The 57,671-nt window shown below is 56.1% G+C and carries 52 protein-coding genes and 1 pseudogene (1 of these 53 running past the window's edge); 36 read left to right on the forward strand and 17 right to left on the reverse strand.

Annotation, left to right across the window (positions count from 1 at the left end):
* The 5 genes and pseudogenes from GHO41_RS30250 to dinG all read right to left on the reverse strand — a co-directional run.
* A pseudogene (locus GHO41_RS30250) lies at positions 1–263 on the reverse strand (OmpA family protein); the annotation flags it as partial.
* A gap of 109 nt (positions 264–372) precedes the next feature.
* Positions 373–1,518, reverse strand: a complete 1,146-nt coding sequence (locus GHO41_RS04215) for a serine hydrolase domain-containing protein (protein WP_371928834.1) — start codon at positions 1,516–1,518, stop codon at positions 373–375.
* A gap of 254 nt (positions 1,519–1,772) precedes the next feature.
* On the reverse strand, positions 1,773–2,918 hold the full coding sequence (locus GHO41_RS04220) for a serine hydrolase domain-containing protein (protein ID WP_048369448.1): 1,146 nt from the start codon (positions 2,916–2,918) through the stop codon (positions 1,773–1,775).
* A 106-nt stretch (positions 2,919–3,024) separates the two neighbouring features.
* The gene (locus GHO41_RS04225; RefSeq protein ID WP_153433019.1) at positions 3,025–5,376 is read right to left on the reverse strand and encodes a beta-galactosidase; all 2,352 of its coding nucleotides are present in this window, start codon (positions 5,374–5,376) and stop codon (positions 3,025–3,027) included.
* A gap of 97 nt (positions 5,377–5,473) precedes the next feature.
* On the reverse strand, positions 5,474–7,618 hold the full coding sequence (gene dinG, locus GHO41_RS04230) for an ATP-dependent DNA helicase DinG (protein WP_048369446.1): 2,145 nt from the start codon (positions 7,616–7,618) through the stop codon (positions 5,474–5,476).
* Between the two features lie 98 nt (positions 7,619–7,716).
* On the opposite strand from dinG, the gene GHO41_RS04235 reads away from it, so the two are divergent.
* Complete coding sequence (locus GHO41_RS04235; RefSeq protein ID WP_048369445.1) at positions 7,717–8,181, forward strand: CopD family protein; 465 nt, start codon at positions 7,717–7,719, stop codon at positions 8,179–8,181.
* A 753-nt stretch (positions 8,182–8,934) separates the two neighbouring features.
* Here GHO41_RS04235 and GHO41_RS04240 read toward each other — a convergent pair.
* The 3 genes from GHO41_RS04240 to GHO41_RS04250 all read right to left on the reverse strand — a co-directional run bounded on the left by GHO41_RS04240 (position 8,935) and on the right by GHO41_RS04250 (position 14,827).
* Positions 8,935–9,693 (reverse strand): collagen-like protein, encoded by a 759-nt coding sequence (locus tag GHO41_RS04240; protein ID WP_153433020.1) that lies wholly within the window; start codon positions 9,691–9,693, stop codon positions 8,935–8,937.
* Entirely contained in the window at positions 9,686–9,964 is a 279-nt protein-coding gene (locus tag GHO41_RS04245; RefSeq protein ID WP_048386507.1) for a DUF1145 domain-containing protein, read from the reverse strand. The genes GHO41_RS04240 and GHO41_RS04245 overlap by 8 nt, the downstream gene beginning before the upstream one ends.
* Positions 9,965–10,096: 132 nt before the next feature.
* Positions 10,097–14,827, reverse strand: a complete 4,731-nt coding sequence (locus tag GHO41_RS04250; protein WP_153433021.1) for a dermonecrotic toxin domain-containing protein — start codon at positions 14,825–14,827, stop codon at positions 10,097–10,099.
* Between the two features lie 169 nt (positions 14,828–14,996).
* Between GHO41_RS04250 and GHO41_RS04255 the strand changes: the two genes are divergently transcribed.
* From GHO41_RS04255 to GHO41_RS04305, 11 genes are all read left to right on the forward strand, one after another.
* Complete coding sequence (locus GHO41_RS04255) at positions 14,997–15,497, forward strand: DUF6231 family protein (RefSeq protein ID WP_153433022.1); 501 nt, start codon at positions 14,997–14,999, stop codon at positions 15,495–15,497.
* A 4-nt stretch (positions 15,498–15,501) separates the two neighbouring features.
* Positions 15,502–15,978 carry a YchJ family protein gene (locus GHO41_RS04260; RefSeq protein WP_153433023.1) on the forward strand — a complete coding sequence of 159 codons (477 nt, stop codon included), beginning with the start codon at positions 15,502–15,504 and terminating at the stop codon, positions 15,976–15,978.
* Between the two features lie 14 nt (positions 15,979–15,992).
* Positions 15,993–16,478, forward strand: coding sequence for an LEA type 2 family protein (locus tag GHO41_RS04265; protein WP_153433024.1), 486 nt, complete (start codon positions 15,993–15,995; stop codon positions 16,476–16,478).
* Between the two features lie 7 nt (positions 16,479–16,485).
* Entirely contained in the window at positions 16,486–16,686 is a 201-nt protein-coding gene (locus GHO41_RS04270) for an SEC-C metal-binding domain-containing protein (protein WP_082148713.1), read from the forward strand.
* Positions 16,687–16,849: 163 nt separating this feature from the next.
* Positions 16,850–17,488, forward strand: a complete 639-nt coding sequence (locus GHO41_RS04275; protein WP_153433025.1) for a glutathione binding-like protein — start codon at positions 16,850–16,852, stop codon at positions 17,486–17,488.
* A gap of 176 nt (positions 17,489–17,664) precedes the next feature.
* Entirely contained in the window at positions 17,665–20,127 is a 2,463-nt protein-coding gene (locus tag GHO41_RS04280) for a penicillin acylase family protein (RefSeq protein ID WP_153433026.1), read from the forward strand.
* A gap of 273 nt (positions 20,128–20,400) precedes the next feature.
* Positions 20,401–21,183 carry a transporter substrate-binding domain-containing protein gene (locus GHO41_RS04285; protein WP_153433027.1) on the forward strand — a complete coding sequence of 261 codons (783 nt, stop codon included), beginning with the start codon at positions 20,401–20,403 and terminating at the stop codon, positions 21,181–21,183.
* 55 nt (positions 21,184–21,238) lie between these two features.
* Complete coding sequence (locus GHO41_RS04290; RefSeq protein ID WP_153327194.1) at positions 21,239–21,967, forward strand: ABC transporter permease; 729 nt, start codon at positions 21,239–21,241, stop codon at positions 21,965–21,967.
* The gene (locus GHO41_RS04295; protein WP_048386493.1) at positions 21,964–22,674 is read left to right on the forward strand and encodes an ABC transporter permease; all 711 of its coding nucleotides are present in this window, start codon (positions 21,964–21,966) and stop codon (positions 22,672–22,674) included. The genes GHO41_RS04290 and GHO41_RS04295 overlap by 4 nt, the downstream gene beginning before the upstream one ends.
* Positions 22,675–22,683: 9 nt before the next feature.
* Positions 22,684–23,805, forward strand: a complete 1,122-nt coding sequence (locus GHO41_RS04300) for a succinylglutamate desuccinylase/aspartoacylase family protein (protein WP_048369434.1) — start codon at positions 22,684–22,686, stop codon at positions 23,803–23,805.
* 7 nt (positions 23,806–23,812) lie between these two features.
* Positions 23,813–24,577, forward strand: a complete 765-nt coding sequence (locus GHO41_RS04305) for an ABC transporter ATP-binding protein (RefSeq protein ID WP_153433028.1) — start codon at positions 23,813–23,815, stop codon at positions 24,575–24,577.
* A gap of 47 nt (positions 24,578–24,624) precedes the next feature.
* On the opposite strand, the gene GHO41_RS04310 is transcribed toward GHO41_RS04305, so the two are convergent.
* Complete coding sequence (locus GHO41_RS04310) at positions 24,625–24,825, reverse strand: hypothetical protein (RefSeq protein WP_048369432.1); 201 nt, start codon at positions 24,823–24,825, stop codon at positions 24,625–24,627.
* Between the two features lie 92 nt (positions 24,826–24,917).
* Positions 24,918–25,484, reverse strand: coding sequence for a dCTP deaminase (gene dcd, locus GHO41_RS04315; RefSeq protein ID WP_153433029.1), 567 nt, complete (start codon positions 25,482–25,484; stop codon positions 24,918–24,920).
* Between the two features lie 354 nt (positions 25,485–25,838).
* Between dcd and GHO41_RS04320 the strand changes: the two genes are divergently transcribed.
* Positions 25,839–26,048 (forward strand): cold-shock protein, encoded by a 210-nt coding sequence (locus GHO41_RS04320; protein WP_002554837.1) that lies wholly within the window; start codon positions 25,839–25,841, stop codon positions 26,046–26,048.
* A gap of 154 nt (positions 26,049–26,202) precedes the next feature.
* Here the strand turns inward: GHO41_RS04320 and apbC are convergent, their stop codons facing one another.
* Positions 26,203–27,297, reverse strand: coding sequence for an iron-sulfur cluster carrier protein ApbC (apbC, locus tag GHO41_RS04325; protein ID WP_153433030.1), 1,095 nt, complete (start codon positions 27,295–27,297; stop codon positions 26,203–26,205).
* A gap of 182 nt (positions 27,298–27,479) precedes the next feature.
* On the opposite strand from apbC, the gene metG reads away from it, so the two are divergent.
* From metG to GHO41_RS04345, 4 genes are all read left to right on the forward strand, one after another.
* Complete coding sequence (metG, locus tag GHO41_RS04330; protein ID WP_153433031.1) at positions 27,480–29,531, forward strand: methionine--tRNA ligase; 2,052 nt, start codon at positions 27,480–27,482, stop codon at positions 29,529–29,531.
* Positions 29,532–29,610: 79 nt separating this feature from the next.
* Positions 29,611–30,699, forward strand: a complete 1,089-nt coding sequence (gene rsxB / locus GHO41_RS04335; RefSeq protein ID WP_178109969.1) for an electron transport complex subunit RsxB — start codon at positions 29,611–29,613, stop codon at positions 30,697–30,699.
* Between the two features lie 67 nt (positions 30,700–30,766).
* A complete protein-coding gene (gene nth / locus GHO41_RS04340) occupies positions 30,767–31,405 on the forward strand; it encodes an endonuclease III (RefSeq protein WP_153327201.1) in 639 nt (212 codons plus the stop codon).
* Positions 31,406–31,511: 106 nt separating this feature from the next.
* Positions 31,512–31,697: a PA3496 family putative envelope integrity protein gene (locus GHO41_RS04345; protein WP_048369427.1), complete on the forward strand. Its 186-nt coding sequence runs from the start codon at positions 31,512–31,514 to the stop codon at positions 31,695–31,697.
* A gap of 88 nt (positions 31,698–31,785) precedes the next feature.
* Here the strand turns inward: GHO41_RS04345 and GHO41_RS04350 are convergent, their stop codons facing one another.
* Positions 31,786–32,412 carry a response regulator transcription factor gene (locus GHO41_RS04350; protein ID WP_123751901.1) on the reverse strand — a complete coding sequence of 209 codons (627 nt, stop codon included), beginning with the start codon at positions 32,410–32,412 and terminating at the stop codon, positions 31,786–31,788.
* A gap of 1,154 nt (positions 32,413–33,566) precedes the next feature.
* Here GHO41_RS04350 and GHO41_RS04355 point away from each other — a divergent pair.
* Positions 33,567–34,337, forward strand: a complete 771-nt coding sequence (locus GHO41_RS04355; RefSeq protein WP_153433032.1) for a hypothetical protein — start codon at positions 33,567–33,569, stop codon at positions 34,335–34,337.
* Between the two features lie 85 nt (positions 34,338–34,422).
* On the opposite strand, the gene GHO41_RS04360 is transcribed toward GHO41_RS04355, so the two are convergent.
* Together GHO41_RS04360 and GHO41_RS04365 are read right to left on the reverse strand one after the other, a co-directional pair.
* Positions 34,423–35,640, reverse strand: a complete 1,218-nt coding sequence (locus GHO41_RS04360; protein WP_048369425.1) for an argininosuccinate synthase — start codon at positions 35,638–35,640, stop codon at positions 34,423–34,425.
* 126 nt (positions 35,641–35,766) lie between these two features.
* Positions 35,767–36,672 carry an OmpA family protein gene (locus GHO41_RS04365; protein ID WP_371928835.1) on the reverse strand — a complete coding sequence of 302 codons (906 nt, stop codon included), beginning with the start codon at positions 36,670–36,672 and terminating at the stop codon, positions 35,767–35,769.
* A gap of 158 nt (positions 36,673–36,830) precedes the next feature.
* On the opposite strand from GHO41_RS04365, the gene pyrC reads away from it, so the two are divergent.
* Both pyrC and rnt read left to right on the forward strand, forming a co-directional pair.
* Positions 36,831–37,877, forward strand: coding sequence for a dihydroorotase (gene pyrC, locus GHO41_RS04370; protein ID WP_153433033.1), 1,047 nt, complete (start codon positions 36,831–36,833; stop codon positions 37,875–37,877).
* Positions 37,874–38,548 carry a ribonuclease T gene (gene rnt, locus GHO41_RS04375; RefSeq protein ID WP_048386017.1) on the forward strand — a complete coding sequence of 225 codons (675 nt, stop codon included), beginning with the start codon at positions 37,874–37,876 and terminating at the stop codon, positions 38,546–38,548. Before pyrC ends, rnt begins: the two co-directional genes overlap by 4 nt.
* A 74-nt stretch (positions 38,549–38,622) precedes the next feature.
* Here the strand turns inward: rnt and GHO41_RS04380 are convergent, their stop codons facing one another.
* Positions 38,623–39,225: a peroxiredoxin gene (locus GHO41_RS04380; protein ID WP_048369421.1), complete on the reverse strand. Its 603-nt coding sequence runs from the start codon at positions 39,223–39,225 to the stop codon at positions 38,623–38,625.
* A 223-nt stretch (positions 39,226–39,448) separates the two neighbouring features.
* Between GHO41_RS04380 and GHO41_RS04385 the strand changes: the two genes are divergently transcribed.
* Positions 39,449–39,667, forward strand: coding sequence for a bacterioferritin-associated ferredoxin (locus GHO41_RS04385; RefSeq protein WP_048369420.1), 219 nt, complete (start codon positions 39,449–39,451; stop codon positions 39,665–39,667).
* Between the two features lie 199 nt (positions 39,668–39,866).
* Complete coding sequence (bfr, locus tag GHO41_RS04390; RefSeq protein ID WP_048369419.1) at positions 39,867–40,337, forward strand: bacterioferritin; 471 nt, start codon at positions 39,867–39,869, stop codon at positions 40,335–40,337.
* A 95-nt stretch (positions 40,338–40,432) separates the two neighbouring features.
* On the opposite strand, the gene grxD is transcribed toward bfr, so the two are convergent.
* Positions 40,433–40,774, reverse strand: coding sequence for a Grx4 family monothiol glutaredoxin (gene grxD / locus GHO41_RS04395; protein WP_153389893.1), 342 nt, complete (start codon positions 40,772–40,774; stop codon positions 40,433–40,435).
* Between the two features lie 427 nt (positions 40,775–41,201).
* Between grxD and argF the strand changes: the two genes are divergently transcribed.
* Together argF and GHO41_RS04405 are read left to right on the forward strand one after the other, a co-directional pair.
* Entirely contained in the window at positions 41,202–42,122 is a 921-nt protein-coding gene (gene argF / locus GHO41_RS04400; protein WP_048386040.1) for an ornithine carbamoyltransferase, read from the forward strand.
* A complete protein-coding gene (locus GHO41_RS04405) occupies positions 42,119–43,228 on the forward strand; it encodes an ABC transporter ATP-binding protein (protein ID WP_153428082.1) in 1,110 nt (369 codons plus the stop codon). The genes argF and GHO41_RS04405 overlap by 4 nt, the downstream gene beginning before the upstream one ends.
* 67 nt (positions 43,229–43,295) lie before the next feature.
* On the opposite strand, the gene ybaK is transcribed toward GHO41_RS04405, so the two are convergent.
* Complete coding sequence (ybaK, locus tag GHO41_RS04410; protein ID WP_048386011.1) at positions 43,296–43,766, reverse strand: Cys-tRNA(Pro) deacylase; 471 nt, start codon at positions 43,764–43,766, stop codon at positions 43,296–43,298.
* A gap of 378 nt (positions 43,767–44,144) precedes the next feature.
* On the opposite strand from ybaK, the gene GHO41_RS04415 reads away from it, so the two are divergent.
* The 12 genes from GHO41_RS04415 to GHO41_RS04470 form a co-directional block, all read left to right on the forward strand.
* Complete coding sequence (locus GHO41_RS04415) at positions 44,145–44,996, forward strand: MIP/aquaporin family protein (RefSeq protein ID WP_153433034.1); 852 nt, start codon at positions 44,145–44,147, stop codon at positions 44,994–44,996.
* Positions 44,997–45,084: 88 nt separating this feature from the next.
* Positions 45,085–46,590 (forward strand): glycerol kinase GlpK, encoded by a 1,506-nt coding sequence (gene glpK / locus GHO41_RS04420; RefSeq protein ID WP_048386009.1) that lies wholly within the window; start codon positions 45,085–45,087, stop codon positions 46,588–46,590.
* Positions 46,591–46,751: 161 nt separating this feature from the next.
* Positions 46,752–47,507 carry a DeoR/GlpR family transcriptional regulator gene (locus GHO41_RS04425; RefSeq protein ID WP_048369413.1) on the forward strand — a complete coding sequence of 252 codons (756 nt, stop codon included), beginning with the start codon at positions 46,752–46,754 and terminating at the stop codon, positions 47,505–47,507.
* A gap of 261 nt (positions 47,508–47,768) precedes the next feature.
* Entirely contained in the window at positions 47,769–49,307 is a 1,539-nt protein-coding gene (glpD, locus tag GHO41_RS04430; protein WP_048369412.1) for a glycerol-3-phosphate dehydrogenase, read from the forward strand.
* Between the two features lie 355 nt (positions 49,308–49,662).
* Positions 49,663–50,577, forward strand: coding sequence for a glutamate/aspartate ABC transporter substrate-binding protein (locus GHO41_RS04435; protein WP_048369411.1), 915 nt, complete (start codon positions 49,663–49,665; stop codon positions 50,575–50,577).
* Positions 50,578–50,764: 187 nt separating this feature from the next.
* The gene (locus tag GHO41_RS04440; protein WP_048386006.1) at positions 50,765–51,511 is read left to right on the forward strand and encodes an amino acid ABC transporter permease; all 747 of its coding nucleotides are present in this window, start codon (positions 50,765–50,767) and stop codon (positions 51,509–51,511) included.
* Positions 51,511–52,185: an amino acid ABC transporter permease gene (locus tag GHO41_RS04445; protein ID WP_048386004.1), complete on the forward strand. Its 675-nt coding sequence runs from the start codon at positions 51,511–51,513 to the stop codon at positions 52,183–52,185. The genes GHO41_RS04440 and GHO41_RS04445 overlap by 1 nt, the downstream gene beginning before the upstream one ends.
* Entirely contained in the window at positions 52,182–52,916 is a 735-nt protein-coding gene (locus GHO41_RS04450; RefSeq protein ID WP_048386002.1) for an amino acid ABC transporter ATP-binding protein, read from the forward strand. Before GHO41_RS04445 ends, GHO41_RS04450 begins: the two co-directional genes overlap by 4 nt.
* 157 nt (positions 52,917–53,073) lie before the next feature.
* The gene (locus tag GHO41_RS04455; RefSeq protein WP_048369407.1) at positions 53,074–54,978 is read left to right on the forward strand and encodes an ATP-binding protein; all 1,905 of its coding nucleotides are present in this window, start codon (positions 53,074–53,076) and stop codon (positions 54,976–54,978) included.
* Entirely contained in the window at positions 54,975–56,300 is a 1,326-nt protein-coding gene (locus GHO41_RS04460; RefSeq protein WP_048369406.1) for a sigma-54 dependent transcriptional regulator, read from the forward strand. The genes GHO41_RS04455 and GHO41_RS04460 overlap by 4 nt, the downstream gene beginning before the upstream one ends.
* A gap of 8 nt (positions 56,301–56,308) precedes the next feature.
* The gene (locus tag GHO41_RS04465; protein ID WP_174479326.1) at positions 56,309–56,635 is read left to right on the forward strand and encodes a GlpM family protein; all 327 of its coding nucleotides are present in this window, start codon (positions 56,309–56,311) and stop codon (positions 56,633–56,635) included.
* 154 nt (positions 56,636–56,789) lie between these two features.
* On the forward strand, positions 56,790–57,671 hold the 5' portion of the coding sequence (locus GHO41_RS04470) for an arginase (protein WP_153428084.1). 39 nt of this gene lie beyond the right edge of the window; the window shows 882 of its 921 coding nt (coding positions 1–882); its start codon is at positions 56,790–56,792; the stop codon falls past the right edge of the window.

The following is a 57,671-nucleotide window of genomic DNA, read 5'->3' on the forward strand; positions in this document are numbered from 1 at the left end:
CCGTCATCGGCAAGGTCAGAGCCAGCAGCAATACAATCCACGCTTTCACAATTCGCTCCTTTGTTCGAGATGGCGGTTTTGGCTGCTGGCGTGTTCGTTGGTTTGGCTGAAGCGCTGGCAGTTTTGTCCCCAGCGGTCGGAGCCTGATCAGACGACCCGAACTGCCACCATTTGTGGCCACCTTCGGCGTCATTCTGTGGAGTTTGTGCGCAACCGGTAATAGCCAGGCAAAGAGCCAGAGCGAGAGTCTTATTAGATGACATTGAATATCCACACAATGAATTAAAAATAAAAGGCACTACGCCCATATAAAAAAACGTATTGAACACATAAAAGCTATCGCGTTCCGACCTACGGTTTATAAAAACCCGGTTATAAACACTGTGCCAATACTTTCACCAACTTTTGCGCGCGTGGGTCCATCAATACATAAGGCCCCAGTGAATTAGTCACAAACCCGAATGCAACCTCGCGTTCAGGGTCGGCAAAGCCAATTGAACCACCTGCTCCAGGGTGACCAAACGCCTTTGGCCCAAGGCCAAACGTGGCATTGGGTACGCCCGGTTGATCAAGCATGCAGCCCAGCCCGAAACGCGTCCGGGTGAGCAAGGTTTTATCCTCGCCCAAACTGTGTTCACGGGTCAGTTGCTCAAGCATTTCGGCTTCCAGCAATTTCCCCTCCAACAACCCGCTATAAAAGCCGGCCAAACTTCGCGCATTACCATGACCATTCGCTGCGGGCTGTTCCATACGACGCCACTCCGGCTTATTGGTGCTGGTCATAATAGACGGCGGATTGGTAAATGCCCGTGTCGTCATGGAAGACGGGGCATTCATCATCGCTTTCAACATCCGTTGGGCCGCTTCATCACCCATGTTGCCCTTGGTGCGGGCAACATGCGCGACACGGTGAAACTCTTCATCTAACAGCCCGACATGAAAGTCCAGCCCCAATGGCCTGGCTGTGCGAGCCACAATCGACTGCCCGGGACTGCGACCGTCTGCACGACGAATCAGCTCACCCAGCAACCAGCCGTAGGTAATCGCGGCATAACCATGACCTTCGCCCGGTGTCCACCATGGCGCCTCTGCGGCCAGTGCATCGACCATGGTTGGCCATTCATACAACGCGCTAGCCGGCAGTAATTCACGCAGCGCAGGCAAACCCGCACGGTGGCTCAACAACTGGCGAAGGGTGATGGACTCTTTGCCAGCCGCTGAAAACTCAGGCCAATAGCGAGCAACGGGAACATCCAGTGCCAGCTTGCCCTCTTCGACCAGTTGCAAGGCCGTCACTGCGGTAAAGGTCTTGGTGCACGAAAACAGATTAACGATGGTATCTGTGTGCCAAGCCTGTTCGCCGTCTTTATCAGCCGTACCGGCCCACAGATCGAGCACTGTTTCGCCCGCTATCTGGATACACAGGGCTGCGCCGCGCTCTTGCGGATCATTAAACAAATCAGCAAACGCCTCACGCACGGCTTCGAAATTGAGGTCGTGAAACCCTTGAATGTGCACCCCTACCTCCTGGATCAAGCATGGCTCTACAAGGCGTGCATTGTTCCAGTACCGGTAGGATTTTGAAACAGAGCAAGCCGGTCAGAACGCACAATTTCTGGGCATTTTCATCAAGGTGCGCAGGGTATCAGGCGTGAGATGGATTTTTTGTGAAAAAGTCCGGGGCAGCGGCCTGGTCGAACGCTGCAAGAGACTGCGATCTTCACGGGGTTGAAGATCGCAATCTGAAGCACTTATCAGGCCGCCCGAGAACGTTAAAGTGCGGCGTAGGCCAACGTGGCAAGCTTGCGGACACGCGGATCCAGCAGAACATGACTACCAATGGTTGTGGTCACAAAACCAAAGCTCACATCCCGCTCCGGGTCTGCAAAACTGACGGGGCCACCCAACCCGACATGCCCAAAGGTATTGGGGCCCATGCACTTGGACGCGGCCTGGTCAGCTTGCTGCTCCAACATGCAGCCCAACCCATAGCGCATCGGGCGCAATAACACGCGATCCATGCTGTTGCTGTGCTCGCGGGTGAACTCGCTGAGCAGTTCAGGGCCAATCAGACGCCCACCGAGCAGCGCACTGTAAAAACCGGCCAGACCGTGAGCCGTGCCATGGCCGTTCACACCCGGTTGACGGTAAGACCACCAGCGAGGATCCGTGGTTTGTTTGGGGCCTACAGCAGGGTTGGTAAATGCCAGTGTCGCTACGTGCTCGGGTTGTTTGGACATCACATGCCGCAAAGCTATCGCAAAGCTGTCACCTTCACGCCCTTCAGCCCGGCCAAAGTGGGCGATTCTGTGAAAGTCCTGTTCAGCCACTCCCAGTTGTACTTCCAATCCATTGGGCTCGGTAATGCGCTCGCGAATAAACCGGCAGGGCTCCCGGCCATCAACCCGACGGATCAATTCACCGAGAATCCACCCGTAAGTCGTGGCGCCGTACCCAAGTTCTGTACCGGGCTGCCACCATAATGGCTCTGCGGCTGTTTTTTTGACCATCTCATCCCAGTCATACATCTCGGGCGTGCGACTCGGCAAACGCAAGGCAGGGGTCCCGGAGGTATGCGACAACACTTGGCGCAAGGTGACCTGATCCTTGCCGCCCTGGGCAAACTCGGGCCAGTAATGGCAAATTGGCTGATCAAGCGCCAGCTTGCCCTCTTCCACCAACATCAAGGTGGCTACCGCAGTGAAAGGTTTTATCGCGCAGTAGGTATTGACCAGCGTGTCCCGGTTCCAGGGCTTGGTCCTTTCTAAATCCGCCACGCCCGCCCACAGGTCGACTACCGTCTCGCCGCCGACCTGGATGCACAGCCCAGCACCGCGCTCCTGGGGGTCATCAAAGATTTCTTCGAAGGCTTGCTGCACCGCAGCAAACCGACTGTCACACGATCCTTTTGCGTCCATTGGTTTGATTCCCTTCAATTGGAACGCAAACCTTAGTCGCCGACGCCAAGAAGTGAAGCTCAAAGCCCCCTGGTGCGACAAAATGTATCGCCGCTAATCAGAAATATCAGTGACCTTTGCCCGAATGCCCGCCTGCATGGCCCGCACCAGAGCGGCCACCGTTGGCGTCTTGTGGGGTTTGCACCGGAGCCTTGAGGGCTTTGTCGGCGTCAACCTGGGCTTTAGCCGCCTCCTGGCCCAACTGGTCGAGCGCTTGCAGGTTGGTCTTGCGCACGCTGTCGACAAAACCGGTGAACGGCAGGTCGGTGATGCCGATCATGCCGAAGTGGCCGTTTTCACCATCAAGCAAGCGACCGGTTACCGGCTGGTCCAGGTACTGGAACCAGTGAACCCCGACAATCGACGGTTCGGCCACGGCCTGCTTAATGAACTTGGCATACGCCGGGCCACGTGCTTCTTCGCTGGCCACTTCAGTCACGCCACCCCAGAACGGGCCACGGTCGCGGGAGCCAAAGTTGAACTCGGTGATCATCACCGGCTTGTTCAGTTCACGCAGCTTGGCGAAGTCATAACCGTCCTGCGGTTGCAGGGTGTAGAAGTTGAAGCTCAGCACGTCGCAATACTGCGCGCACGACGCCACAGCTTCAGGGGTGCTCACGGCAAAGCGCCCGCCCAGCAACAAGTGATTCGGCGCATGCCATTTCAGCGAATCGGAGATGGTCTTGAAGTACGTATCGGCAAAGACTTTCTGGAAGTAGGTGTAATCCGCTTCAATTTCCGGATGCTCTGCATTCGGCAGCGGGCCGTTGAACCCCGGGTCTTCCATCAACTCCCACGCCGGGATATCAACACCCCAGGCTTTGGACAGGCCTTGCTGGTTACGGTACTTGTCGCGCAGTTGCTTGAGGAACGCACGCTTGGCCGGCGCATCCGTGGTCATGCGCAAGGTACCCAACGCCAGGGCAAAACGTGACTGAGGGTCGTCACCGCCGCCAGCCCACGCCAGTTCGTTATCGGCAAAGTAGCCGATCAGCCACGGGTCATCACGGTGATCACGGGCGGCAATCGCCACTGCGCGTTCGGTGGCCATGGCAAAGCGCGGGTCAAACGGATCGGGCATGCCGCCCCACCAATCGGTGCCGGTACTGATGCTGTTGTAATCGCCCACAATCGACAACGGCAAGGTGTAAGGCACACGGTCGTTAACGCCCAGCGCCGGGTCGCTCCAGTTGCCGATCGTATTAAAACCCCAGGCTTGCAGGCGATCCAGGGTGTGAGCCTGCCAACGCTTGGCATCAAAGGCTTCAGGGGCACAAGGAATTGCGGGATCGGCGCCCGGCTCGGCTTTGCCGACCGCACACGGCTCACCGTAGAGGCGCTGCAAGTTGGCCGCGTAGAAGTTGTACCAGCGCCCCGAATCAAACGCCCGCCCCTGGGAGGAGCCGTTGTTGCTGTCATGATCCGAAGTCCCGTAATAACCGGCCAAAGGTGCACCGGGCTTGGGCAAATCGGTAAACATCCACTCACGCCCAGTCACGTAGGTCTGGCTGTCCTCAGCGGTCACGGCGTTCAGGCCCAACGAGTAAAACGGATGACCTTCAGGGGTGACCAGGTACCAGCGACCATTACGCTTTTCTGTGCGGAAAAACCCCGACGCGTCAAACGCCGGGCCTTTGAGCAACCCGCCGTACTGATCCAGCCCGCTGCGCGCCGCCAGCCAGCCTTTGAGCTGTTGCTGTTCTTTGGCTGCTGAGGCTTTGAGCTGCTCATCGCTGGACACACGCTCTGGCCATTTGGCCCGAGTGGACTGACCGTAGCCATCGACAATCGAGCCATAAACGGTCTTGATCACACCCGCGCCGTCCTGCACACCGAAGCGCTCAAGAAGGATGCTTTGCGCGGCATTGGGCTGCGGAATCGACAACGTCACCGAGACCACTTGGCTGCGGTCAATTTCGCCCTGGCTGCTGGCCAGCAAACTGCGCTGCCCGTCGATAGTCATTGGCATCGGCGGGCCTGCGCGCATGCCCTGGCTGCGGGGAGAGTTGGCCTGCAACGGCAGCAACAGGGTTTGCGCAGGGCCGGCCGGCAGGTCAACACGGCTGGTGAGGGTCTTGCCGTCCTTGCTCTGCACCGTCACATCGAGCGTGAGGGCCCAGTTCATGGCGTTTTGGATACGCAGAGTCATCATTCCCGATTGCGACCAGTCCCACACACCGGCTTGCGGGGTCAGGCGCAAGCTGGGGGCCGCGGCCGGGTTAAAGGTCACACGACGCAGTACTTCACCTTCCGCCGTTTGCTCTGCGTTGTACTGCGGCAAGTTCGCATCCACGGTCGCCACTTGCACCACATCGGCCGGGCGAACGAAATTGAACAGGGTTTGTTGACCGGCAGGCGCCGCCAACAACGGGGTCGTGACCAGCAACGCAAAAGCTGCAGACAGTGAACGGCGAATCATATGAATCTGGTTCTCCCTAACGGCCAAATACGGCCTGTGAGGCTTTGAAGCTCACAGCATAGACGACAGCAAGGCCGGCATGGACGCCGGCTTGCACTTATGAAATTTCGCGTCGAAACGGCGGCAAGGCATTCAGAATCGCCTTGCCATAGCGCTGGGTCACCAGCCGCCGATCGAGCAATGTGATGGTGCCGCGGTCCTGTTCGGTACGCAGCAAACGCCCGCAGGCCTGTACCAGCTTGAGCGATGCATCGGGCACTGAAATCTCCATGAAGGGATTACCGCCACGGGCTTCGATCCATTCTGCCAAGGCCGCTTCAACAGGATCATCGGGCACCGAGAAGGGGATTTTGGCAATGACCACGTGTTCGCAATAAGCACCGGGCAAGTCCACGCCTTCGGCAAAACTGGCCAGGCCGAACAACACGCTGGAGTCGCCGCCATCCACCCGCGCCTTGTGTTTATTCAGGGTCTCTTGCTTGGACAAGTTGCCCTGGATAAACACTTGCTTGCGCCAGTCACGCTCCAGGCCGTCGAAAACGTCCTGCATTTGCTTGCGCGAAGAGAACAGCACCAACGTGCCGCGCGAACCTTCAACCAGCCCCGGCAGGTCACGAATGATCGCCGCCGTGTGCGCAGTCGCATCACGCGGGTCAGCCTTGAGATCCGGTACACGCAGCACCCCCGCATCAGCGTGATGGAACGGGCTCGGCACAATCGCTGTGACTGCGGTTTTCGGCAGACCGGCGCGCATGCGGAAGCGATCAAACGTGCCCAGTGCGGTCAGCGTCGCCGAGGTCACCAGAGCACCGTAGGCCACGTTCCACAGGTTACGACGCAGCATCTCGGCCGCCAAAATCGGGCTGGCGTTAACCTCGATGTCGAACAGCGAACCACTTTCAGCCAGGGTCAGCCAGCGCGCCATGGGCGGGTTGTCTTCAGGGTCTTCAGTGGTAAAGGCCGTCCACAACTCCCAGTTGCCCTGAGCCCGCGACAGCAGGCTGCCGAACAACGGGTACCACTCCTCGGCCTGCTGGCTGGAGATGCCGATGTTGACCTCCCCTTCCATGCCGTCCTTGAGCAGGTCGGTCAAACGGGTGAACACGTCGGTCAGGCGCGAAAAGCCCTTCTTCAGTTCAATGCCCATTTCACGCAGGTGATCAGGGATCACGCCACCCACAAACCGGTGGCGCGGGCGTTCACGGCCTTCTGGCTCTTCGCCGACCTTGAAGTCAGCGATTTGCTCACAGGCGCTGAACATGAATTGCTGCTGGGCCTTGATTTCTTTGGTCAGCTCCGGCACTTGCTCCAGCAAACGCCCCAAGTCGCCCGGCAACGGATGCTGAGCGAGCAGTTTGGTGAGGTTTTTGCCGGTTTGCTCCAGCCAGTCAGCGGTCGAGCGCAAACGGGTGTAGTGGGCAAAGTGGCCGATGGCCTTGTCTGGCAGGTGGTGACCTTCGTCGAACACATAGAGCGTGTCACGCGGGTCAGGCAAAACCGCGCCACCGCCCAACGCCAGGTCAGCCAGCACCATGTCGTGGTTGGTAACGATCACATCGACCTTGCCCATGCCTTCGCGGGCCTTGTAAAAGGCGCACTGACCGAAGTTCGGGCAATGGCGGCTGGTGCACTGGCTGTGATCCGTTGTCAGGCGCGCCCAGTCCTGGTCTTCCAGCGCCTGGGGCCAGCTGTCGCGGTCACCGTCCCATTTATTGCCGGCCAGCTTTTCGATCATGCTGGTAAACAGTTTTTGGCTGGCTTCGTCGACTTCAATCTTGAAGCCTTCCTCTTCAAACAACTGCGCGGTCGCGGTTTGTGCGTGGCCTTCTTGCAGCAGCATGTCGAGTTTGGACAGGCACATGTAACGCCCACGGCCCTTGGCCAGCGCAAAGCTGAAATTCAGCCCGCTGTTGCGCATCAGGTCCGGGAGGTCTTTGTAGACAATCTGCTCCTGCAGGGCGACAGTTGCCGTGGCAATCACCAGACGCTTGCCCGCAGCCTTGGCGGTCGGAATGGCGGCCATGCTGTAAGCCACGGTTTTACCGGTACCGGTGCCCGCTTCAACGGCAACCACCGCCGGGTCGCCGGTACGATGGTTTTCTTCGTCGGTATCGATATCGCCCAGCACTTTGGCGACTTCAGCAATCATCAGACGCTGGCCATAGCGCGGCTTGAGGCTCTTGGCTTCGAGAAAACGCGAATAAGCGCCCTGGATCTGGGATTTGAGTTCGGTACTAATCATGGTTCTTCGGGCGCAAGAAACGCTGGATAAATTTTCAGTGGTTCGAATGGCCGCTATCATACCCCGCTAATTGATCCTGCGCCGAACGGAGTACCCCAATGACCACCTTCGCTGTTACTTACAGCCTGCATTTACTGGCGGCCCTGATTTGGGTGGGCGGGATGTTTTTCGCTTGGATGATCCTGCGCCCCGCCGCAATGACGGCCCTTGAAGGCCCTGCCCGGCTAAAACTGTGGGTTGAAGTGTTTCAACGTTTTTTTGGCTGGGTGTGGGTCGCGGTGGTGATTTTGCCGATAAGCGGTGTCGGCCTGCTGCACATGCGCTTTAGCGGGTTCGAAACGGCGCCCCGTTATGTGCAGATCATGATGGGCGTGTACATCGTCATGGTCGCCCTGTTTATCCGCATTCAATCACTGCAACTGCCCGAATTGCGCAAGGCCGTTGAGGCTCAGGAATGGGCGGCAGGCGCGGCGGTGATGGGGCGGATTCGCCGCCTGGTCGGGTGCAACTTGCTAATAGGTCTCGCGCTGGTGGCGATTGCCGGGGCGCGCCCGATGTTTTGAAGGGGTCGCTACCTCCTAACTGTAGGAGTTGCCGCCCCCGTCTACGACGCCGCGCTGTCGCGCAGCAAACAGGTTACTGTAGTCGCTGACGAGGTACGAAGGCTGCGATCGGCTGCGTGCAGCCGTAAAAACCATCCACCTCGGGATTCTTGGGTACATATCCGTTGCTGCGGTAACGGCCACTTAGAATTCCGGCCTTACGCCGTGCCACTTTGAAAAGCGCAAAGTGGCCAAACGCTTTTTGCCCCAACCCCTCGGTGCCTCGCTGTGGCTCGGCATGCCCTCACCACAGGCCTTGCGATCAACCATCCCTGGCCGTGTCACGGCTAACCCGGCGTCCTGCCGGGTTACCCTCTGCGCAAAACCTGCGCTCGGCCAGCGTGGTTTAACGGGGCCTCTTAGATCAAGATCAAAAGCCAGATCAAGATCAAAAGATCGCGAGACAAGCTCGCTCCTACAAGACCTTAGGAATCAATTACTTATTTTGTGTTTGATAGGAGTGGCCGCCCCGTCTTCGACGCCGCGCTGTCGCGCATCAAACAGGACAGCGAATATCGTAAGCATCCCCCCAATCGGTTCCCTCTCCTTCGGGAGAGGGCTAGGGAGAAGGGTGCTCTTAGATAAAGATCAAAAGATCGCGAGCAAGCTCGCTCCTACAGGGCCTTTAGAATCAATCACTTATTTCATGTTTGACAGGAGCGAGCTTGCCTCGCGATCTTTTGATGTTTAAAAATCGCGAGACGTGGGCGTTTCTTACAACCGCTGGACGGTCACGGCGCCTGCCGGGCCAGCATCACCCGGTTGCCCGGTTTGACCCGGGCGACCCGATTTGCCGCCATCGGTACGGTAAACAATGCAGCCTTTGGATTTGCCACCCGCACCTGCCCGGCCGGCCGCGCCGGGTTTGCCGCCTGCACCGCCATCGACCAGTACTTTGATCTGATCATCGGGGAAGTCTCGGGGCAGTTCGACCCGTACCTGTGCGCCCGCAGCGCCCTGATGCCCATTACCGCCGTCGTCACCATTGGCGCCTGCTCCGGCTGATCCCCAGGTGCAACCCGGTTCAGCGCCATTGCCACCATCAAGCCCGACAAAACCCGGTGCGCCAGTGCCGCCACGGGCGTCAATGGACAGTTGATCGGCCTGCAACGCTTCGATTCTCAGGCTCAGATCACGGGCAGGTCTGGCCGGTTTTTCAAACGTCCCCGCTGCACCGCGCGTGCTGATCTGGCTGCCTTCACCCAGCTCGGCATTGGCTACACGCAGCTCAATCCCACGCTCGGCCGGCACGATGACAATGCGTGACTCATGCCCCAAATGCAGTTGATCAATGTTGACCTGACTGACACCCGCCGGAATCAGCAGAGTGCCGTAGTCCGCTACATCGAGTTTTTCGAGTGTCAGAACGGCCACATTCGCGGGCAGACGCATCATCGAGTTAGCCTCGACCTGCACCACCTCGGCATGGGCAAACGGACTGCAAAGGGCTGCCATTAAACATAACTTACGCATGACTGTTGCCCTGTCCGGAAGATTTAGGGAGAGTTTGTACGTGCAGGATGCCTACCAAAAGGATGTAGAGTCGGTCACGCCAAGGATGTGGGCGCCCTTGCAGGCTGCTATTGAACAGCAGCAGCTCAAGCAAATGAGTCAAAAACAGCAGACTACCTGCCAGGTTGATCAGCAGGTCGAACGGATTGCTCAAGGGTTTGAAAACGTTGATCGCAACGACAACCCAGAACAACAACGTCAGCACCTTCCCCAGCCCCCAAAGCACCTTCATGCAACAGCCCTTTCTATGTTTTTCTTTAAGCGAACATTAACGGCTAGCAGGATAGCTGCGCCAGAGGTCTCTGCAAAAATACCTCACTGCGCACGCCACGCAGTTGAGGCATTTAACCCGTAGCTCATGTCATTACGTGGTTAACGGCAAAAACCATTGTTCGGCAAGGTTCTTGCCGATCTGACCGCGATGCACCTCAACCACATCGTGCTGGTTTTTCGCCTTTTCCTTCAGCGACCAATAATCAGATGTTCGCTGGCTCCAGAGCTTGAGGTGCGCCACCGCATAATCCGCTTTGGGCGTAGTGGCGTCTTTATAGTGAAAATGCGCGCACCAGATAAAATTGCCAGCAGCATCCTTGATCGCGTACTCATCAATAAAGTCTCGTTTAAGCTTCGAACGCTTACGATTCAACGTGATTCTCACCAGCCTCTTTTCAAGCAAGAATTGAAGAGTGCCATGGGTCGGGGGGAGTTTCAGGCTTAAACGAACACGCAAGTCATGCGCCTTGGCTTTCATGTCCAGCGCTCTGGCTCGCATGCCCCCCACTAACTCCAGATCCTCACGTTGGCGCCAGCTTTCAGTGTCAGCCCTGCTGGCCTCTTCAAGTTCGGCAGCGCATTGGCTCAAGCGCTCAGCCACATGTAACAGCGTCTCTTCGGCCTCTTGAGGGTACCTGGCGCTATTAATAAGGCTCTCTGAACGCCTTAGATGAATATCAGCCATGTCATAAAGTTTCAGTGCTTCTTTTTTAATCTCAGGCAATTTACGACCTGGGGGTATTGGCGCGTCAGAACGGGCGACAGAGACAAGGTCCCACTCATCTCCTTTTTTAATATAGGTAGACAGCAGCTCATTATCTTGATCAGTACGGACTTCTACTTCCTCACCCGTTGCGCCTGCCTGTTGCGGTTTCAAATCCCCAATCAAACGCCCTTTATTGCGCGTATTAAAAATACGTTTTTGCGGCCGAGAGGACAAAGACTGCTTTTTGTCTTTACTCTTTGCACTTAACTTTTTAAGGGGTTCCAGCTCATTGGCCAGTTGCTGCTCTGCGTCTTTATAGACGCCTACCACCATATCAACAAACGCTTGAAAAGCTTCAGCCTCCACTTCTTCAGCATGCACAACTCTGAAGTCTAAAATGCCATCAAGTACATGGCCGTACTGTTCTACCAGACTGTTCAATACATCCAGGCGCTCTTGGGGAGAAAAATCCAGCTTATTGAGTTGATCGTGAGTCTGTATCAACTCACGCAGTGGTGAGGCTATTTTTATCAGCGACACCGTAAGAGCACTATTAAAAACATTTACACTAACGCGCACTAACGACGCAACTAAAAATTGTTTGATATGCAACGGCGTTAATTCCTGTTTCGCGAGCTTTTCGTGCAAGCGCTCTGACGCTTCTCTGCCCTCCGCTCCAAACCCAGCTACCTCATCACTGTATTTTTTTGTTTTTTCGAGCCACTCGATTCTTTGATTTTCAAACTTAATAATGCCATTCATATATTCTCTGTGCACAACCAATCTTGCGTACGCCACACTGGCTTTGGAAGAAGAAGGCCCTTGGTAATTTAAATCCAAAGCCTGCCACTTAGCATCAAGAACTGGTCGCATCTTACTGACCTGCGCCAAACAAGCACTGAGAAAATTAATAATTTCGCCTATGTAATTCACAATATTCTGATTTGAAAAAACAACACCTAACTCCTTGACTTCCTTGATAGCACCAAACAACGACTCCACAACACTCAGACCTGACATCAGTTCTGCCACATACTTTTGACGCTGATCCAATACTTCTTCCGCTGTTCTTCGCGAATCACTTTCAAACAGTTTCATTAAATTTTCATAAACATTAATTTTTGTTTTTACACTGTCGAATTTATCCCTTAAGGCAGTCAATTCATCTCCCAGCTCAGTCGCACGCTGGGCCTTGCGCTCACGCACAGCTTTTACCTGCTTACCCGGAGCGCCACCCCTCAAGCGCATTTTCAGATCCACTGTCCAGCGTCCCTGCGCATCAGATTGCAACGCTGGCCCGCCCACAATGCTCACTTCGCCCGCATCAATCTGCACGGGGTAATAAGCCCCCTCAATAAAGGCATAACCGCCACCGTCTGTTAAATAGAGGCCAGCCAAGGCATCCGAGCGTTCGGGCAATGGCAGGGCTTGAGGCTTAGGTACTGCAAGGGCCTCAAGTTTTTTGCGCAAATCAGGCGTAAGCCGGTTGTTGGCACTGGCAAAACTGAAATCCAGATCTTCAATGGCTTTTTTTTGCCATTCCCCAGGCATGAACACGACACCGTCCTTGACGGTGGCAGGAGGCCGCGGCGGCCATTCCTTGGAAATACGTCGCGGGACAGGGGCTTTACGCAACAAAGGGGTCGACCTTGCTTGCGGGCTTGCTAGTGGAGGGGCGATTGCTCTCATTTGAAGCAAAACCATCGCCAGATTTTGTAATAAATCGACAACGGCCAGCTCACGGGTTACCGCGTCATCACTGCTCAAAGCAGGCACATCCCGGGCGAGTGCCTGGACCAGCAGCAGGAACCAGGCTGTGAGCATCACCGGCCCACGAAGATAGGGCAGCATAAAAATATTGAAAAAAAGATTGGCCCCCTCCAGAAAAAGGCGCCATCTGCTTTCTCGGTTGGATACGGTATCGCGATCAGCCTGATGCACCAGCGCTAGCGCATTGATTTGATACAGGTAAGGCAAAAGTTGGCCATTACCCAGATGCTGGGCCAGGTCACTACCGTCACCATTCACAGCCAGCGTCGCGGGTTCAGGCTTCTCAAACGTCGTCACCGCAAAGTCATCTTCCAGATTAAAACGTACGAAATGCGGCTCTTTAAACCCTCCGTTGTCGTACATCGTGCGGGCGCTATCGGTCAGCCAGGTCAGAACACTGGTTTGCAGCTCAGAAGGCGTTGCAATGGCCTCCATCAGCGCGGTACGAGAGGTAAATTCCACTAACGACTGCTCATACAGAGGCCGATACAAGACATGCGGCCCTGCTTCGAGATTCAACGGCTCGATGATGAACATATTGCTCACGACATCTGGCTTGGCCTCTGCACTGCTCAGTAACGCCAGGGTACGTATCACGATGGTCTGGCCGTCAACAGAACGGTTATAGGCTTCTGTCTGCATGATTGCCGCCACATAACGTGCGCCCAAAGGCGTCATCCCGGACACTCCCTTGAGGCTCAGTTCCAGGGCTTGCAGCGGTAATTGCCATTTGAGCTGTTCAGAGAAGCGCTTTTCGCGATCGGCGCTTAATGACGGGTCATCCAGTAAGTAAGCTTTCAGCTTTTCAGGGTAGTTTTTACCAATATCGACCGACTCAATCAGCCCGCTACCTTGAGTGATGTAAGACGCCGTGAACCATGCTGGCAGAGGTAGCCCACTGCGGTGTTCTACCTTAATGAGCTCCCCTTGGGGTTTACCCGAGAGATTTTTAAGGGCCAGTTCTGTCAGGGTCATTTTCACCCGCTCGGTCAAACCCGAAGCATTGGTGCTGCCCGGCGCGAATGCGCCCGTCACCAGCAAGAATGTCAGCTCGATATCGTCCGGCTCGCAGGCCGCCAAGGCTGCTGCGTATTGGACCGGCTGCTCATAACGTTGCTGATCAAGCAAAAGCTGTTGCTTGAGCGAGTTCACAACAAAGCTGTGAATGTCGGGGATACCGCTCAGATAGCTCAGCCCTTGAGCACTTTTTTTCGCACCGGCCAGCGCCAGACTCCAGGAACGGTAGCGCGCTTGATCGGCGCTGGATGCCTTTGTTAACCACTGCGCAAGCTTCGATTGCACCCTGCTCAAGGTATCCGCCGGGGGTGCGCTGGTGTTGAGAAAAAACCTTGAGGCATCAGTGATCTGTAAGCAGGTCGCTTTAAGCGCTTCAAGCCCCACAGTCGTGGGCAACTTCAGCTGTGAGAGGTTGCTTAACTGCTTGCCGAGGATAAACCCCGCTTGCGTATCAAAGGCGTCGCCGTCAATTTCGTAGCGTTTGGTGGTTATGCTATCAACGGCATAAAAGGCCTCGGCAACACGGGCTCTGGACTGGGTGGCCGACTCAACTGAACTGAATGTTTCAATGCTCCCGTCTGGCAAGCACAGCATGACCAGTGGCGGTAATGCCTGCCCTTGCGGGTAACGTACTAACAAAATATGAGGCGTTATAAGACTCTCAGTCCTCCCCGGGTAGGTCAGCGTAGATTGCAGGTAATAGACGCGAGTGGCCTGGTCACCGTAACGGCTGATCCTCTCTTCACTCTGCGCATAGTCGAGTACCTGACGCACCGTCTCCAGCTCCGGGTCGCTCAGTACGGTTGACTGCATGACCTTCAGCGTCAACGTATCCTTGATAACACTACTGAGCCATCTCCAGCGGCTGACATCACCCTCGACAGGCTCATTCCAATATCCGGTCAGTGCACTTTTAACCTCTATCGGCAGACGCCAGGGCAACTCTTTAATGAGCGTCTCCACGACTTTCATATCGACATCATGCCCGTCAGCGAGCTTGAGCCGCTTGCCTTGATGATCAGACAAAAAATAATAATTAAGCGGGGGGATAATTTCGCTGATCTCAAACGAAGCACCATTGACCAGGTAGGCCATCACTTGATCAATGAGCAGAGGCAACCCCCACACGCCACTCTCATGAGGGGTGGCCAGCCGTGTACTGGCCAGATCCACCGCCAGGGTCGGGTAGCGCTCAGTAAGCGCAGCCAGAAGCGTGGTGCGAATAAGTTCTTCAATACCAGGACGACTGGCAAAATGCGTATAAACCGCCTGCTGGACAGGCGAGGACAGGGTTTGAATAGGTGCAGCGGGACGTGCTGGCATCGACATGGACATTCCTTTGTTGGCTGGGCGGTCACAGGACCTTTCAGATATTTACCGCTGCAAGTGGCGATGAAAGGTGGTACCCCGTTAGCACCTGCTCGTAATCAAACGCTGACAGACCTAGGCCACAGGCTCCGGGCAGGCTAGTCTTGAGCGCTCTGATTGAGGACTTGAGATGACGACCCCTGCTTTTTCCACACGAACACCTCAGCAAGCGTTAGCGGCGTTGCTCGACACTTACTCTCCACAACGTGTCCTGGTGGTCGGCGCCAGCCAGTTCCCGGCATTGGAGGCCTATAAACAGGCCCACCCGGATGTTCATGTCGCCCAGGTAATGCCCGGCGCACTGCCTGTCGACGTAGCGGCACAACGTTTCGACCTGGCCCTGGCGGTCGACTGTCTGGAGCACCTGTCCAAGCGCGAAGGCCTGGAATTGCTGGGCGGAATTCGTAACTTGAACGCTAGCCGCATCGCCGTGCTGGCGGATCTCACAGCTTGCGATTGGAAAGAAACGGACTTTTTCGCTTTAGCCCTACAAAACAATGAGCGTTTTCAGCGTGACGAACAAATATTGACCCTCTTTACTTACGACTTACGCGAATACAAACAAGTACCCGACTGGCTCAACGCCAGGTTTTGGGCCAATCCGGAAAACTTTGGCAAGTACTGGTGGTAAGCCGATGAGTACATCTATTTGCCCGTGTGGCAGCGGCAACTTGCTAAGCGCCTGCTGCGGGACTTATCACGCCGGGCACCCGGCCCCTAGCGCCGAAACCCTGATGCGCTCGCGCTACAGCGCCTATGTGCTGGGGTTGATTGACTATCTGGTCGAGACCACGCTGCCTGCGCAGCAAGCCGGGCTCGATCGCCCGTCCATCGCGCAGTGGAGCGCTCAAAGCACCTGGCTGGGCCTGGACGTTGAAAGCAACGAGGTTTTCGGTGGTCAGCCAGAGCATGCCTTTGTGACCTTTACCGCGCGCTGGCATGACGTCAATGGCGAGCACAGCCATCGGGAACGCTCGTCATTTGTACAGAATGATGGGCGTTGGTACTTCATCGACCCGACGGTGCCACTCAAGGTGGGGCGTAATGATGGTTGCCCTTGCGCCAGCGGGCAGAAGTTCAAAAAATGCTGCGCGGGTTTCTTCGGCCAATAAGCCGGGAGTAAAGAATGGATTCTAAAGCTCGCTTAACCAAAACCTTGGCGCTGGTGATGATCCTGGCGCTATCAGGCTGTGCGTCGTGGTTTGACACGGATGACAAAGACCCCCAGTTAAAACTGGAGCGTGTCGAGCTGGTCCGGGCCAAACTGCTGGAACAACGTTTCAAGCTGCACTTTAGAATCAACAACCCGAACGACTCCACCCTCACCGTGCGCGGGCTGGTCTACACCCTTTATTTAGGGCCGGTAAAACTGGCTGAGGGTGAGTACAGCCGCTGGTTCAGTGTCGAACCCAACAGCCATGCAGATCTGGTGGTGCCGGTGCGGACCAACCTGTGGCAACACATGCGCCCGCTGATCAAATTGCTTGAGTCGCCCGACGAGCCGATCCCTTATCGGCTCGACGGTACGTTACAGACCGGCCTGTTCTTCGGTTACGACGTGCACGTGGTGCGTAAAGGCGAGATAATGCCCGGCGATTTTATTCCAGAGTGATTGAGTAATGACCCAGCAACCCCACGTTCATGGCCCAGACTGCAACCACGATCATGACCATCATGACCACGATCACGGCCATGTACACGGCCCGAACTGCGGGCACGCGCCACAAGAGCCGGTGCGCAACGCCTTGAAAGACATTGGTCGTAACGATCCTTGCCCGTGTGGCAGCAGCAAAAAGTTCAAGAAGTGCCACGGCGCCTGATTCTTCAGACCGCTCTGCCCGCGCCGCACCTGCCTTGAGCACGTGCGGCGCGTTTGTTTCAGGGGCTGCGTAAACCTTTTGTAACCAAGGGGCCATTGGGAGTAAAACAGGCGTTCGCAGAGATCCGCGACTGCTGTGTGAATCTTCCCTTCTGGAGCCCTTCATGATCGATCTTTATTACTGGACTACGCCAAACGGCCACAAAATCACTCTGTTTCTTGAAGAAGCGGGCCTGGCGTACACGATTCACCCGGTCAATATCAGTAAAAACGAGCAGTTCGAACCCTCCTTCCTGAAGATCGCCCCAAACAACCGCATTCCGGCCATTGTCGACCACGAGCCGGCCGATGGCGGTGAACCGCTGTCGCTGTTTGAATCTGGCGCAATCTTGTTGTACCTCGCGGAAAAAACCGGTCAGTTTTTGCCTAAAGACCTGCGTGGGCGGCAAGTCGCCTTGCAATGGCTGTTCTGGCAAATGGGTGGCCTGGGACCAATGGCCGGGCAAAATCATCACTTCAAGCGCCTGGCCGAGAAAATCCCTTATGCGCTCAAGCGCTACACCGACGAAACCGCTCGTCTGTACGGTGTGTTGAACAAGCAACTGGAAGGCCGTCAGTATGTTGCGGGCGACGAATACAGCATTGCTGACATGGCGATTTACCCGTGGACGGTGTCACATGAACTTCAAGGCCAAAACCTGGATGATTTCCCGGCGCTGAAAGTGTGGTTTGAGCGCATCAAGGCTCGCCCGGCGACCCAACGTGCGTACGCACTGGTAGACACGATCAACCCGCCGAAATAGCCCCCTTATCTGCAGGTGCGGGCTTGCTTGGCGATCGTTTAAAAAACCAAAAGATCGCGATGCAAACCCGCCCCCGCCAATAGCCCCGCACAGCGCCATAGATAGCACTTGCGCAGTGTCATCGGCCTCACTAACGTAGCGCCTTTCGATGACATTCCCCCCGCAGGAGCTTTGCCATGGCCTCGCCAGCCCTTACTCATTTTTTACCCCGGTTCGGCGTTGCCGCGGCAATGGTCAGCCTGCTGGGCTTGTCCGGTTGCCAACTTAACTCACTGTCCGGCGAGAGCCTGCTGCCGGCTTCCGGTATGCAGCCGCTAAAAGGTTTGGCGCAAAACGTCTCGGTGCGACGCAACAGCCAAGGCATCCCGCTGATCGAAAGCAGCAGTTTCCATGATGCGCTGTTCACCTTGGGCTATGTCCACGCCGGTGACCGGATCAGCCAGATGGTGCGCCTGCGCTTGCTGGCCCAAGGCCGCTTGGCCGAGCTGGACGGCCCCGATGCGCTGGACAGCGACCGTTTAATGCGCAGCATCAATCTGAAAAAGACCGCTGACGAGCTGTACAAAAGCTCCTCGCCACGCCTCAAAAAGTTCTTTGAGGTCTATGCCCGCGGCGTCAACGCGTATCTGTTCCGCTACCGCGACAAGCTCCCTGCCGACCTCGCCCAGGCGGGCTACAAAGCGGAGTACTGGAAACCCGAAGACTCGGCCCTGATTTTCAGCCTGTTGAACTTCTCGACCTCGGTCAATCTGCAAGAAGAGCTCAACACACTGGTACTGGCGCAAAAAGTCGGGGCCGGCCATCTCGCGTGGCTGACGCCAACCTACCCCAATGAACAACTGCCGATCGCTGAAGCCGAAAAACTCAACGGCCTGAATCTGGCCAGCCAATTGCCAGGGTTGACCGGCGTGACTCAAGCGCTTGAGCGCGTGACCGCACTCAATTTGCCAGGCGTCACGGCATCCAGTGACTGGGCCATTGGCCCACAACGCAGCCGCAGTGGCAAAAGCCTGCTGGCCAACGATATTCATCAGCCCATCGGCGTTCCGTCGGCATGGAGCTACGTGCAGATTCGCGCGCCTAAATACCAGGCGGCGGGCGCCTCGATTGCGGGTTTGCCGACATTGCTGGCCGGTTTCAACGGTAAGGTCGCGTGGGGCATGAGCATGGCTATGGGCGACAACCAGGATGTGTTCCTAGAAAAACTCAAGCGCCAGGGCAACAGCCTCTATTACTTGGCCGATGGTAAATGGCTACCCGCGTCGGTGCGCAACGAAACCTTTTTTGTCAAAGGTCAGCGCCCGATTCGCGAAGTCATTTACGAAACACGCCACGGCCCACTGCTGAACAGTGTGATTGGCACAACCACGGCGCTGAACAGCAGCCTGGGGCTGGCCCTGCAAACCCCGGACTTCAAGGGCGACAAAACCCTGGATGCGTTCTTCGACCTGTCCCGCGCGCAAAACAGTGAAAGCGCGTCAGACGCCAGTCGCGAGATCCGTGCGATTGCGCTGAACCTGCTGTACGCCGATGCCAGCCATATCGGTTGGCAGGTCACCGGCCTGTACCCTAACCGCCGCGATGGCGTGGGCCTGTACCCGTCACCGGGCTGGGACAGCCGTTATGACTGGGACGGTTACGCTGACGCCATGCTCCACCCTTACGATCAAGACCCGGCGCAGGGCTGGTTGGGCACGGCAAACCAGCGCACGGCCGCTTACGGCTACGGCATGCAGCTGTCCAATTCGTGGTTGTCGCCTGAGCGCAGCGAACGTCTGGCCCAATTGGCAGGCAGCGGCAAACAGGATGCCCGCAGCATGATTGCCATGCAGTACGACCAGACCACCTTGTTTGCCACCAAACTCAAGGCCATGTTCAGCGCACCGGGCATGGCCCAGCCGCTGAAACAAGCCATCGCCGCCTTGCCTGCTGCCGATCAGGCCAAGGCCAATGAAGCCCTGAGCCGATTGATGGCCTTTGACGGCAAGCTCAGCCCGACCTCGGCTGATGCGGCGCTGTACGAGCTGTTCTTGCAGGCGAGCACCCAGCAAATCTTCCTCGACAAACTGGGCCCGGAGTCCAGCGCCACTTGGAAGGCTTTTATTGCCAACAGCAACTTGTCGTACTCGGCCCTCAGCGATCACTTGCTGGGGCGTGAGGACAGCCCGTTCTGGGACGACACCCGCACCCCGCAAAAAGAAGACAAGCCGGCCATTCTGGCCCGTAGCCTGGCAGCCGCCATTACCACGGGCGACAGCCTGATGGGCAGCGACCACCGCGCATGGCAGTGGGGCAAACTGCACCATTACCTGTGGCGCAACAGCAACGGCCAAACCGTGCGCGGGCCCATTGCCGCGGGCGGCGATCACACCACCCTGAACACGGCGGCCTACAGCATTGGCAGCGACAGCTTTGCAACCACCGTGATTCCGGCCATGCGCATGATCGTCGACTTCGGCCAAAGCGAACCGATGATGGCCCAGAACAGTACCGGGCAATCCAGCAACCCGGCGAGCCCGCATTACGCTGACGGCATTGATCCATGGCTCAAGGGGCAATACATGCGCTTCCCGATGCAGCCGCAGAACTTTGACAGCGTGTACGGCAAAACCCGCCTCACCCTGGTGCCCGGCAAATAAGCACTCTGTGGGAGCGGGCTTGCTCGCGATTGAATCAACAAGGTGTCACTGACACACCGTGTTGCCTCATCGCGAGCAAGCCCGCTCCCACAGGGGCATCATTGAACAGCGCACTGTTTTGGATCACGCCTTTTTCAGCGCTCTTTTGTAGCGCACATCCGCCGCTTTTTACTCCCTTCCCGGCTTTAAACGCCCCCTCAACCCATGTGGTTCGGTTATTGCTTCGTCTATGACGTCGTTACGCTCCAGCAACCGGTTATTAGGGATTGAACAATGAAAAAAGCATTTCTGGCCCTTTCTGCACTGACTTTATGCATGGCTGCGGGTTCTGTTCTGGCCAAAGAGTACAAAGAGCTGCGCTTGGGCGTTGACCCGTCTTATGCACCCTTTGAGTCCAAGGCCGCTGACGGCAGCCTGGTGGGTTTTGATATCGACTTGGGCAACGCCATTTGCGCCGAGCTGAAAGTGAAGTGCAAATGGGTCGAATCCGACTTCGACGGCATGGTGCCCGGGCTTAAAGCCAACAAATTCGACGGTGTTATCTCGTCGATGACCGTGACCCCCGCCCGCGAAAAAGTCATCGACTTCTCTAACGAGCTGTTCTCCGGCCCGACATCGCTGGTGTACAAAAAAGGCTCAGGGTTAAGCGCTGATACCGCCTCGCTCAAAGGCAAAACCGTGGGCTACGAACAAGGCACCATCCAGGAAGCCTACGCCAAAGCGGTGCTGGATAAAGCCGGGGTCAAAACTCAGGCCTATGCCAACCAGGACCAAGTCTATGCCGACCTGATTTCCGGCCGTCTCGACGCCTCGGTGCAAGACATGCTGCAAGCTGAACTGGGCTTTCTGAAATCGCCGCAAGGTGCCGGTTACGAAATCAGCGCAGCCATTGACGATCCTCTGCTGCCGTCCAAAACCGCGGTGGGTATCAAGAAAGGTAACCAAGCGCTACAAACCCTGCTGAACAAAGGTATCAAAGCGTTACACGACGATGGCACCTACACCAAAATCCAGCAAAAGCACTTCGGCGACTTGAATCTGTACAGCGGAAAATAACGCGCTGGCCCCCATGCGCATGGGTGCCTTTTTCAACGCCTTGGGTTCGACTGTCATGTTTGAAAATCTCGTGCAGAACCTTGGATTGTCTGCCCTCAGCTTGCAGGGGTTCGGTCCCCTGCTGCTGGAAGGCACCTGGATGACCATCAAGTTATCGGTCCTGTCGCTAGCCGTGAGCGTATTGCTCGGCCTGCTTGGCGCCAGCGCAAAACTCTCCAGCCTGAGACTGTTGCGTCTGCCGGCCCAGCTCTATACCACGCTGATTCGCGGCGTACCGGACCTGGTACTGATGCTGCTGATTTTTTATAGCCTGCAAACCTGGCTGACCAGCCTGACAGATGCCATGGATTGGGATTACATCGAGATCAACCCGTTCAGCGCAGGAGTAATCACGCTGGGGTTTATCTATGGCGCGTATTTCACCGAAACCTTTAGGGGCGCGATCCTCTCGGTGCCCCGTGGCCAGGTCGAAGCGGCCACCGCCTACGGCCTGAAACGCTGGCAACGCTTTCGCTTTGTGGTCTTTCCGCAAATGATGCGCTTCGCTCTGCCAGGCATTGGCAATAACTGGATGGTGATGCTCAAGGCCACAGCCCTGGTGTCGATCATTGGCTTGGCCGATCTGGTCAAGGCGGCCCAGGATGCGGGCAAAAGCACCTATGAACTGTTTTACTTTTTAGTGATTGCCGCACTGATCTATCTGGCAATCACCAGCGCCTCGAATGTGGTTTTGCGGCGGCTGGAACGCCGTTATGCCGTGGGCTGCCGGGAGGCCGTACGATGATCGAGTTGTTGCAAGAGTACTGGCGGCCGTTTCTGTACAGCGACGGTAGCCAAATCACCGGGCTGGCAATGACGCTGTGGCTGTTGAGCGCCGCGCTGATCATCGGCTTTGTACTGTCCATCCCGCTGTCTATCGCCAGGGTTTCATCCAGACGCTGGATCCGTTGGCCGGTGCAGTTCTACACGTATGTGTTTCGCGGAACACCGCTGTATATACAGCTGCTGATTTGCTACACCGGGATCTACAGCATCGCCGCCGTTCGCGCCCAACCGCTGCTCAATGAGTTTTTTCGCGATGCCATGAACTGCACGATTCTGGCCTTCGCCCTCAACACCTGCGCCTACACCACAGAAATTTTCGCCGGCGCCATTCGCAGCATGGCCCACGGCGAAATTGAAGCGGCCAAAGCCTACGGCCTGAGTGGCTGGAAGCTTTATGCCTACGTCATCATGCCCTCGGCCTTACGCCGTTCATTGCCGTTTTACAGCAATGAGGTGATCCTGATGCTGCATTCGACCACCGTGGCTTTTACTGCAACGATCCCTGATGTGTTGAAAGTCGCAAGGGACGCTAACTCAGCGACCTTTTTGACCTTCCAGTCATTCGGCATCGCCGCCATCATCTATTTGTGCGTGACCTTTATATTGGTCGGTTTGTTTCGACTGGCGGAACGCCGCTGGTTGGCTTTTCTCGGCCCTGCTCACTAGGACTCAACCATGGCGCAACATCAAACCCATCCTTTGCTGGCCCCTGTTCCAGGCACCGAGAGGCAGATTCACAGCTTCCACTACGGCCCGGCCAAGCCACAGGGCAAGATCTACATTCAAGCCTCACTGCATGCCGATGAACTGCCCGGCATGCTGGTGGCGTGGCATCTGAAAAAACACTTGGCCGAACTCGAAAGCGCCGGTCGCTTGCGCAGCGAAATCGTGGTGGTGCCCGTGGCCAACCCGATCGGGCTGGAGCAAGTGGTCATGGACATCCCTCTGGGGCGTTATGAGCTGGAAAGCGGGCAGAACTTCAACCGCAACTTTCTGGACTTGAGCGTGCAGATCGGTGATGAAATCGAAGGGCTGCTGACCCCCGACCCTGAGCAAAACCGACAGATCATCCGCCAGCACCTGCGCAAGGCGCTGGCCGCACAAGTGCCGGCAACCCAGCTGCAATCTCAGCGCCTGACCCTGCAAACCCTGGCGTGCGATGCGGATGTGGTACTGGACCTGCACTGCGACTTTGAAGCCGTGCCTCACCTGTACACCACGCCTGAGGCCTGGTCGCAGGTTGAGCCGTTGGCGCGCTACCTCGCAGCCCAAGCCAGCCTGCTGGCAACCGACTCGGGCGGCCTGTCGTTTGATGAGTGCTTCACCCTGCTGTGGTGGACCTTGCAGCAGCGGTTTGAGGGCAGCTTTGAGATTCCACAGGGCAGTTTCTCAGTGACTGTGGAGTTACGCGGCCAAGGCGACGTCAGTCACGCCCTCGCCGAGCAGGATTGCCAGGCGCTGATTGATTACCTGATCACGCTCGGCGCGATTGAAGGCCAAGCCGGCCCTTTGCCTGAGTTGCTGTACCCCGCTACCCCGCTGGCCGGTGTCGAGCCCGTCGCCTCAACGGCGGGGGGCGTGCTGGTGTTTCACGTCAAACCCGGCGATTACCTGAGCGCCGGTCAATTGGTAGCGGACGTTATCGACCCTGTCAGCGACCGGCTCACCCCGGTTTACACCACCCGCGAAGGCCTGGTTTACGCCCGCTCGGTAAGGCGCATGGCCACCGCGGGCATGGTGATAGCTCATGTCGCGGGGCGTGAAGCCTATCGCAGCGGCTACCTACTCTCTGCTTGAGGTGTGCATGTACAAACTCAGCGTCGACGGCTTGCACAAACGTTATGGCGACAACGAAGTGCTTAAAGGTGTGTCGCTCAAGGCGAAAACCGGGGACGTAATTTGCCTGATTGGCGCCAGCGGCTCAGGCAAGAGCACCTTTTTGCGCTGCATCAACTTTCTCGAAACACCCAACGATGGCGCCATCAGCCTTGATGGAAAGTTGATTCGCATGATCAGCGACAAAAACGGCATGCGGGTTGCTGACGATGCTGAGTTGCAACGTCTGCGTACCCGGCTGGCCATGGTGTTTCAGCACTTCAACCTGTGGAGCCACATGACGGTGCTGGAGAACATCACCCTGGCACCGCATCGGGTGCTGGGGGTCAGTAAAAAAGACGCCGAGGAGCGCGCAAGACGTTATCTGGACAAAGTCGGCTTGCCTTCCAGAGTGGCTGATCAATACCCGGCCTTCCTCTCCGGCGGCCAGCAGCAGCGTGTCGCCATTGCCAGGGCATTGGCGATGGAACCCGAAGTGATGCTGTTCGATGAGCCAACCTCGGCACTGGACCCGGAGCTGGTGGGTGAAGTTTTGAGGGTGATTCAGGGGCTGGCCGAAGAGGGCCGGACCATGATCATGGTGACCCACGAAATGAACTTCGCCCGCAAAGTGGCGAGTCAAGTGGTGTTCCTTCACCAAGGGTTGATTGAGGAACAAGGTCCGCCAAGTGAGGTACTGGACAACCCTCAAAGCGAGCGTTTGCGCCAGTTTTTGAGCGGCAACTTGAAGTAGCGCCTGTTCGTGTAGCTGCTGGCAATGCAGCAGCTACAGACGGTTGATCACGCCACTGGGGCAGGCGGAGCTTCATCCGGCAGTGTGGGCACGCCAGGTTCGGTGGGTTGCGGGGTGTCTGGGTCAGGCTGGCCGGGAATGCCACCTGCATGCAACTGGGGATACGCGAGTAGCGACCAGGCCAATAATCCAACCTGATTGGGCTCAAGGTTTGCCAGTTTGGCGCGGATACTCGGATCGATCTTCATGGGGCACTCCTGAGCGATGTCCGGTTCGCTGAGGTGCGAAACCGGAATACAGTCAATAGAGTGCTTTTTCGCTCAGAAATTCCTGCTGTTCGTCAGGTACGTGGCAAAGTCACACCACGCTGGCCCTGGTACTTGCCGCCACGATCCTTGTACGACACTTCGCATTCTTCATCGGATTCGAAGAACAGCATCTGCGCCACACCTTCGTTTGCATAGATTTTGGCAGGCAGTGTGGTGGTGTTCGAGAACTCCAGCGTCACGTGGCCTTCCCACTCTGGCTCAAGCGGCGTCACGTTAACGATGATGCCGCAACGCGCGTAGGTGCTTTTACCCAGGCAGATGGTCAGCACGTTGCGTGGAATACGGAAATATTCAACGGTGCGCGCCAGGGCGAAAGAGTTGGGCGGGATGATGCAGACATCGCTGGTGACATCGACAAAGCTGCCTTCATCGAAGTTTTTCGGATCAACGGTGGCCGAATTGATGTTGGTGAACACCTTGAATTCATTGGCACAGCGCACGTCATAACCGTAGCTCGACACGCCGTAAGAAATCAGACGATCCGCCCCTTCGCCGCGCATCTGGCGCTCAACGAAAGGTTCGATCATGCCGTGCTCTTGCGCCATGCGGCGAATCCACTTGTCTGATTTGATGCTCATGGCGGGGGTGTCCTGAATAGCGAGGTGGAAAAATTCTGTTCGGCATCTTACCGGGGCCGGGGTTTCGGTTCAAAGGCTGGGGGGAAATTCTTGAAAATAGCTGTAGGCGCACTGAATACAGGCTGTACGGGCAACCATCAGTCACGTTTTTCGAGAAACCTTCGCAAAGACCCTTTGCACGTTCCGGAAAAAGGGGTAAGGTGGCGCCACTGTGCTGCTTGTGTCACTGAGAATCTCTACACGATATGTTGAATTTCGATCCAACCATCTCCAAGAATTTTTCCTGCTCTTTGCACTCAGTCTCGGCCAGGGCTCTTCCTGCGTCGCAGTTATCTTTGTTCAAGGAGTTACACCATGTCTAATCGCCAAACTGGTACCGTTAAGTGGTTCAACGATGAAAAAGGCTTCGGCTTCATCACTCCACAATCCGGTGACGACCTGTTTGTTCACTTCAAAGCAATCCAATCCGACGGCTTCAAGAGCCTGAAAGAAGGCCAACAGGTTTCTTTCATCGCTACTCGCGGTCAGAAAGGCATGCAAGCTGAGGAAGTTCAAGTTATCTAACTTGTACTGATCCAGTAAAAAACCCCGCCCTTAAAAGCGGGGTTTTTTTATGCCTGTCGTTTAAAGACCTTGTAGGAGCGAGCTTGCCTCGCGATCTTTTGGTCTTTTAAAAAGATCGCGAGGCAAGCTCGCTCCTACAGGGGTTTACGGAGTATCAGTCGTCGCTGGTGGTAATGATCGGCATGGCCTGGGTGGCGGCTTCGCTCAGAACAATCCGCGCCCCGACGTGACGGGCCAGCTCTTGGTAGATCAAGGCAATCGGGCTATTCGGGTCGGCAATCGCGGTCGGCTTGCCGTTATCGGCCTGCTCGCGGATTTCCATCGCCAGCGGCAACGAGGCCAGAACTTCCACTCCGTATTGGGTCGCCAGTTTCTCGCCACCGCCTTCACCGAACAAATGTTCTGCGTGACCGCAGTTCGAGCAAATGTGCACAGCCATGTTCTCTACAACGCCCAGTACCGGAATGTTCACCTTGCGGAACATTTCGACACCCTTGCGCGCGTCGAGCAAGGCCAGGTCTTGCGGCGTCGTCACAATCACAGAACCCGCCACCGGGACTTTCTGCGCCAGGGTCAGCTGGATATCGCCCGTGCCGGGCGGCATGTCGATCACCAGGTAATCCAGGTCATTCCAGGCGGTTTGGGTCACCAACTGCAACAGGGCGCCCGACACCATGGGGCCGCGCCAGACCATCGGCGTGTTGTCGTCAGTCAGAAACGCCATCGACATGACCTCAACGCCATGCGCCTCAATCGGCACAAACCATTTCTGATCACGGATTTTCGGGCGAGTACCCTCAGCGATACCGAACATCACGCCCTGGCTAGGGCCATAAATGTCGGCGTCTAAGATCCCCACTCGCGCTCCTTCACGCGCCAGCGCCAGCGCCAGGTTGGCGGCTGTGGTGGATTTACCGACGCCGCCTTTGCCCGAGGCAACGGCCACAATGTTTTTCACATTGGCCAGCCCCGGGATTTGCGCCTGCGCCTTGTGCGGGGCAATCACGCAATTGATCTCAACCTTGGCCGAGGACACGCCATCCAGATTGCTGATGGCCATTTGCAGCATTTGCGCCCAGCCATTCTTGAACAGGCCGGCGGCATAACCCAGTTCGAGCTGTACATTGACATGCTCGCCCTGGACTTCAATGTGACGTACACACCCGGCGCTGACCGGATCCTGGTTCAAATATGGGTCGGTGTATTGGCGAAGGACGGCCTCCACCGCTGCGCGATTGACTGCGCTCATGGGCAACTCCCGAAAAAGGCTGAGTGAAACAGGTCGCTATCGTACCTGTAATAAATCACCTGGCGCAGGCTTTTGAACCAGTCAAAAACATCAGAAAGCATCAGATAGCCGCCCACGGGGTGAAATATATTGCCCGGCGCTTTATAGTGGCCGACCACCGTCTCATCAAGTAGCCGAGCCCCATGTCCGAGCCACGCAAGATCCTCGTCACCAGCGCCCTGCCCTATGCCAATGGTTCAATTCACCTTGGCCATATGCTTGAGTACATCCAGACCGATATGTGGGTGCGCTATCAAAAGCAACGCGGCAATCAATGCACGTATGTCTGCGCAGACGACGCCCACGGCTCGGCCATCATGTTGCGTGCCGAAAAAGAAGGCATCACACCTGAGCAACTGATCGCCAACGTGCAGGCCGAACACTGCGCCGACTTCTCCGAATTCCTCGTGGAGTTCGATAACTATCACTCGACTCACGCCGAAGAAAACCGTGAGCTGTCGAGTGCGATTTACATCAAGCTGCGCGAAGCCGGCCACATCGCCACGCGCTCGATTACTCAGTACTTCGACCCGGAAAAGAAAATGTTCCTGGCCGACCGCTTCATCAAGGGCTCCTGCCCTAAATGCGGCACTGATGATCAGTACGGCGATAACTGCGAAAAATGCGGCGCAACTTACGCTCCGACGGACCTGAAAAATCCGAAGTCGGCGATTTCCGGTGCCACACCGGTCCTCAAGGATTCCCAGCACTTCTTCTTCAAGCTGCCAGACTTCGAAGCCATGCTCAAAAGCTGGACACGAAGCGGCGCGCTGCAAGATGCGGTCGCAAACAAAATCGCCGAATGGCTGGATAGCGGCCTGCAAGAGTGGGACATCTCCCGCGATGCGCCGTATTTCGGTTTCGAAATCCCGGGCGAGCCAGGCAAGTACTTCTACGTCTGGCTGGACGCGCCGATCGGCTACATGGCCAGCTTCAAGAATCTGTGCGAACGCCGCCCTGAACTGGACTTCGACGCGTACTGGAACAAAGACTCCAGCGCCGAGCTTTACCACTTCATCGGCAAGGACATCGTTAACTTCCACGCCCTGTTCTGGCCAGCCATGCTCGAAGGCGCAGGCTATCGCAAGCCTACCGCGATCAACGTTCACGGCTACTTGACCGTTAACGGCCAAAAAATGTCCAAGTCCCGTGGCACGTTCATCAAGGCGCGTACCTACCTTGATCACCTGTCGCCAGAATACCTGCGCTACTACTACGCGGCCAAATTGGGCCGTGGAGTCGATGACCTGGACTTGAACCTCGAAGACTTCGTGCAAAAGGTCAACTCTGACCTGATCGGCAAAGTGGTCAACATTGCCAGCCGTTGCGCAGGCTTCATCCACAAAGGCAATGCCGGCGTGATGGTTGAAAGCAACGCAGCGCCTGAGCTGACCGAAGCCTTCTTGGCTGCAGCACCAAGCATTGCCGATGCTTACGAAGCCCGTGACTTCGCGCGCGCCATGCGTGAAATCATGGCGCTGGCCGACCGCGCCAACGCCTGGATCGCCGAAAAGGCGCCTTGGGCCATGGCCAAGCAGGAAGGCAAGCAAGACGAAGTCCAGGCCGTGTGCGCCTTGGGCGTCAACTTGTTCCGCCAGTTGATCATCTTCCTCAAGCCAGTATTGCCGCAGTTGGCAGCCGATGCCGAAGCGTTCCTGAATGTGTCTCCTTTGACCTGGGACGACCACAGCACCTTGCTCGCCAACCATCAGTTGAATGCTTTCAAACCGCTGATGACGCGTATCGATCCGGCGCACGTGGAAGCTATGGTCAACGCGTCCAAAGAAGACCTGATCGCCAGCCAGACCGATACCGGTACTGCTGCGCCAAAAGGCAATGGCGAGCTGACCAAAGAGCCTTTGGCAGCCGAAATCGAGTTTGACGCGTTTGCCGCTGTCGACCTGCGCGTCGCCTTGATCCTCAAGGCCGAGGCTGTCGAAGGGGCTGACAAGCTGCTGCGTCTGACCCTGGATATCGGCGACGAACAGCGCAACGTGTTCTCGGGCATCAAAAGCGCCTACCCGAACCCAGCTGAGCTGGAAGGTCGCTTGACCATGATGATCGCCAACCTTAAACCCCGCAAAATGCGCTTTGGGGTTTCTGAAGGCATGGTCATGGCGGCGGGCCCTGGCGGTGAAGAAATTTACCTGCTAAGCCCGGACAGCGGCGCCAAGCCTGGTCAACGCATCAAGTAACACGCCCTCCTCATCTGCCAGCGGCCTGCACGTCGCTGGGAGATGTTCGTTGTAGCCTCCCCTCCCGCCATGTCGGATAATCAGCGCCGTTCGTTTAACCGCCTCGCACTCATTACTCACTGCGCAGGATGACTGTCGCCCGGGTGCGGCTCGCTGTCGCTGGACTGATCACACCATGAGCCTGATTCAACGTATTGACGCCTTATTACCGCAAACCCAATGCGGAAAATGCGGGCATCCTGGCTGCAAACCCTACGCAGAAGGCATCAGCCAGGGCGAAGCCATTAACAAATGCCCCCCCGGCGGGACTGAAACCATCGCTGCGCTGGCCAACCTGCTGAGCATTCCCGTTATAGCCCTGGACACGGAGCGAGGCGTGGCACCACCCCAGGTGGCCTTTATTCGTGAAGCTGAATGCATTGGTTGTACCAAGTGTATTCAGGCCTGCCCGGTAGACGCCATATTGGGCGCCGCCAAGCTCATGCACACAGTGATTGTCGATGAATGCACCGGCTGTGACCTATGCGTCGCGCCCTGCCCTGTCGACTGCATCGAAATGCGACCGCTACCCGCCAATGTGATCCCCATTGTCGGCGGGCTTGCACAGGCGCAAGAGCAACTCAATGCACGTACTGAAAAGCGCAACCACGCCCGTAGCCGTTACGAGCGACGTGACGAACGTCTACGACGCGATGAACAGCAACGTCAGGCAGAACGCCTGGCGCGGGCTCAACGAGCACCTGTGGCGCCTGCTGACGCCCTGGCGCTTGAGCCATCACAGACAGAGCCCTCCTTGCTCAGCGATGCAGCGCTTAAAAAAGCCAAGGTCACCCTGGCCATGGCTCGCGCCCAACTGCATAAATCGCTCAAAGCCTTTGGTCACCCGCCGACGGCCCCGCAGCAGGCACAACTGGTTGCCCTGCAAGCACAATTTGAGTCTGCCGAAAAAGCCCTGGCGCAACTGGAGGCCGCCCCGGTGATGACGGTGCCTGCACCCAGCAGCGGGATTGCAGATCTCAAGCGGGCAAAAATTCAGTTGGCCATGCACCGGGCAGCACTTAAAAAGGCGCAGACGCAGGCACACACCAGCGCTGAACTCGCACTTTTGAATGACGCCGTGCTACGAGCAGAACAGACACTCGACGCTTTAGCCCCAACCAAAAGCTGATAGCTTGCCGTCACGAGATACGTTTCTCTTCGATTAACGGACTGCTCTCCAGGAAAAGTTTTTACCCATGAATGCCGCAAAGCGCCTTGAAATCTTCCGTCGGTTTCACGAAGACAATCCAGAGCCAAAAACTGAACTGGCCTACACATCGCCTTTCGAACTGCTGATAGCAGTCATTCTGTCGGCGCAGGCCACTGACGTCAGCGTAAACAAGGCCATGGCAAAATTGTTCCCGGTCGCCAATACCCCAGAAGCCATCTACGCTTTGGGGGTGGAAGGGTTGTCGCAATACATCAAGACCATTGGCCTGTACAACAGCAAGGCCAAAAACGTGATTGAAACGTGCCGCTTGCTCATCGAGCGACATGCCAGTGAGATACCCCAAACGCGGGAGGCGCTTGAAGCACTTCCAGGCGTAGGACGAAAAACAGCCAATGTGGTGCTCAACACCGCTTTCAGGCAACTGACCATGGCCGTAGATACCCATATCTTCAGGGTCAGTAACCGAACCGGAATAGCGCCAGGCAAAAATGTGGTCGAGGTTGAACAGCAATTGATCAAATTCGTGCCTAAGCCGTACCTGCTCGATGCCCATCACTGGCTCATCTTGCATGGTCGCTACGTTTGCCAGGCACGCAAGCCACGCTGCGGGAGTTGCCGCATTGAAGACTTGTGCGATTTCAAGGAAAAAACCTCCGACGATTGAGCGATAGAGGTTTTATGGGCGGATCGATTGAGAAAAACTTTTTTACCCGTAAAGCGTTTATCGCTATAAGGGGCGCCATTGAATGTCTTAGCCTGGAGTGAACTGAATGAGCACTGGCAAAGAACAACTGGAAGTAGAGGATTTTCCAACGACCGACCCGGACGACGCTGAATTGACAGAGCGCCCAGTCGAAGTCGCTAAAACCAACTTGGCTAAACGCCGCACGATAGACGCCTTGCTGGCTGAAAAAAGACTCCAGAAAGAGCTCGAAGACTACCCCTACGACTTGTAATCGTCAGCGCTTAACACCAAAAACCTCCTGCCCGGAGGCTTTTGGTGTTAAGGGGGTTGTGGAGCAAGCCGCTCCTCACCCCTGCCACTCACACCAAGCCATTTCGCTGTGCCAGCTCAATAAGATCAACCAGTGAGCGAGCATTGAGCTTGAGCAGTAGACGCGTTTTGTAGGTACTGACTGTTTTGTTGCTCAGAAACATGCCATCCGCTATTTCCTTATTACTCTTACCTCGCGCCAACTGCTGCAATACCATCATTTCTCGACCAGAGAGGCGGTTCACCATATCGGCTTCACTGGCATTCCCCAAGCTTGAGCGCACTGAATGCAACGCTTGGTTAGGAAAATAACTGTAACCGGAAAGCACAGCCTTGATGGCACTTAAAAGCTCGGTTAAATCCTGCTGCTTGCATACATAACCTGCCGCTCCGGCCTGCATGCAACGCATTGAAAAATGACCGGGAGCTTGCGAAGTCAGCACTAGCACCTTTATAGGAATCGCGGGTGTTGAAAGTCGCGCAATAACTTCAAGCCCGTCGAGTTTGGGAATACCAATATCCAGAATTACAATATCCGGCGCGTACTCACGCGCCATTTGCAAAGCATCCACTCCATTATCCGTCTCTGCGATAACTTCGTAGCCATGTCGTTCCATGAGCATACGCACAGCAAGACGAATGACAGGATGATCATCCACGATCAGCACTTTATTCATGGGTAATTCCAATTTTTTCGCTGTTCGAATTTTAGAGTCAGCACAATAGCCTAGTCACAACACCCTGGGCATAGTGCCCCCCCCCAAGCACCAACAACCAAAGACATTTCCTACGCACAATAAAGATTTGCCCTACGAATAAATCACTCATAAAAATCGCACTCCCACCCTCCCCCTCATTTAAGCGACACAGGAGGAAATCATACAGGCCGATCTTTATATTAAGCGTTCAGTTCTAATGACTATCGGCAACATCCTTGATCACGCTTAAAAAAATACGTTGGCTTACATCCTGAATACCAAAAATTGGCCTGACCCTAGCACTACCAAACCTTGGCGCTCACCCTCCTTTATTACCAACTCATTCAAACAGCAACCGAGCCGATTTCCCTTCAAACGCAGCAGCTTCGCAGGTAAAAACCAAAAACAGCTGACACGACTTAAAACCGCCCGAATTCAAATACACCATGTTTAATCCTCTATTTAATTATTCATCCGCTGTATTTAACCGTACTCCAATAGAAAGATCGGCTCAACCCAACCAAACAAAAACATCCCCCTTAAGCACCCGCGCAATTTCTACCTTGAACTCATATAGATAAACAGTACCTCCCCCCTTCCTCTTTGAAAAAACCAATCCAGTTAAAATCTACTCTTTTTTTAGAAAAAAATATTACCATTTCAAACTTAAAGAAGAGGACTACAAGGCATTCGGAAAGCCCTTAAAATACGATCGAAAAACATACCCCTCAAGCCCTTTCAAACCGGCACCTCGATCCTGACTTAAAAGTAATCCAACGAAAAACTAAAATGTTACTTATTTCCTCCATACTGCATCTCACATAAAAATTACCAACATCCCAGTTCTACTGGCGCAAATCACCTATTAACCCGGAGTTATCCTACAAAAAAGAAAACCAATTCCTCGACCAGAGGACGTCCTATAGAAATAACAAATACAAAAGACTTTTGATTTGCAGTTTCATAAAGCCACGACTAAATTTAAGAAACCCGCTGTCGCAAACCCCTGATTCAAATTCGCACCTACAGGCTATTACTGCGACAACTGTTAAAACCCGTTACAAAAGCGACATTAATACTTAACCACTTCTAATATCATCTACTCCAACCAGAATTTTTCCGCAGGCCACATCATGATAAAAAGCAAAATACGGGTAAACAACCCGCTCACTGTCATTGCTATTTTCTCAATGTTAACCGAAGCTTCCGCAGCGGTTTCATTGCCGTATATCGACAGGGAAAATCAAAAAATTTATGTTTGGTTCTTAATTGTTTTCCCTTCAATTCTGATCACATTGTTTTTTTTGACTCTTAATTTCAATAATAAAACCCTCTACACCCCCATGGACTATCCCAAGGTGAACGCGCGCGCAACACCAGAGCCGGCCGAGCCTGAGGGCCGTACCAAGCGCGCAAGACCCGCTGAAGTCCCCGGCTCACCTGCATGCCAGACAGCGCCACTTCTCTCCAAACCGGGGATAAAATTCATTTCCTACAGCCCTAAAAACTTTATCTTTCTGCCACAAGGGCACAGGGACTACGACTCAACTTTAGAAAAGGCTACACATAAAAAACCTGATTCAGTTCATGAGGAACAACAATTACCGCAGGGTGAAGGAGACCCAAGCAGTCTGTATCTGATCGATTTCAGCCACCCTTCTTTAAAATTGAACAACGACCATACCTTGGGAGACATCCTGCAAACTTACTACGAAATGGCACATCCAAAAAAAGAGTGCCTGCATAAGAACGATATTTTACTCCTGCTAACCAGTAGCTCATTGACGAGTCAATGGGGTCACCAACAGCGACTCGAGCTAGATACAAACATCTCTTCACATTTAGGTGATGCCATGGTCATTACTTACAACACGCAAACCCGACAGCTCAATACATTAAGCTGACAAGACGAATAACCCACCTTTAATGATGATTCGCAAGCATAAAAAAACCCGACCAATGGCCGGGTTTTTTTGATACCAGGTGCAATTAGAACAACTTGCGACCCCGGTTAGCAGCAATACGCATACGCAAGGCATTCAACTTGATGAAGCCAGCAGCGTCGGCCTGATTGTAAGCGCCGCCATCTTCTTCGAACGTTGCGATATTGGCATCAAACAGCGAATCGTCAGACTTGCGGCCGGTAACAATCACATTGCCTTTGTACAATTTCAGACGTACCACGCCGTTAACGTTCACCTGAGAAGCGTCGATCATTTGTTGCAACATCAAACGCTCAGGGCTCCACCAGTAGCCGGTGTAGATCAGGCTGGCGTACTTGGGCATCAACTCGTCTTTCAGGTGAGCGACTTCGCGGTCCAGCGTGATCGACTCAATGGCGCGGTGCGCACGCAACATGATGGTGCCGCCCGGGGTTTCGTAGCAACCGCGGGACTTCATGCCGACATAACGGTTCTCAACGATGTCGAGACGACCGATACCGTTTTCGCCACCGATGCGGTTCAGCGTGGCCAGAACGGTCGCAGGTGTCATTTCAACACCGTCCAGCGCAACGATATCGCCATTGCGGTAGGTCAGTTCCAGATAAGTCGGGGTATCCGGCGCGTTTTCTGGCGACTTGGTCCAACGCCACATGTCTTCTTCGTGCTCGGTCCAGGTGTCTTCCAGTACACCGCCCTCGTAGGAGATGTGCAGCAAGTTGGCATCCATCGAGTACGGGGATTTTTTCTTGCCGTGACGCTCGATCGGGATCGCGTGCTTTTCTGCGTAATCCATCAGTTTTTCACGCGACAGCAGATCCCACTCACGCCAAGGAGCAATCACTTTAACGCCCGGCTTCAGTGCGTAAGCACCCAGCTCGAAACGAACCTGATCGTTACCTTTGCCGGTTGCGCCGTGAGAAATAGCATCAGCACCGGTTTCGTTGGCGATTTCGATCAGACGCTTGGCGATCAGCGGACGCGCAATGGAGGTACCCAGCAGGTACTCACCTTCGTAAACAGTATTGGCGCGGAACATTGGGAATACGAAATCGCGGACAAACTCTTCGCGCAGGTCGTCGATGTAGATTTCCTTGACGCCCATGGCTTGCGCCTTGGCACGTGCAGGTTCAACCTCTTCGCCCTGACCCAGGTCAGCGGTAAAGGTTACGACTTCACAGTTATAAGTATCCTGCAGCCACTTCAGGATCACCGAAGTGTCCAGGCCGCCCGAATAAGCCAGAACGACCTTGTTTACGTCCGCCATGCCATCACTCCACGGGTTGTTCGAAAAGCCGAGCAGTCTAACGCTCGCGGGGCTTAATTTACAGAGGGGCGACAGCTTAAGACGACAAAGCGACAGTAACTTTCAGCAACACGACGCCAAAAAACCTCACGACAGCGTCGCAGGATTGGTAATTCCCACCGCTGGGGGCGGCTTGGGCGGCTCTGGCATACGCTCCAGGCGCACACTGACACGGCGATTCTTCGCCCGATTAGCCGCACTGGTGTTGGGCGCCAACGGGTATTGCTCGCCATGAAAGCGCATCGTGATCTGCGATTCCTGCAGACCGTTTTCTTGCAGGTAGCTCATGACTGCCAAAGCGCGACGCCGGGACAGCTCGCGATTGGTCAACCGATTACCGGAATTATCCGAATAACCGTCCAGCATGACGTGGTTAACCGTAGGATCGGCCTTCATGTACTCCAGCATGATCTGCAGATCCGCGCGGCCCTTGGCATCCAGTTCATTGCCGCTCCCCGGAAAACCGATCTGGCTTTGCCGGACTTGATCGAAATTCTTGGCCAGGAGCTTGGTGGTACAGGCCTCATATTCGCCATAAGCCTGACGAAATTTGACGGGCAAAAGGCGAACTTCCGACAAACCGCCCGTCGCCGAGTAATGCCTGATCAGCGGGCTGCGCCCTTCTAGCAACCCCCGAAACAATCGACCGGCCTGCGCCTGCGAGCTATTAAACAGCACGTTGCCGCGCCCGATACGCACGGTGCCAAGATCGATATCACCGCGCCCCGGCTGCCACGGCGCCGCTGCCGCCAATAACGTTGCCGAACCTTCGCCCAACACCGAGTTGTAGGCATTTAGACGAAAGACAGCCTGCTCTCCGGCGCGGCGCACAAAGACCCCGGCGCCAAAATCAGTGATCGGCTGGATCAGGCGGCACTCAAATTTGTCACCTTCCACTTTCCACTCCACATTCTCCAGACGGGTCTGGAAAGTCAGGGCCATGGCAGGAACGCTGGCAAACAAGCTGAGCAGGATGAAATAACGCTGGCGCACTGAGGGCTCCGCAGATGGTTACTGGCAAAACACCGTTCACCGTTTTTACGACATACCTCGAATGTATCGGTTAACGCAGCTAAAACTTGATAGCGAGTGCCTGAGAGAGTCTTTTCCGGTAGCATTCGCATCAGTTTGACCCGCCTGGAATCCCCCCAATGTCTGACCGCCTGACCCTGCTGCGTCCCGACGACTGGCACATTCATCTTCGCGATGGTGCTGTGTTGCCTCACACTGTGGCGGATGTTGCGCGCACCTTTGGCCGCGCCATCATCATGCCTAACCTCATACCTCCGGTGCGTAACGCAGCTGAAGCCGATGCCTATCGACAGCGCATTCTCGCTGCTCGCCCGGCTGGCAGCCGTTTCGAACCGCTGATGGTGCTCTACCTCACCGACCGAACACAGCCAGAAGACATTCGTACAGCCAAAGCCAGCGGCTATGTACACGCTGCCAAGCTGTATCCGGCTGGCGCAACGACCAACTCCGATTCGGGTGTGACCAGCATCGATGGGATCTTCCCGGTCCTGGAAACCATGGCCGAAGTCGGTATGCCTTTGCTGATCCACGGTGAAGTGACCCGCGCCGATATCGACGTGTTCGATCGCGAAAAGGTCTTCATCGAAGAGCATTTGCGTCGCGTTGTGGAGCGATTCCCGACGTTGAAAGTGGTGTTTGAACACATCACCACGTCGCACGCGGTCCAGTTCGTCAACGAGGCTTCGGCCAACGTCGGCGCAACCATTACCGCGCATCACCTGCTGTACAACCGTAACCACATGCTGGTTGGTGGTATTCGCCCGCACTTCTATTGCCTGCCGATCCTCAAGCGCAACACTCATCAGGAAGCCCTTCTGGATGCGGCCACCAGCGGCAGTGCGAAGTTCTTTCTGGGCACTGACTCGGCACCGCATGCCCAGCATGCCAAAGAAGCCGCCTGCGGTTGTGCCGGTTGCTATACCGCCTATGCTGCTATCGAGCTCTATGCCGAAGCGTTTGAACAGCGCAATGCGCTGGACAAGCTCGAAGCCTTTGCCAGCTTGAATGGCCCACGCTTCTATGGCCTGGCACCGAGCACCGAACACATCACCCTGGTTCGCGAAGAGTGGACCGCCCCGAGCAGCCTGCCTTTCGGCGAGCTGAACGTAATCCCGCTGCGCGCCGGTGAAAAACTGCGCTGGCGCCTGCTTGAGGAAAACGCGTGAGCGACGACCATTTTGATGACGAGCACGAGGGCGGTCATGGCGGCGGTTCGCGCCATCCGATGGCCGAGCGTTTTCGCGGCTATCTGCCAGTCGTAATCGATGTTGAAACCGGCGGCTTCAATAGCGCTACCGACGCGCTGCTGGAAATCGCGGCGGTCACCATCGGCATGGACGAAAAAGGCTTTGTGTTCCCGGAACACACCTATTTCCACCGTGTGGAGCCTTTTGAAGGCGCCAACATCGAAGCCGCAGCCCTGGAGTTCACCGGCATCAAGCTGGACCATCCGCTGCGTATGGCGGTCAGTGAAGAAACAGCGCTGACCGACATCTTCCGGGGTGTGCGCAAAGCGCTAAAGGCCAATGGTTGCAAACGCGCCATCCTGGTAGGTCACAACAGCAGCTTCGACCTGGGCTTTCTGAATGCGGCCGTGGCGCGTCTGGACATGAAACGTAACCCGTTTCACCCGTTCTCGAGCTTCGACACTGCAACCCTGGCGGGCCTGGCGTATGGCCAGACCGTTCTGGCCAAGGCCTGCCAGGCAGCTGACATCGACTTTGACGGGCGTGAGGCGCACTCGGCGCGTTACGACACCGAAAAAACCGCTGAGCTGTTCTGTGGCATCGTCAACAGCTGGAAGCAAATGGGCGGCTGGAAAGACTTCAACGACTGATCACGTCGTTCAGGCTAACCACCGCACATAAAAAACCGGACCCAGGGTCCGGTTTTTTTATGCCGCCAAAAAGCTTACAGCTTGCCAGCATTCTCAGTCAGGTAAGCCGCAACGCCTTCAGTCGAAGCGGTCATGCCTTTGTCGCCTTTCTTCCAGTTAGCCGGGCATACTTCGCCGTGCTCTTCGTGGAATTGCAGTGCATCAACCAGACGCAGCAGCTCGTCCATGTTGCGACCCAGTGGCAGGTCGTTAACGATCTGGGAGCGAACAACGCCCTTGTCATCGATCAGGAATGCGCCGCGCAGTGCTACGCCGCCTTCAGTTTCAACGTCGTAGGCTTTGCAGATCGCGTGGTTGATGTCGGCAGCCATGGTGTATTTCACCTGGCCGATACCGCCATTGTTCACCGGGGTGTTGCGCCATGCGTTGTGAGTGAAATGGGAGTCGATAGAGACTGCAACCACTTCAACGTTACGCGCCTGGAACTCAGGAATACGGTGATCCAGAGCGATCAGTTCCGATGGGCAAACGAAGGTGAAGTCCAGTGGGTAGAAGAACACCAGGCCGTATTTGCCTTTGATAGCGGAGGACAGCGTGAAGCTATCAACGATTTCGCCATTGCCGAGTACGGCTGCGACGGTGAAGTCAGGGGCTTGTTTGCCTACGAGTACGCTCATTGGATATCTCCTGGGTGCGACGTGAAAAACGGGATCCGGCTGCAAAGCCCTTGAGAAACAACAGGCTTGCTACCCGATCACCGCGTAAAAAGAGCGGCATCATACACCGTTCGTCTGCACAACCTGAACAACCCCCCCACCGCGCCCTAATCTACTTTGACAATCATTCTCGTTAACATTAAAATCCGTTTCATTGAATCCCAACCAGCGATGGTTCTTATTTATGTACGTTTGCCTCTGCACTGGCGTTACTGACGGAAAAATCCGCGATGCAATCTACGAAGGTTGCTGCAGCTACCGAGAAGTGCGCGAAGCCACCGGCGTCGCCAGCCAATGCGGCAAATGTGCTTGCCTGGCCAAGCAAGTGGTTCGCGAAACCCTGACCTCGCTTCAAGCCAGCCAGGCAGCCTTGGGTTTTCCAGCAGAATTTTCAGCAGCGTAATTATCAAGTTTCTAATGAACCGGACTTAACGTCCGGTTTTTTTATGCCAAAAATTCAAGTACTTAGGGCCAAAACGCGGAACACAAACATTCTTATTCCGATTAATTTTCATTTATTATTCAAACACTTAGGTTTGACAGTCGTTAATACGCAGATCAAACTCTGCCTTATATACGGTTAACTAAGGCAGGCCCTCGCGATGAAAGGCGATATTTCAGTCATCCAGCACCTCAATAAAATCCTCGGTAACGAGCTGGTTGCGATCAACCAATACTTCTTGCATGCACGTATGTATCAAGATTGGGGCCTGGAAAAGTTAGGCAAACACGAATACAACGAATCCATCGACGAGATGAAGCACGCTGACAAGCTGATCAAGCGCATCCTGTTCCTGGAAGGCCTGCCGAACGTTCAAGACCTGGGCAAGCTGCACATTGGTGAACACACCAAGGAAATGCTTGAGTGCGACCTGCGCATTGAGCGTACCGGCCACGCTGATCTCAAAGCAGCCATCGCCCACTGCGAAGTTGTTGGCGACTTTGGTAGCCGTGAACTTCTGGAAGATATTCTGGAATCCGAAGAAGAACATATCGACTGGCTGGAAACTCAGTTGGGCCTGATCGATAAAATCGGTATTGAGAATTACCTGCAATCGCAGATGGGTGAGTAACTAACGCCCACAAAAAAGCCCCGCCCTGTTTATACAGAGGCGGGGCTTTTTTATGGGCTGCTACTTGATCACTCAAGTAGCAGCAACGTCAGCCATTAAGCTTCAGTTTTGGCCGCGGCTGCTTTCTCAACAGCTTCTTTGATAAGGGCCTGCAAAGAGCCGTCAGCAAACATTTCAGCCATGATGTCGCTACCACCAACCAGCTCACCGCCTACCCACAGTTGCGGGAAGGTCGGCCAGTTCGCGTATTTCGGCAGGTTGGCACGGATTTCAGGGTTCTGCAGGATGTCCACGTACGCGAACTTCTCACCGCAACCCATGACGGCCTGGGCCGCTTTAGCCGAAAAGCCACACTGCGGGGCATTCGGAGCGCCTTTCATGTAAAGCAGAACGGTATTGTTGGCAATCTGATCTTTGATAGTTTCGATGATATCCATGGAGCACCTCGGCTGAACTTTCCGACTCAGTTGTCGGCACGGTGGCGCATTGTAACGGAAAGCCGAGCATGACGCTCGGTCTCCCAGACAGACAATCGTCGCAACTTCATCTCACATTCCTGCTTTGCACACGTGGGCAGTCATGCCCCACGTTCACTCAGAATTGCAAAACAACCTGAGGGCAGTGTACAACTGGGCAGCTGAGGTGAGGCGAATCACTTAACCGTGGTTTCAGCCGCGTGCTCATGCAGCGCAAGACTCGCATAAACCTCAAAACGTGACCCATATTGGCAAGACGCGACATTTCCTTATAAGATCGCGCCTTCCCCTATTTCGTCGCCCCGTGCGGCTTTCGCCGCAGGTCTCGCCGTTTTTCCGAAAAACCCGGCTTTGAGTTCTGCGGTCGTTGCAAAGAAGGTAGTTAATGATGAGCGCAAGGCACTTTCTCTCCCTGATGGATTGCACGCCCGAAGAGCTAGTCAGCGTCATCCGTCGCGGTATCGAGCTAAAAGACCTGCGTGATCGCGGCGTTCTCTTCGAACCTTTGAAAAACCGCGTCCTGGGCATGATTTTCGAAAAGTCATCGACCCGCACCCGTCTGTCATTTGAAGCCGGCATGATCCAGTTGGGCGGCCAGGCTATTTTCCTGTCCCCTCGCGACACTCAATTGGGCCGCGGTGAGCCGATTGGCGACTGCGCAATTGTAATGTCGCGCATGCTCGACGCCGTGATGATCCGTACTTTTGGCCACAACACCCTGACCGAATTCGCCGCCAATTCGCGCGTCCCGGTAATCAACGGCCTGTCCGATGACCTGCACCCGTGCCAGTTGCTGGCCGACATGCAAACCTTCCTCGAACACCGTGGCTCGATCAAAGGCAAAACCGTGGCCTGGATCGGTGACGGCAACAACATGTGCAACAGCTATATAGAAGCGGCCATCCAGTTCGACTTCCACCTGCGCGTTGCCTGCCCTGAAGGCTACGAGCCGAACCCTGAGTTCGTGGCGCTGGCCGGCGATCGCGTGAGCATCGTGCGTGACCCGCGTGAAGCGGTGCGCGATGCACACCTGGTGAGCACAGACGTCTGGACCTCCATGGGCCAGGAAGAAGAAACCGCCAAACGCCTGAAGCTGTTTGCGCCATACCAGGTTGACCGTGCCCTGCTTGACCTGGCCGCCGAAGACGTCCTGTTCATGCACTGCCTGCCCGCTCACCGTGGTGAAGAAATAAGCCTCGACCTGCTGGACGACCCGCGCTCTGTAGCCTGGGACCAAGCGGAAAACCGTCTGCACGCGCAAAAAGCGTTGCTGGAGTTTCTGGTCAAACCTGCGTACCAACCCGCATGAGTCAGCCGCTATTGCTCAACCTGCGGGATCTGGCCTGTGGCTATCAAGGCCAGAGCGTCGTGCAGAACCTCAACCTGCACCTCAATGCCGGTGATATTGGCTGCCTGCTCGGCTCCTCGGGTTGCGGCAAAACCACAACGCTGCGGGCAATTGCCGGTTTTGAGCCGGTGCACCAAGGTGAAATCCAGCTCGCGGGCGAAGTTATCTCCAGTGCCGGTTTTACCCTGGCCCCGGAGAAACGTCGCATCGGCATGGTGTTTCAGGACTACGCCCTGTTCCCACACTTGAGCGTGGCCGACAACATTGCGTTTGGCATTCGCAAGCACCCGAACAAAGACCGTGTGATCGAGGAACTGCTGGAACTGGTCAATCTAAAAGACCTGGGCAAGCGCTTCCCGCACGAGCTTTCGGGTGGCCAACAGCAACGCGTTGCGCTCGCCCGAGCTTTGGCTCCTGAGCCTCAACTGCTGTTGCTGGACGAACCCTTCTCGAACCTTGACGGTGAATTGCGCCGCAAGCTGAGCCATGAAGTGCGCGACATTCTTAAAGCGCGTGGCACCAGTGCCATTCTGGTGACCCACGATCAGGAAGAAGCCTTCGCCGTCAGTGATCATGTAGGGGTGTTTAAAGAGGGTCGTCTGGAGCAGTGGGATACCCCCTACAACCTCTACCACGAGCCGCTGACGCCATATGTAGCGAGCTTTATCGGCCAGGGCTATTTCATTCGTGGGCAATTGCTCAGCCCTGAGTCGGTACAGACCGAGTTGGGCGTATTGCGCGGCAACCGGGCTTATAGCTGGCCAACTGGCGGCGCTGTTGATGTCCTGCTGCGCCCGGATGACATCGTCTACGCCCCTGATAGCGCGCTTAAAGCCAAAATCATCGGCAAGACCTTCCTTGGCGCATCGACCCTGTACCGCTTGCAACTACCCACGGGCAGCCAGCTAGAGTCGATTTTCCCAAGCCATGCCGATCACGCACCCGGCACGCAAGTCGGCATCCGGGTGGCGGCAGAACACTTGGTGATGTTTCAGGGCAGCGGCAGCACAGCGGCTCAAATCCCTCACTCGGAATCCGGCGTAAGGCGTTTCAGCACCGCTCAGTGATACGAATGGTTTGTCCCGCGATCTTTTGATAGTTAAAAGATCGCGAGACAAGCTAGCTCATACCGATTTACACCCGCCCGATCGGTGCAAACTTGGCCTGCGTATGCTCAGCCAGCACGGCCGGAGCCAGCTCCACTTCCAGCCCGCGCCGTCCGGCGCTGACATAAATCGTCTCGAACGCCTTGGCGCTTTCATCAATAAACGTACGCAGACGCTTCTTTTGCCCCAGCGGGCTGATCCCGCCCAACAGGTAACCCGTGGCACGTTGAGCGGCCGCAGGGTCAGCCATTTCGACTTTTTTGACCCCGGCCGCCTGCGCCAGTGCTTTAAGGTCAAGACTTCCGACGACCGGTACAACCGCAACCAATAACTCACTCTTTTCACTGCTGGCCAACAGAGTCTTGAACACTTGAGCCGGTTCGAGATTGAGCTTTTCTGCCGCCTCCAGCCCGTAGGACGCGGCCTTGGGGTCATGCTCGTAGCTGTGTACTCGATGTTCGGCGCGAACTTTTTTCAGCAGGTCCAATGCAGGCGTCATGACAGCCCCTGTGGTGAATTGACTAAAGAATACAGAGCCGGATTTTAGGCCATTAGCCGATAAAAAACGCGCTGGAACGGGCTTCCCGGCGCTATTTAGCGCTGAAACGTTACACCCTTACCTGCCAATTTGTATTTTTTTCTTACATAAAACCAGCACCAAAAACTCATGTGAAAGTCAGAATGTGGCGCATCGTTCACTTTCGACCTTTGACAGCAGTGTTTGTTGTCTATATTTTTCGAATCTGAACATACCGCCTATTACCTATGTTCTGTTACCGACCCATGAATTTCCTAAAAACGGCATCTGTTTTTTCTGCACCGCTGCACTGCCACCCCTGACTAACGACGTCAAAAAACAACAAAAAAGAGGTTTCAAATGACGACTGCAACGCAGCACCCCAAGCTTTCAGGTCAGTGCCTCGCCGAATTTCTCGGCACTGCACTGCTCATATTTTTCGGTACAGGATGCGTTGCGGCTCTCAAGGTCGCGGGCGCCAGCTTTGGCTTATGGGAAATCAGCATCATCTGGGGCATTGGCGTCAGCATGGCTATTTACCTGACAGCCGGGGTTTCCGGTGCACATCTGAATCCGGCGGTCAGCATTGCGCTGTGCCTGTTTACCGATTTTGATAAACGTAAACTGCCGTTCTACATCCTTGCTCAAGTGGCCGGTGCCTTTTGTGCGGCGGCGTTGGTTTATACGCTCTACAGCAATTTGTTCTTCGATTATGAACAAGCGCACAACATGGTTCGCGGCAGCCAGGCCAGCCTCGAATTAGCCTCGGTCTTCTCGACTTACCCGCACCCGGCGCTCTCCACGTTGCAAGCCTTCCTCGTTGAAGTGGTGATCACCGCCATCCTCATGGGCGTGATCATGGCCCTCACCGACGACAAGAATGGTCTGCCACGCGGCCCGCTGGCGCCACTGCTGATTGGTCTGTTGATTGCCGTGATCGGCAGTTCGATGGGCCCGCTGACCGGCTTTGCGATGAACCCGGCGCGTGACTTCGGACCTAAACTGATGACTTTCTTTGCTGGTTGGGGCGAAATTTCCTTCACGGGTGGCCGCGATATTCCTTATTTCCTGATTCCTATTTTTGCACCCATCGTAGGTGCCTGCCTCGGCGCGGCCATTTATCGCGGGCTGATTGCCCGTCACTTGCCCCAGCCAGAGTTCGCACCTGCGCACGCTCCAGCGGTCGCCGAGGTTAAAACCCAAGCGTCCTGATATCGACTTATGAAACGGGGCGCATGAGACTACTGCCCGTAACCTGCTCGCGCCCGGAAACCATTACTTCATTCTGCAAGGCAACCCCATGACCGACATTCAGAATAAGAACTACATCATTGCGCTGGACCAAGGCACTACCAGTTCGCGAGCGATCATTTTTGATCGTGACGCCAACGTGGTCTGCACCGCGCAACGCGAGTTTCAACAGCATTACCCGCAAGCCGGCTGGGTTGAACATGACCCGATGGAAATCTTCGCCACCCAGAGCGCGGTCATGGTCGAAGCGCTGGCCCAGGCCGGTCTGCACCACGACCAGGTAGCGGCAATCGGCATCACCAACCAGCGTGAAACCACGGTGGTGTGGGACAAGATCAGCGGTCGCCCGATCTACAACGCCATCGTCTGGCAATGCCGTCGCAGCACTGAAATCTGCGAACAGCTCAAGCGCGGTGGTCATGAACAGTACATCCGCGAAACCACCGGCCTGGTGACTGACCCCTACTTCTCCGGCACCAAGCTCAAGTGGATCCTCGACAACGTCGAAGGCAGCCGTGAGCGCGCGCGCAAGGGCGAATTGCTGTTCGGCACCGTCGACAGCTGGCTGATCTGGAAATTTACCGGCGGCAAAACCCACGTCACCGACTACACCAACGCCTCGCGCACCATGCTCTTCAACATCCACACCCTGGAGTGGGATGCCAAGATGCTGGATGTGCTGGATATCCCGCGCGAAATGCTCCCAGAGGTTAAATCCTCTTCCGAAATCTATGGCCGCACCAAAAGCGGCATCGCCATCGGCGGGATTGCCGGTGACCAGCAAGCCGCGTTGTTTGGCCAGATGTGCGTCGAGCCGGGCCAGGCCAAAAACACCTACGGCACCGGCTGCTTCCTGCTGATGAACACCGGCACCAACGCGGTTCAGTCCACCCACGGTATGCTGACCACCATCGCTTGCGGCCCACGCGGCGAAGTGGCTTACGCGCTGGAAGGTGCGGTCTTCAACGGCGGCTCGACAGTGCAGTGGCTGCGCGACGAGCTGAAAATCATCAACGATGCACACGACACCGAATACTTTGCCAACAAGGTAAAAGACAGCAATGGCGTGTATCTGGTGCCTGCGTTTACCGGTCTGGGCGCGCCTTACTGGGACCCGTATGCCCGTGGCGCACTGTTCGGCCTGACCCGTGGCGTACGGGTAGACCACATTATTCGTGCAGCCCTTGAGTCGATTGCCTACCAGACCCGCGACGTACTGGACGCCATGCAGCAGGACTCGGGCGAACGCCTGAAAGCCTTGCGCGTTGACGGTGGCGCGGTGGCCAACAACTTCCTGATGCAGTTCCAGGCAGACATCCTCGGCACCATGGTCGAACGCCCGCAAATGCGCGAAACCACAGCCTTGGGCGCCGCCTACCTGGCTGGTCTGGCTTGCGGTTTCTGGGGCAGCCTGGATGAATTGCGCAGCAAAGCGGTGATCGAGCGCGAATTCGAACCCCAGCTTGAAGAAGCGAGCAAAGAGAAGCTCTATGCCGGATGGAAAAAGGCCGTAGAGCGTACACGCGACTGGGAACCCCACGAAGAAAGCAACTAAGCCAGCACGTAAGCCAGCACGGCTCAATTGCCGGTAAAACACCCAACGGGCGCCCTTCGCGCCCGTTGTCATATCTGTATTCATGGCACCTGTGTGTAGCAGGTCGGGGCCTTCCTGCGGCATCATGAGCGACTTTTGCTTCGCCGCCCAAAGGAAACTCCATGAATCTGCCTCCACGCCAACAGCAGATCCTCGAACTCGTTCGCGAGCGCGGCTATGTCAGCATCGAGGAAATGGCTCAGTTGTTCGTTGTTACACCGCAGACTATCCGCCGCGACATCAACCAGTTGGCCGAGGCCGATTTGCTGCGTCGTTATCACGGTGGCGCGGCCTACGACTCCAGCGTTGAAAACACGGCCTACGCCATGCGCGCCGACCAGATGCGCGATGAAAAACGCCGTATCGGTGAAGCTATCGCCGCCCAGATTCCTGACCACGCCTCGATTTTCATCAACATCGGCACCACCACCGAGTCGATTGCCCGGGCGCTGCTCAACCATAACCACCTGAAAATCATCACCAACAACCTGCACGTTGCCTCAATTCTCAGCGCCAAAGACGACTTTGAAGTGCTGATAGCCGGCGGCAACGTACGCCGAGACGGCGGCATCGTGGGTCAGGCCAGCGTCGACTTTATTAATCAGTTCAAATTCGATTTCGCCCTGATCGGCATCAGCGGTATTGATTCGGATGGCAGCTTGCTGGATTTCGACTACCAGGAAGTGCGCGTTTCTCAGGCCATTATCTCCAACGCCCGACAAGTGATTCTGGCGGCGGACTCCAGCAAATTCGGCCGTAATGCCATGGTACGACTGGGCCCGATCAGCTTGATTGACTGCCTGGTGACCGACCAGCACCCGGTGCCTGAACTGACCCAATTGCTGGCACAGAACAAAATCCGCCTCGAAGTGGTTTAAGCCATATGTGTGGGAGCGGGCTTGCTCGCGATGGCATCTACACCGTGATTCAGGGCGACCGTGTCGCCTGAATCGCGAGCAAGCCCGCTCCCACAAAACGCCCTCCCCAACCTAAATGTTCGAAAATCTTCCTTTCAACGCTCTTCGATGAGTTTTTTCAATCGAAGTAAGCTGGCTGTGCGCGTCTTTATCCGCTAACATTTTCGAAAATGAACATTAATGTTCGAATTCAAATATGCGTGAACAACGCGAGGCCCCGACATGCCCTTGACCACCTTGCCTGCCACCCCCCTCTCAGAGGTATACGACGTTGCCGTGATTGGCGGCGGGATCAATGGTGTCGGCATTGCGGCTGACGCTGCAGGTCGCGGCCTGTCGGTATTCCTGTGCGAAAAAGACGACTTGGCCAGCCATACCTCGTCTGCCAGCAGCAAGCTGATTCACGGCGGCCTGCGCTACCTTGAACATTACGAGTTCCGCTTGGTGCGCGAAGCCCTGGCCGAGCGTGAAGTGTTGCTGGCCAAAGCCCCGCACATCGTCAAACCCATGCGCTTTGTATTACCGCATCGCCCGCACCTGCGTCCGGCGTGGATGATTCGTGCGGGTCTGTTTCTATACGACAACTTGGGCAAACGCGAAAAACTCGCCGGCTCTGTCAGCCTCAAGTTCGGCGCTGACAGCCCGCTCAAGCCTGAGATCACTAAAGGCTTCGAATACTCCGATTGCTGGGTCGACGACGCCCGCCTTGTCGTACTCAATGCCATGTCTGCGCGCGAAAACGGCGCTCACATCCACACCCAGACTCGCTGCGTCGGCGCGCAACGTAGTAAAGGCCTGTGGGAATTGAACTTTGAGCGCGCTGACGGCAGCCTGTTTTCGATTCGCGCCAAAGCCTTGGTGAATGCTGCCGGCCCTTGGGTTGCCAAGTTTATTAAAGAGGATCTGAAACTGGACTCGCCGTACGGTATCCGCCTGATTCAAGGCAGCCACCTGATCGTGCCCAAACTGTATGACGCGCCTAACGCGTTTATTTTGCAGAACGAAGACCAGCGGATCGTATTCACCATTCCGTACCTGGACCAGTTCACTATCATTGGCACCACAGACCGCGAATACACGGGCGACCCGGCCAAGGTCAGCATCACCGAGGCAGAAACCGATTACCTGTTGAACGTGGTCAACTCGCACTTCAAGCAGCAACTGAGCCGTGACGACATTCTGCGCACCTACTCGGGCGTACGCCCACTGTGCAATGACGAGTCGGACAACCCGTCAGCGGTAACCCGCGATTACACCTTGTCTCTGTCAGGCGCTTCGGGCGAAGCCCCGCTGCTGTCCGTATTCGGTGGCAAATTGACCACTTACCGCAAGCTGGCCGAGTCGGCCATGGCGCAACTGACACCGTTCTTCACCCAGATAAAACCGAGCTGGACGGCCACAGCGACCTTGCCGGGCGGTGAAGACATGACCACGCCTCAAGCCCTGAGCGCGGCTCTGATCAGCAAACATAACTGGCTGGACGCGGCCATTGCCAAACGCTGGGCAATTACCTATGGCAGCCGCTCCTGGCAGTTGCTGGACGGCGTGCAAAGCTTGAGCGAGATGGGTGAGCACATCGGCAGCGGCCTCTACAGCCGCGAGGTGGACTACCTGTGCCGCCAGGAATGGGCACTGGATGCGCAGGATATCCTGTGGCGCCGGACCAAATTGGGCCTGTTCACCACTGCCGCCGAGCAAGAGCGCCTGGCGCACTACATGGCCAGCCTGAACCTCAAGCAGCGCAAGGTTGAAGCGGCTTAACCCCTTCACGTATGAGTGCGCCATTGCAGGTGTAAACCCCGCGATCTTTTAAACATAGAAAGATCGCGGTGTTGCATCTCCCCCACCGATAAGCGGTATTTCCTCATTCGGTTTTCCGAACGATTATCGCCCTGCTATTCGGCTTTCCGGGCGCAACGCCCTCCAACCCCCACCTAGAAAAACTTTAAAACCTATACAAATCAATAGGTTGAAGTTTAATTCCGTCTCTGGCATGACTCATGCTCTACACTCAGGGCCGAATGCGAAAACAGCGTTTAATCTGTTTAGCGTTTCGAAGTATCTAAAGGGCTCGTGAACGGGCTCAAATAAAAAAAACAATGTCGAGGAAAAATCGATGCGCATCGTTCCGCAACTTTTGAGTGCAGCCATTGCTGTAGCTCTGATTAGCACTCCAGTATTCGCCGCTGAACTGACCGGCACACTGAAGAAAATCAAAGAATCCGGCACCATCACCCTTGGGCATCGTGACTCCTCCATCCCGTTTTCTTACATCGCTGACGCATCAGGCAAGCCGGTTGGCTATTCCCACGATGTGCAACTGGCAATCGTTGAAGCGCTGAAAAAAGACCTGGACATGCCTGACCTTAAGGTCAAGTACAACCTGGTCACCTCCCAGACCCGTATCCCGCTGGTACAAAACGGTACCGTTGACGTTGAATGTGGCTCCACCACCAACAACGCCGAACGCGCTCAACAAGTGGATTTCTCGGTCGGCATCTTCGAAATCGGTACCCGTCTGCTGTCCAAAAAGGACTCGCAGTACAAAGATTTCGCTGACCTGAAAGGCAAAAACGTCGTCACCACCGCAGGTACTACCTCCGAGCGTATCCTCAAGGCCATGAACGCTGACAAGCAGATGGGCATGAACGTGATCTCGGCGAAAGACCACGGCGAAGCCTTCAACATGCTTGAGTCGGGCCGTGCGGTTGCCTTCATGATGGACGACGCCCTGCTGGCCGGTGAAATGGCCAAAGCCAAGAAGCCGGATGACTGGGCCGTAACAGGTACACCACAGTCGTACGAAATCTACGGCTGCATGGTGCGCAAAGGCGACCCGGACTTCAAAAAGGCTGTAGATGACGCCATTGTTGCTTACTACAAGTCGGGCAAAGTTAACGATTCCTACAAGACGTGGTTCCAGTCCCCTATCCCGCCAAAAGGTCTGAACCTCCAGTTCCCGATGAGCGACCAACTTAAAGCCCTGATCGCCACTCCAAATGACAAGCCTGCGCCTGACGTCAAAATCTGATTTTTGACCAGCCCCCGAGCGTGAATGACTCCGCTCGGGCGCTTTTATCACCTGCGGTACTAGCCATAAGTAAGCACTCGAACCGCTGGTTGTCGAGCGGGACGGGTGTGCCCGACTGCACTGTCGGAGAGAACGGATTCCCTGAAGCAAGTGCTTGTCTATAGACCCATCTGAGGGGAGACCCTGAATGAATTACAACTGGGACTGGAGCGTATTCTTCAAGTCCACCGGCGTAGGCAGCGAGACGTATCTCGACTGGTTTATTACCGGACTGGGCTGGACCATCGCGATCGCTGTTGTCGCCTGGATTGTTGCGCTGATACTGGGTTCGCTGCTAGGCGTGATGCGCACCTTGCCGAACCGTTTTATCGCGGGTATAGCCACGGTTTACGTGGAAATTTTCCGAAATGTACCCCTGCTGGTACAGCTGTTCATGTGGTACTTCCTGGTACCCGATCTGCTGCCGCAAAACCTGCAGGACTGGTACAAGCAAGACCTCAGCCCGACGACCTCGGCCTACCTGAGCGTAGTGGTGTGTCTGGGTCTGTTTACCGCCGCACGGGTGTGCGAACAAGTGCGTACCGGTATTGAAGCCTTGCCGCGCGGCCAGGAGTCGGCTGCCCGTGCCATGGGTTTCAGCTTGTCGCAAATCTACTGGAACGTGCTGCTGCCCCAGGCTTACCGCATCATTATTCCGCCGCTCACCTCTGAGTTCCTCAACGTGTTCAAGAACTCCTCGGTGGCGTCCCTGATCGGTTTGATGGAGCTGCTGGCGCAAACCAAACAGACGGCCGAGTTCTCCGCCAACCTGTTTGAAGCCTTCACCCTGGCCACGCTGATCTACTTCACCCTGAACATGAGCCTGATGTTGCTGATGCGCCTGATCGAGAAGAAAGTCGCCGTGCCCGGTCTGATGTCTTTGGGGGGTAAATAATGGACTTCTTCGATTTCAGCGGTATTGTTCCAGCCCTGCCGGGCCTGTGGAACGGCATGATCATGACCTTGAAGCTGATGGTGCTCGGGGTTATCGGTGGTGTTGCACTCGGCACCGTGCTGGCATTGATGCGTTTGTCGTCCAGCAAGTGGATGGCCAATCTGGCCGGCGCTTATGTGAACTACTTCCGCTCGATCCCGCTGCTGCTGGTGATTACCTGGTTCTACCTGGCCGTGCCGTTCGTGCTGCGCTGGATCACCGGCAAAGACACGCCAATCGGTGCTTTCGAGTCGTGCATGGTGGCTTTCGTCATGTTCGAAGCCGCTTACTTTTGCGAGATCGTACGGGCCGGTGTGCAGTCGATTCCCAAAGGCCAGATGGGCGCAGCCAAAGCGTTAGGCATGAGCTACGGCCAGGCCATGCGCCTGATCATCCTGCCTCAGGCGTTTCGCAAGATGACCCCGTTGCTGTTGCAGCAAAGCATCATTTTGTTCCAGGACACCTCGCTGGTTTACACCGTGGGCCTGGTTGATTTCCTCAATGCTTCGCGCTCCAGTGGCGATATCATCGGCCGCTCCAACGAATTCCTGATTTTCGCCGGTCTGGTGTATTTCATCATCAGCTTTTCCGCCTCGCTGCTGGTCAAGCGTCTGCAAAAAAGGTTTGCCGTATGATCTCGATCAAGAACATCAACAAGTGGTACGGGGACTTCCAGGTACTGACCGATTGCAGTACCGAAGTCAAAAAAGGCGAAGTGGTTGTAGTCTGCGGCCCGTCGGGCTCGGGCAAATCGACCTTGATCAAGTGCGTCAACGCCCTTGAGCCGTTCCAGAAAGGCGACATCGTGGTTGACGGCACATCGATTGCCGACCCGAAGACCAACCTGCCAAAACTGCGTTCGCGCGTTGGCATGGTGTTCCAGCATTTCGAACTGTTCCCGCACATGACCATCACCGAAAACCTGACCATTGCGCAGGTCAAGGTACTGGGTCGCAGCAAGGAAGAAGCCACCAAGAAAGGCCTCGAACTGCTGGAGCGCGTAGGTTTGTCGGCCCATGCTCACAAGCACCCTGGCCAGTTGTCTGGCGGTCAGCAGCAGCGTGTCGCCATTGCCCGCGCCTTGGCCATGGACCCGATCGTCATGCTGTTCGACGAACCGACCTCGGCACTCGACCCGGAAATGGTGAACGAAGTACTCGACGTGATGGTGCAACTGGCCCACGAAGGCATGACCATGATGTGCGTAACCCACGAAATGGGTTTTGCACGCAAGGTGGCCAACCGGGTGATCTTTATGGACCAGGGCAAAATCGTCGAAGACTGTGAGAAAGAAGAGTTCTTCGGTGATGTAAGCGCCCGTTCCGAGCGTGCCCAGCACTTCCTCGCCAAAATCCTGCAGCACTAAATAGCACCACTGTAGTCGCTGCCGAAGGCTGCGATAAGGGCCGAAGGACCTTCGCTTTCAATAGAGCCGGGGCTGCGATGCAGCCCATCGCAGCCTACGGCAGCGACTACATGTCCGTAATACATTAGTGCGCAGTGGTTGACCCAAGGCATCTGTGATGAAATGCGACCCCAACCTTTATCGCGGTGCCCCGCCCTCACTTGCCGTGAAACCACGTCTGCTTCGTCACTTGCTGCTGCCGCCGCTGATTATCCTGATGATGATCGGGTTAGGTTATGCGGGTTACCGCATCAGTGAACATTTTGGCATCACCACTCTGAGCGAAAGCGGCGAGCGCCAGCTTGAACTGCACGCGCGCACGGTCGAAAGCGAACTCAGCAAATACACTTACCTGCCCAGCCTGCTAGAGCTGGAGTCCAGTGTGTCCTCATTACTGGCTGACCCGAGCGTGCAAAACCGGGTCGCCGTCAATCAATACCTCGAAGGCTTGAACCGCCGCAGCCGCAGCCGGGCCATCTACGTGCTCGACACCACTGGCCGGGTCGTCGCCACCAGTAACTGGCGGGATGTCGACAGTTACCTGGGCGAGGACTTGTCTTTCCGCGCCTATTTTCAGGACGCGGTACGCGGCCAGCCCGGGCGTTTCTATGGCATTGGCAGCACCACGGGTGAGCCGGGTTATTACCTGGCCCATGGCCTGGAAGAACAAGGCAAGATCATTGGCGTCGCGGTGATCAAAGTGCGTCTCGAAGCCCTGGAAGAACGCTGGCAACGCGCGCGCCTCGAAGCCTATGTGAGCGATGAAAACGGCATCATTATCCTGTCCAGCGATCCAAGCCGGCGGCTCAAGTCGGTACGCCCGCTGACTGCAGACATCAAAGAGAAGCTGGCCCGCAGCCTGCAGTACTACTGGTGGCCACTGATCGAACTCGAACCCCTTGAGCGCGAGCGACTGGGCGACGGCGTTGAAAAAGTCACCTTTACCGCCAACAGCGAAGTGGTGACCGACGACAAAGAAGTCAGCTATCTGGCACAGACCCGCAGGCTTAACGACACGCCGTGGGACATCACCCTGCTGACGCCCTTGCAGGACCTGCGCCGTGAAGCTGCCAACCAGGGCATGCTGCTGGCAGGTGCGTTTGCGCTACTGGCCTTTCTGCTGATTGCCTGGAATGAACGGCGCAAAGTTATCGCCACCCGGCTGGCAGCCCGCGAGGCCTTGCAAGAGGCCAATAGCCAGCTGGAACGCAAAATCACTGAGCGCACCGCTCACTTGCGCGCCAGCAACGAACGCCTCAAAGGCCAGATTCGCGAGCGGCGCCAGGCCGAAGAAACCCTGCGCCGCGCCCAGGACGAGCTGGTGCAGGCCGGAAAACTGGCGGCCATCGGCCAAATGTCCACCAGCATTGCCCACGAACTGAATCAGCCTCTGGCGGCCCTGCGCACCCTGTCCGGCAATACCGTGCGCTTTCTGGAGCGCGGCGACCTGACCGTTGCGGCCAACAACCTCAGCACCATTAATAACCTGGTCGATCGCATGGGCCGCATCACCGCCAACCTGCGCTCGTTTGCCCGACGCGGCGACGATCATGGCCAGGCCAACCTGAACAAAGCGGTCGAAGCCGTGCTGCAACTTCTCGCCAGCCGTCTTGAAGGCTCCGGCATTGAACTGCAACGACACTTCAGCGATGCCGACCTCAAGATCGATCAAACCCGGCTTGAGCAGATCCTGCTCAACTTGATCGGCAACGCCCTCGACGCCCTGCAAGAGCAGCCAACAGCCCCGCAGCTGTGGCTTGAGGGCGAACACATCGACGGCAAATACCGCCTGCGCGTGCGCGACAACGGCCCCGGCATTGACCTCGAAAACCGTAAGCATCTGTTTGAACCGTTTTTCACCACCAAACCCGGCGAACAAGGCTTGGGCCTTGGCTTGACGCTGTCTGCCAGCCTCGCCGCAGCAGCGGGCGGTAACCTCAGTGTCGAGTTTCCGCAGGCCGGTGGTGTTGCGTTTGTCCTCCTTTTACCGCTGGTGCAACCCGCTAAGGCCGAGCCGATATGAACCACGAGCTGACCGTCCTGATTGTTGAAGACGACCCTCACGTACTCTTGGGATGCCAACAGGCGCTCGCGCTGGAAGACATTCACAGCGAAGGCGTCAGCAGCGCCGAACAGGCGCTGGAACGGGTGGGTGATAACTTCCCCGGCATCGTCATCAGTGACATTCGCTTACCGGGCATCGATGGCCTGGAGCTGCTCAAACGCCTCAAGGCCCGCGATCGCAGCCTGCCGGTGGTGTTGATTACCGGGCACGGCGATATCTCTATTGCCGTGGGTGCGATGCGTGACGGCGCCTATGACTTTATGGAGAAGCCGTTTTCCCCGGAACGGCTGGTCGATGTCGCACGCAGAGCGCTGGAGCAACGCAGCCTGGCCCGTGAAGTGTGGTCGCTGCGCCGGCAACTGGCCGAGCGCGACTCGCTTGAGGGGCGCATCATCGGCCGCTCCCCGGCCATGCAGCAATTGCGCGAATTGATCGCCAACGTCGCCGATACGTCAGCCAACGTGCTGATTGAGGGCGAAACCGGCACCGGCAAAGAACTGGTCGCCCGTTGCCTGCATGACTTCAGCCGCCGCCAGCCCCAGCAATTTGTCGCGCTCAACTGCGGCGGGCTCCCGGAAAACCTGTTTGAAAGCGAAATCTTCGGTCACGAAGCCAATGCCTTTACCGGCGCCGGTAAACGCCGGATTGGCAAAATCGAACACGCTAATGGCGGCACACTGTTTCTCGACGAAGTTGAAAGCATGCCGCTCAACCTGCAAATCAAATTGCTGCGGGTGTTGCAGGAGCGAACCCTGGAACGTCTGGGCTCGAACCAGAGCATCGACGTCGATTGCCGGGTCATTGCCGCGACCAAGTCCGACCTTGATCAACTGGGCAAAGCCGGCCAATTTCGCAGCGACCTGTATTACCGCTTGAACGTGGTCACCCTCGAACTGCCGCCCTTGCGTGAGCGTCGCGAAGATATCCTGCAACTGTTCGAATATTTCCTCCAGCAGTCGTCCCTGCGTTTCGACCGCACCGCACCAGAGCTGGACAATCAAACCTTGTCCAACCTCATGAGCCATGATTGGCCGGGTAACGTGCGCGAACTGCGCAACGTGGCCGAGCGCTTTGCCCTGGGCCTGCCCGCGTTTAAAAAGCCCGGCAGCAATGCCTCGCAAGGGTTGGGCTTTTCCGAGGCCGTCGAAGCCTTCGAACGGACCTTGCTCAGTGATGCCTTGCAACGCAGCGGTGGCAACTTGACGCAAGCCAGCCAGGAACTGGGCATGGCCAAAACCACGTTATTCGACAAAGTTAAAAAATACGGACTCGCACACTGATGGATCTGATTCTTAAAGCGGCGTTGGGGGCAGCGGTCGTCATCATCCTGGCGATCCTGGCCAAAACCAAAAACTACTACATTGCAGGGCTGGTGCCGCTGTTCCCGACCTTCGCCTTGATCGCCCACTACATCGTCGGTAAAGGGCGCTCGGTAGACGACCTGAAGACCACCATTGTGTTCGGCATGTGGTCGATCATCCCCTACTTCGTTTACCTGGCCGCGTTGTACGTGCTGGTCGACCGATTGCGTCTTGAAGCTTCGCTGGCGCTGGCAGCAGTGGCCTGGCTGATGGCTGCCACTGTGCTGGTGAGCGTTTGGGTACGGTTGCACTGACCCCCCTCTCTCGCGATTTTTAAAAGATCAAAAGATCGCGAGACAAGCTCGCCCCTACAGACGGCAGATTTGCAAAGCGGGCACGCACCTTGCATTTACCCTGAAAAGCCCGCCCGGCCTGGTCCGGCGGCGATTGAATGGGGTAAATATCACATTGAACATTCTCGATCTCGATCACAGCCTGACCGCTCAAGCGCCTATTGCGCAGCGATTGGCCGATGGCCGCGCAACCCGCCTCGATTTATTGGCCTTGGGCCCGAAATTACGTCTCTGGTCAACCGAGCGCAATTACCAGCGTTTCGTCAAACAGCTGCAGCAACGCCCAAAACCCCGTGCCAACACGCCGGAAATCTTCTTTGTCGGCTCCGGTGACTATCACCATCTCACCCCGGCCCTGCTGGCTGATCTGAGCGAGCCGGTGACGCTGATCCACTTCGATAACCACCCCGACTGGGTTCGCTTTGCACCCCGCCGTCATTGCGGGTCGTGGGTCAATCGCGCACTGAAACTGCCGAATATCAAACGCATCGTCACCCTCGGCCCGTGCAGCGATGACCTGGAGAACCCGCAGTTCAAGGGCGGCAACCTCGGGGCCGTACAACGGGGCGACTTGCAGCTCTTCCCCTGGCAACACGCGCCCACCAAAGTCTGGGGGCGGATCGGTGATGCGGCAGGCCATGAACAACGGGAAAACCTCCTGCACTGGCGCAACTTGGCCGATCAGGATTGGCCAACTTTTATCGACCAATTGATTCAGGGCCTGCCGACAGAGGCTATATGGATCACCATCGACAAAGACGTGCTGGCCAGTGAAGACGCGGCCACCAATTGGGACCAGGGCGGCATGCGTTTGAGCCACTTGTTGCACGCCATCCGCGCCCTGGCCGCGAGCAAGCGTGTGCTGGGCATTGATGTGTGCGGCGAGTTTGCCAAAGCCCCGCACAGCAACGTGCTCAAACGCTGGGAGGCCAAGTCCGATCAACCGCCGCCGGAGCGCTGGAGTGACACTGACCTCTTGCGCAACTCAACCACTAAC

This window comes from Pseudomonas sp. FSL R10-0399 (assembly GCF_009600165.1).
GTDB classification, from domain to species: domain Bacteria; phylum Pseudomonadota; class Gammaproteobacteria; order Pseudomonadales; family Pseudomonadaceae; genus Aquipseudomonas; species Aquipseudomonas helleri.

What these genes read in the sequence shown, in the direction of transcription:
- GHO41_RS04445 (WP_048386004.1), top strand. Translation starts at nt 51,511, where the DNA reads ATGGACTTCTTCGATTTCAGCGGTATTGTTCCAGCCCTGCCGGGCCTG.
- argF (WP_048386040.1), top strand. Translation starts at nt 41,202, where the DNA reads ATGAGCGCAAGGCACTTTCTCTCCCTGATGGATTGCACGCCCGAAGAG.
- GHO41_RS04345 (WP_048369427.1), top strand. Translation starts at nt 31,512, where the DNA reads ATGAGCACTGGCAAAGAACAACTGGAAGTAGAGGATTTTCCAACGACC.
- GHO41_RS04285 (WP_153433027.1), top strand. Translation starts at nt 20,401, where the DNA reads ATGAAAAAAGCATTTCTGGCCCTTTCTGCACTGACTTTATGCATGGCT.
- GHO41_RS04350 (WP_123751901.1), bottom strand. Translation starts at nt 32,412, where the DNA reads ATGAATAAAGTGCTGATCGTGGATGATCATCCTGTCATTCGTCTTGCT.
- GHO41_RS04460 (WP_048369406.1), top strand. Translation starts at nt 54,975, where the DNA reads ATGAACCACGAGCTGACCGTCCTGATTGTTGAAGACGACCCTCACGTA.
- GHO41_RS04220 (WP_048369448.1), bottom strand. Translation starts at nt 2,918, where the DNA reads ATGGACGCAAAAGGATCGTGTGACAGTCGGTTTGCTGCGGTGCAGCAA.
- GHO41_RS04405 (WP_153428082.1), top strand. Translation starts at nt 42,119, where the DNA reads ATGAGTCAGCCGCTATTGCTCAACCTGCGGGATCTGGCCTGTGGCTAT.
- GHO41_RS04290 (WP_153327194.1), top strand. Translation starts at nt 21,239, where the DNA reads ATGTTTGAAAATCTCGTGCAGAACCTTGGATTGTCTGCCCTCAGCTTG.
- GHO41_RS04450 (WP_048386002.1), top strand. Translation starts at nt 52,182, where the DNA reads ATGATCTCGATCAAGAACATCAACAAGTGGTACGGGGACTTCCAGGTA.
- GHO41_RS04245 (WP_048386507.1), bottom strand. Translation starts at nt 9,964, where the DNA reads ATGAAGGTGCTTTGGGGGCTGGGGAAGGTGCTGACGTTGTTGTTCTGG.
- GHO41_RS04415 (WP_153433034.1), top strand. Translation starts at nt 44,145, where the DNA reads ATGACGACTGCAACGCAGCACCCCAAGCTTTCAGGTCAGTGCCTCGCC.
- GHO41_RS04380 (WP_048369421.1), bottom strand. Translation starts at nt 39,225, where the DNA reads ATGAGCGTACTCGTAGGCAAACAAGCCCCTGACTTCACCGTCGCAGCC.
- pyrC (WP_153433033.1), top strand. Translation starts at nt 36,831, where the DNA reads ATGTCTGACCGCCTGACCCTGCTGCGTCCCGACGACTGGCACATTCAT.
- glpD (WP_048369412.1), top strand. Translation starts at nt 47,769, where the DNA reads ATGCCCTTGACCACCTTGCCTGCCACCCCCCTCTCAGAGGTATACGAC.
- GHO41_RS04320 (WP_002554837.1), top strand. Translation starts at nt 25,839, where the DNA reads ATGTCTAATCGCCAAACTGGTACCGTTAAGTGGTTCAACGATGAAAAA.
- GHO41_RS04355 (WP_153433032.1), top strand. Translation starts at nt 33,567, where the DNA reads ATGATAAAAAGCAAAATACGGGTAAACAACCCGCTCACTGTCATTGCT.
- GHO41_RS04255 (WP_153433022.1), top strand. Translation starts at nt 14,997, where the DNA reads ATGACGACCCCTGCTTTTTCCACACGAACACCTCAGCAAGCGTTAGCG.
- GHO41_RS04240 (WP_153433020.1), bottom strand. Translation starts at nt 9,693, where the DNA reads ATGCGTAAGTTATGTTTAATGGCAGCCCTTTGCAGTCCGTTTGCCCAT.
- grxD (WP_153389893.1), bottom strand. Translation starts at nt 40,774, where the DNA reads ATGGATATCATCGAAACTATCAAAGATCAGATTGCCAACAATACCGTT.
- apbC (WP_153433030.1), bottom strand. Translation starts at nt 27,297, where the DNA reads ATGAGCGCAGTCAATCGCGCAGCGGTGGAGGCCGTCCTTCGCCAATAC.
- GHO41_RS04455 (WP_048369407.1), top strand. Translation starts at nt 53,074, where the DNA reads ATGAAATGCGACCCCAACCTTTATCGCGGTGCCCCGCCCTCACTTGCC.
- glpK (WP_048386009.1), top strand. Translation starts at nt 45,085, where the DNA reads ATGACCGACATTCAGAATAAGAACTACATCATTGCGCTGGACCAAGGC.
- ybaK (WP_048386011.1), bottom strand. Translation starts at nt 43,766, where the DNA reads ATGACGCCTGCATTGGACCTGCTGAAAAAAGTTCGCGCCGAACATCGA.
- GHO41_RS04260 (WP_153433023.1), top strand. Translation starts at nt 15,502, where the DNA reads ATGAGTACATCTATTTGCCCGTGTGGCAGCGGCAACTTGCTAAGCGCC.
- GHO41_RS04275 (WP_153433025.1), top strand. Translation starts at nt 16,850, where the DNA reads ATGATCGATCTTTATTACTGGACTACGCCAAACGGCCACAAAATCACT.
- GHO41_RS04270 (WP_082148713.1), top strand. Translation starts at nt 16,486, where the DNA reads ATGACCCAGCAACCCCACGTTCATGGCCCAGACTGCAACCACGATCAT.
- GHO41_RS04295 (WP_048386493.1), top strand. Translation starts at nt 21,964, where the DNA reads ATGATCGAGTTGTTGCAAGAGTACTGGCGGCCGTTTCTGTACAGCGAC.
- GHO41_RS04280 (WP_153433026.1), top strand. Translation starts at nt 17,665, where the DNA reads ATGGCCTCGCCAGCCCTTACTCATTTTTTACCCCGGTTCGGCGTTGCC.
- bfr (WP_048369419.1), top strand. Translation starts at nt 39,867, where the DNA reads ATGAAAGGCGATATTTCAGTCATCCAGCACCTCAATAAAATCCTCGGT.
- GHO41_RS04440 (WP_048386006.1), top strand. Translation starts at nt 50,765, where the DNA reads ATGAATTACAACTGGGACTGGAGCGTATTCTTCAAGTCCACCGGCGTA.
- GHO41_RS04360 (WP_048369425.1), bottom strand. Translation starts at nt 35,640, where the DNA reads ATGGCGGACGTAAACAAGGTCGTTCTGGCTTATTCGGGCGGCCTGGAC.
- GHO41_RS04305 (WP_153433028.1), top strand. Translation starts at nt 23,813, where the DNA reads ATGTACAAACTCAGCGTCGACGGCTTGCACAAACGTTATGGCGACAAC.
- metG (WP_153433031.1), top strand. Translation starts at nt 27,480, where the DNA reads ATGTCCGAGCCACGCAAGATCCTCGTCACCAGCGCCCTGCCCTATGCC.
- GHO41_RS04265 (WP_153433024.1), top strand. Translation starts at nt 15,993, where the DNA reads ATGGATTCTAAAGCTCGCTTAACCAAAACCTTGGCGCTGGTGATGATC.
- dcd (WP_153433029.1), bottom strand. Translation starts at nt 25,484, where the DNA reads ATGAGCATCAAATCAGACAAGTGGATTCGCCGCATGGCGCAAGAGCAC.
- dinG (WP_048369446.1), bottom strand. Translation starts at nt 7,618, where the DNA reads ATGATTAGTACCGAACTCAAATCCCAGATCCAGGGCGCTTATTCGCGT.
- nth (WP_153327201.1), top strand. Translation starts at nt 30,767, where the DNA reads ATGAATGCCGCAAAGCGCCTTGAAATCTTCCGTCGGTTTCACGAAGAC.
- GHO41_RS04250 (WP_153433021.1), bottom strand. Translation starts at nt 14,827, where the DNA reads ATGTCGATGCCAGCACGTCCCGCTGCACCTATTCAAACCCTGTCCTCG.
- GHO41_RS04225 (WP_153433019.1), bottom strand. Translation starts at nt 5,376, where the DNA reads ATGATTCGCCGTTCACTGTCTGCAGCTTTTGCGTTGCTGGTCACGACC.
- GHO41_RS04385 (WP_048369420.1), top strand. Translation starts at nt 39,449, where the DNA reads ATGTACGTTTGCCTCTGCACTGGCGTTACTGACGGAAAAATCCGCGAT.
- GHO41_RS04235 (WP_048369445.1), top strand. Translation starts at nt 7,717, where the DNA reads ATGACCACCTTCGCTGTTACTTACAGCCTGCATTTACTGGCGGCCCTG.
- GHO41_RS04435 (WP_048369411.1), top strand. Translation starts at nt 49,663, where the DNA reads ATGCGCATCGTTCCGCAACTTTTGAGTGCAGCCATTGCTGTAGCTCTG.
- GHO41_RS04310 (WP_048369432.1), bottom strand. Translation starts at nt 24,825, where the DNA reads ATGAAGATCGATCCGAGTATCCGCGCCAAACTGGCAAACCTTGAGCCC.
- GHO41_RS04425 (WP_048369413.1), top strand. Translation starts at nt 46,752, where the DNA reads ATGAATCTGCCTCCACGCCAACAGCAGATCCTCGAACTCGTTCGCGAG.
- GHO41_RS04300 (WP_048369434.1), top strand. Translation starts at nt 22,684, where the DNA reads ATGGCGCAACATCAAACCCATCCTTTGCTGGCCCCTGTTCCAGGCACC.